The following is a 57,053-nucleotide window of genomic DNA, read 5'->3' as shown; positions in this document are numbered from 1 at the left end:
ATTCAGGTTCGTGATATCCATGGAAGTACTGCCCGTTATCGTCTTAAGTATCAGCCGCTCCGTCAGTGATTTCAGAATCATGTAAGGTTCCTCATCTCGTGATGTAATCAAAATCCCATGGTCAATGGCAGTGTGATATATAAGATGTAGAATTTACGACTATGTATCGTTTTAACCAGCATTTCTTATTAACCTAACCAAGCAAACACGTTCTGAAACTTAAAAAGGCAATTTCCATGGTGATCAAACACCCGACCACGCTTTTGCTCACACCCATCCGTTCTGCGAAAGTTGCAGTTAATTTATTTGAGGATTCACCACTGATCAAATCCTGCTCAAGGTAGCGGGTACAATGACAATCCAAGACGAACACGTTCTTCGTTCTTCTTATTCCGTACCACAACAACAGAAAAGCAGCTCGATAAGGAAGCTGCTTTTCGCCTGCACAGATAAATGAGTGAATTCCTATTTCTTTTTCATGATAACGAACAGAACACCAGTGAGAATCAAAGCTGCACCGATCCAAATGGTTGGGTGTGGTGTGCCAATTGATTTGAACAGATTTTGCAGTTCTAGGCATTGCCTAGTGATCCACTTTAAACCTGCAAGATTCATGCCATATCATCCTATTTCACGGTGCGTTACTTAAATAAAATAACGGCAAACCAAGAATGAACTTCACTTCTTAGTTTGCCGCTCTTTTTGGTATTTCTCAAAACTAGTATCATCTTGCTCTAAGCTTTTTACGGGCGATGCTTTTTGTGCTTTTCACACTTTACAATGACCTTTTGTCCCGGTTTGAGGACAATCACTTTAACCTTATGATGATGTTTTTTCATAAGAACTCCTCCCTTCGAAGAAGATAATGCATTATATGCAGAATCTATAAAAATGAATTGGACGAATAATTAATGAAAAAAATGAAGGTCCTGAAAGGATCAGTAAAGAATCCCTCAGCTTCCGAGTACATGATATGCTCTCAGTTTCCTCAAAAGCCTCCACCGGGTGAAGTCACCGCTAAAGCTTGGTTATAATAAAAAGCGTGATTAGCTCCTTTTTTTGAATCATCTGCCCCATTCATACAGCTGGGCGCGTGAATAAGGCATCCAAATTTATTTTGGATGCCTTTAGATGTTAACCCTGGTATATTCAATGCGCGTAAGTGAGAGCCTCTATAATGTATTCACTTAAAATCCCCAAGTACGGAGTATTATTACAAGTAGAATAAAGAGAACGAGAATAACACCAAGACTACTACCATACCCAGAACCTTCATAGCCGCTCATTCATCATTACCCCTTTCCATTTGGAATAATACATCATATGAAAGGGAATCTGATAAGGCAAAGGCAGGAGGTAATAGTCAGAGGCATAATTTATAAGAACAAAAATGCATCAATAGGAAGTACCTGGATAGCCCTGTTCATTACCTGTATTTCCACTATATCGATGAGCATGTGGAACCCTGCCATCTACTGTGGTATAACCCTCAAAATAATGATAGTGCCCACCACCTGCCAAGGGAATGGCAGGGCCAGTTGTTCCTCTGATCATGTGCTTGTGTTGGTCATTAAATGATGTTTGGGCATGATAATTATGGACGTGTGGAACACCACTTGGAGCTGGTTCAGTTACACCCACGTAATGATGAAAATGTCCAACATCAAAGGATGTATCTCCTTCAAAGGGATGCACATGAACGTTAACCGGTCTTCCATCCCAGGATGTAAGAAAGAGTTGATGTGAATGTCCCGAATCGGAGTCATTGGAATGAACAACAAACCCCGTTATTTGTATTTCCATCAAATAGATGCCTCCCTCATATCATGATTTCTTTCGTGTTTGCCTTCATGCCACACCATATCCCACCTTTCGGCACACTTAATAAGACAACCATTTATATTTGCTTGATAGCAAAGTATATGGGGATGACAAGTTTCAATATGCTATTGGAAACTAAAATCGAAAAGAAGGCATTTTGTATTCTCCGCCAAGGATAGGTGGCGCTTGCATGCGTCAGTCGTTTTTTCTTATGCTGCTCGCTTCCTTGGAAAGAATGCTCATTCACCTTCCATATACTGGAACCTCCATTTGATTCATGCATATTTAGCCTTAAGGGGCTGATCTTATGTTTTTACTAATACTCGACGTTCTGAGCGTATCGGTCAACGTTCTGATCATTTTGTTCGGTCTGTCTGTTGGTGCCATTAATATAGAGATCGGCATATCTATCGATCGTCCAACAAATCCATTTGAAATGAGGTGAATATATCATGAAAAAGATGAACTGGCCCGGACGAACCAAGTTGGAAAATTTATCTGGTAACGCCACCCTGGTTCTGGATGTTATTCTCCATATCCCTCGTTGGATCATGAGGCTTTTTTAATGGGGGATCCCCTCCTCTGACGTTAGATACTATTCACAAGCAGCCGTCGGTGTATTTCATCCCCCCGGGGTGTACCTTCCTGTTCTGGTAACTTGGCTCGTGCAGCTCTTTCTTGATCTCGTACTCCTTACCAACATAAAGAATATGATGACTGGAAGCGTTAGCCATGTTACGCTGGAAGTAAGCGGTTGCAATCCTGGAATTAAAGAGGGGTTAATGCAGCCTGCCGTTTATAAAACGCGGACAGAGGATCCGCCTCGCTACATTCATTTCTGCTTGAAAGGAGAACCATCGATGGGACCGTTCACTGACGATTTGCTTCAAAATAAAGTCGTACTGATTACGGGAGGCGCCACCGGGCTTGGGCGAGCCATGGGAAAGAAATTCGCCCAGCTTGGCGCCAAACTCGCCATATGCGGACGCCGTGAGGAAGTTCTGCAGCAAACGGCTGCAGAACTAAGACAGCAGGGCTGCGAGGTATGGTACAAGAGCTGCGATGTTCGGGACCCTGCGCAGATCACGGCTCTTGTCGAAGCGGCAGAGCTGCATTACGGCGGCATTGATGTACTTGTCAACAATGCGGCCGGGAATTTTATCAGCCCTACGGAACGTCTATCCCCTCGGGCTGTAGATGCCGTGCTGAACATTGTGCTGCACGGCACCTTCTACGCAACCCTTGAAGTTGGCAAACGCTGGATTGAGCAAGGCAAAAGCGGAACAATGCTCAACATCGTCACGACTTATGCCTCAACAGGCTCTGGCTACGTGGTCCCTTCTGCAGCCGCAAAAGCGGGCGTGCTTGCGCTGACACGGTCCCTCGCGGTGGAATGGGCCCCTTATAGCATCCGTCAGGTAGCGATCGCCCCGGGTCCGTTCCCCACCGAAGGCGCCTGGTCAAGATTATCGCCCACGCCGGACCTGGAGCAAAAAATGATCAACCGCATCCCCCTAAGGCGAGTTGGGGATGCGGAGGAACTAGCCAATCTGGCCGCATATCTCATTTCCGATTATGCCGGTTACATAAATGGCGATGTGATCACCATCGATGGCGGCGAATGGCTGCGGGGTGCGGGGCAGTTCAACGACTTGGCGGAAGTGACCCATGAGCAGTGGGATCGGCTGGCCGAGCTGACGCGTAAAGGAAAATAACCTCATACGTAAAAACATCCATCTATCGCTGTGCTTTCATAGTATACAGAATGGTGTGGATCGTAGTTTACAGCTTCGCTGAGAACTTATACATTCTATAATCTAAATAAGCCCCAAGCCGTGAGCATCATGTGACTGCTCCTGGCTTGGGGCTTATCTTGCGTCAGGTGTTACGTTATTCGTCGTAGGAGTCTACCAGCAAGGCGTACACGATGCCTGGCCCGTGAACGCCAATCGTCAGATCGTTCTCAATATCGGCAGAGCGGCTCGGGCCTGAAATAAAATGGATTCCCGCCGGCAGCTGCTCGCGTCCGGCCTGATCGAACTGAACCAGAATCTCGCCTAGCCGGGTAACCATTCGCTCTATGGGGATGATAGCCATCAACACGGTCGGCAGCAGGCTGACGGATCTGCCTTTATGCGGGGCCGATTTCACCGTAATCGAACCGGTGTAAGCCGCTGCGTAATCCGCCATGACAACGCCAAAATCAGCTCTGGCAGCTACAGCCCTCCAGTCCGTGTCCGCTGCATCATTCCAGGAGAGAACAAGTGCCTCCGGCAAGCTCTCTTCCAGCCCCAGACGATCCAGCGCATCCTCCTGCTGACGAAGAATCGTAGCCGCACTCATCTCCATCGCTTTGTCCCTAATAAACCGGCTGACCTCTTCAAGATGGTTCAGCCTTACAACATGGCCCCCGGCCGCTTCAAAGTTGGCGGTAAACTGCGTAATCCTCTCCTCGAGCGGCCACTCAAATTCTTTCCAGAAGTCGGGGGCACCGCGAAAAGGGTGCTCCGGAGCGGTGCGAACCCGGTCTCTTCCCAGCTTCGCTGCGATTCCATCCATGAACAGTTCCTGCTTCTTGCGAGACTGTTCTTCAAGACGGCTCAGCCAACTGCGATTGGTTTCGTCAGTCATGGGCATTCTCCCCCTTTCCGGACTTCTGCTGCTGAAGCCGCTCTTTCAATCGGTTTGCGATTTCAGGGTCCATTGTCCCCGAGGTGCTTCGAATATCCTGCTCCATCTCCGGCCACCGGTCACGGAAGGATTGCTTGGGAAGACTCGGGGTTACCCTGTACGAATTCCACCCCTTCAAAGGACCGATCCGCGTTCGGATCTCCCCGCCTCGCACTACCAATTTCTGGCCCCACTTCCCGAGGGATACCACGCTGCGGTAACGCTTGGCATTCCCCATGATCGCCGAGAAGCCCTTCATTCCCATTGCTTCCAGCTTGTCACCGCGCCCGGCTTCAATCTTCCGGCGGCGGAGGGATACCAGCATATCATGCAGCGGAATCTTCACGGGGCATGCTTCATAACAGGCGCCGCACAGGCTGGATGCGTTGGCGATATCGTCCCATTCCGCGACATTCTTGTTTAAGGCCGGCGTTAATACGGCACCGATTGGGCCGCTATACGTGCCTCCATAGGCGTGCCCGCCAATATGGCGATATACGGGACAAGCATTCAGGCAGGCGCCGCAGCGTATGCAGTTGAGCAGCTCCTGAAATTCGGGGTCGCCGAGCTGGAGAGAGCGCCCGTTGTCGATGATGATAATATGCATTTCGTCCGGCCCATCGGCGTCCAGCTTTCTCTTCGGTCCGCTGATGCCGGACATGTATACCGTCAGTTTCTGACCGGTCGCCGACCGCGGCAGCAAGGTAGCCATCACTTCGAGATCCGCCCATGACGGAATAATCCGCTCCATGCCCATCAGGGTGATCTGTGTCTTCGGCACGGTTGTCACCATACGGGCATTGCCTTCATTCTCGAACAATACCATCGAGCCCGTTTCGGCGATCGCAAAATTACAACCCGTCATACCAATGTCCGCTTCAAGAAACTTCTCGCGCAGCTTCATGCGGACGAACCCCGCCATAATCGCCGTATCGGGCGGCAGCGTTTCACCCGCCTCTGCTGATAACAGCTCCGCGATCTGGTAACGGTTCTTATGGATGGCGGGAATGATGATATGAGAAGGCGTTTCATCCGCAAGCTGAATAATATACTCGCCGAGATCCGTTTCCACGGCCTCTACCCCGATCGAGTCGAGCGCCTTGTTCAGATGCAGCTCCTCGGACACCATCGATTTTGACTTCACGACGGACTTGGCCGACTTATGCTCTGCAATCTGCAGGGAGATCGCGACCGCTTCTTCCGCCGTCTCCGCAAAATGGACATGGGCTCCGTTCGCCCTGGCCTGTTCGGCAAACTCATTCAAATAGTAATCCAGGTGCGCAATGGTATGGAGCCGAATTTGGCGCCCCCGTTCCCTCCACGCATCCCAGTTGCCATGCTCCTCCGACGCAAGCTTTTTGCCAAGCCGCAGCCGCTCTGTCGTAAACTTCACCGCATTGCGCAGAAAATCATTATTAAGGGCATAACCTGCACGCTCCTTAACCGTCTGCGCTCTCGTCTCAGCTGTGCTCATGCACGCTCACCCCCTCATACAGAAGCTCGGCTAAATGCTTGACCTGAACCTTCTCGCCCCGGTGACGCAGATTGCCGGCAATGTTTAAGAGGCAGGCCATATCAAGTCCGACCAGCACGGACGCCTCGGTTTCCAGCACATGATCGCTTTTCTCCGTTACCATCGCGCCTGAAATATCCGCCATTTTCACGGCAAACGTTCCCCCGAATCCGCAGCAATCCTCGGCAAAAGGCAAGGGAACAAGCTCCAGCCCCTTGACGTGGCTGAGCAGTTTCATCGGCTGCTCCTTAACGCCGAGCAGGCGGCTTCCGTGACAGGATGGATGATAGGTTACCTTTTGCGGATAAACGGCGCCTACATCCGTCACCCCCAGCACGTCAACAAGGAATTGCGTAAACTCATAGCATTTGGATTGAAGCGCTTTCGCTTTATCCAGGTATAAAGGATCGTCCTTGAACAAATCCGGATAATGATGAATCATATACGTGCACGAGCCGGAAGGGGACACAACGAAGTCGCTATCGTCAAAAGCGTCCAGAATCGTCTTGGCACTTATGCGAGCATCATCCCAATACCCACTGTTGTAGGCCGGTTGGCCGCAGCAAGTCTGGATTTCCGGGAATTCCAGCTGCACCCCGTACCTTGCCAGCAATCTTGCCATCGATTCAGCCACCCGCGGGAACAAGGCATCGCTGAGACAAGTGACAAATAATGAAATCTTCAACATCTTCACCCCGCTAATCATCAGGATATGGACCGAAGGATCGGCCTCTAGCAAGAACCCCCCCGGAACGGGGGGATTCCATGTTGATATGTTATAGTAGCTTCCTCTATACAGATTCGATCTTGATGCCCAATGCTCGATAAGGTGCCGCTTCCTCTTCCGTCAATCTCCGATCGGTGATGATCAGATTCACTTGGGAGAGATCGGCAACCTGCGCAAAAGCCTGCGTACCGAATTTGCTGGCATCGGCGAGGAGAATGGTCTCATCCGTCATTCCGATCATTTTATGCTTGATTCTCGCTTGAAGCTCATTGGATTCGCTAAGACCCCGCTCGATGTGCACACCCTTGCATGACAGAAAGGCTTTATCCACGTAGTAAGCATCCAGCGAGCGCTCCGCAAGCGGACCGACAAAGGACAGGGAGCGATGAGCCAGAATACCGCCTGTGGAGATCACCTGAACCCTCTCCTTGGTGCTCAGCTCAGCAGCTACCTTAATCGAATTCGTCAGCACGGTAATCGGAATATCCGGTATGATTTTCGCCATATACCAAGCCGTTGAGCTTGCATCCAGCAGGATGCGATCATTCGGATGGATTCGCTTGACCGCTTCCTCCGCGATCCGCTGCTTCTCCAGCGCATGCATGATTTCCCGTTCAGCATACGGTATTTCCGGCTGCGACCGCTGAATTTCCGGTTGATCCTTCACGCTAACCGCTCCGCCATGGGAACGGCGCAGGCGCCCTGCTTGCTCCAGCCTGTCAAGATCGCGGCGAATCGTTTCTTCCGTTACACCGCAGAGCTGACTCAGCTCGGAGACTCTGATGCTCCCTCTTTCGTTGACCAACTGTACTATTTTCTCATATCGTTCTGCAACCAGCATCATACCGCCCATCCTTACTGTTCATATATTCTATCGCTTCCCGGTACGCTGTCTGAACACTCCGTAAGCTTCCTCCCATAAGGAGGCATCCTTCGGCTCGTAAGTCTTGACCGGGAAGGACTCTCTAATGACTGCACGTGCTTCCCATATATCGGATAGTTCGCCTTGAGCGATCCACTGCACGACCATATTTCCGATGGCACTGCCCTCCGCAGGTCCCGCCCATACGGGCTTCCCTATTGCATTCGCAGTCCACTGGCATAATGTTTCATTATGAATGCCACCGCCTACCATATGCAAGCCCTGAAATTTTCGCCCGGACAATTCCTCGGTCAACTCGAGCACATAACGGTATTGCATGGCCAGACTCTCCATAATGCAGCGCACAAGAGCACCTACACCCTGCGGAACGCTCTGGTTCGTGCGGGCCGCATATTCCATTACCCGCTTCGGCATATCTCCCGCAGGGAGGAATACGGGATCATCGGGATCAATGAAACAAGCAAAGGCCGGTGCCGCATCCGCCATGTTAACCAATTCGGGATAGGAATACGATAACCCTTCCCGTCCCCAGGTCCGCTGACATTCCTGCAGAATCCACAGTCCCATGATGTTCTTGAGCAGCCGGTATGTGCCGTATGCCCCTCCCTCATTCGTGAAATTCAGCTCTCTGGCCTTTTCATGAATGACAGGCTGATCGACTTCAGTTCCCATCAGCGACCAGGTACCGCAGCTTAAGTAAGCAAACGACCGCTCCAGAGCCGGAACCGCAACAACGGCGGAAGCCGTATCATGTTCTGCAACCGTATAAAGCGGAATCGGCGGGATCCCCAGTTCCTCCGTGACGGAGGATCTTAAGCTTCCTGCTTGCGTGCCAGGCGAAACCACGGGTTGGAACAGTTTATGAGGGATATTTAATGATTTCAAGAGATGATCATCCCAGCTGGCCGAAAGCGGGTTATACAGCTGCGTTGTGGTAGCGTTCGTAAATTCGTTTGCCATCTCGCCGGTGAAGAAGTATCGCAGCAAATCGGGAATCATAAGAAAACGCTCGGCTTCTTGAAGCAGGTAGGGCTTCTGCCTCTGCAATGAAGCCAGCTGATAGACCGTGTTGAACGAGAGGAACTGAATCCCCGTCCGATCAAAGATCTCGACAGGCGACACATCCCGGAAGACCTGTTCCATCATGCCATCCGTGCGTGTGTCCCGATAATGATACGGATTCATAAGCAGCTCCCCGCTCCGATCCAGAAGACCGAAATCTACAGCCCAGGTATCAATGCCGATGCTCGACGGCAGGGTATGTTGTCCCTTCAACCGGAGCAAGCCCTGCTTCATCTCATGGTAGATCCGTAATATATCCCATTGAAAGCGGTCGCCGATTCGAACCGGATCGTTCGGGAACCGGTGAATTTCCGTTACGTCGATGGTGCGGCTGTTCAATTGGCCCAGCATCGCCCTTCCGCTGCTCGCGCCCAAATCAAATGCAAGAACACTCAACGCTCCCCAGCCTCCTTATCAGAGAAATATCAACGATTCGGGCTCGAACCCGATTGTTCCGTATCTCTTCATGCTTGCGAACGCTTCAGCAATACAGTCTGTTCATACTGTTTCACTTCAGACAGCCACTCTTCTCGGACAGGTACACCCATGCGTTCGCAGTAATAATCCCACACCGCTCCGAACGGATAGGATTTAAATTCTTCCACTAATGCCAGACGGGTCGTGTAATCGCCTTCAAGCTCAGCCTGCTTCAGTCTATCGATCGGTTCCAACTTGGCACGCAGCAGCGCCTTGATCGTATTCCGGGTACCGATAACCCACGCCGCGATACGGTTAATGCTGGCATCAAAAAAGTCCAGTCCGATGTGGGTAACATCCAGCAGGTTATTGCGCACCAGCTCGCGTCCAATTTCGGTCAGTTCATCATCCATGATGACAACATGGTCGCTGTCCCAGCGCATCGGCCGGCTGACATGAAGGAGAAGTCCGTCGGTGAAAAGAGCGAGTGACGACAGTTTGCCGGCAATGCTCTCGGTTGGGTGGAAGTGACCCGCATCCAGGCAGATCAGCTTGTTGTTCCGAATGCCGTATCCCATATAGAACTCGTGAGAACCCACAACATAAGCTTCGGATCCCAGTCCGAACAGCTTGCTCTCGACAGCATCCAAATTCCATTCCGGATTGATAGTCTCCGCAAAAATCTCATCCAGCGAATCCTTCAGCCGCTGCCTCGGCGCCATTCGGTCTACCGGCATATCCTTGTAACCATCCGGAACCCAGATATTCGTCACGCAGGTCTGACCCAGCTGTTCCCCGAAGTAAGCCCCGATTCTTCGTGAGGCCTTGCAATGCTCAATCCAAAATTGACGGATCGCCGGATCGTCATGACTCAGCGTAAACCCGTCCTTCGATTTGTCGTGAGAGAAGCAGGTCGGATTAAAATCGAGTCCGATTCCCTGCTCCTTGGCCCAATCCACCCAAGACTGGAAGTGCCTCGGCTCCAGCTGATCCAAATCAACAGACTCGTCGGTATCCGCGTAGATGGCATGGAGGTTCACCTTGTGGGATCCCGGAATGAGCGACATCGCTTTTTCCAGATCGGCCCGTAGCTGATCCGGCGTACTTGCAGCCCCGGGATATTCCCCGGTTACCGAGATGCCCCCGGACAGCTCCTGATCGCGGAACAGGAATCCCCGGACATCATCTCCTTGCCAGCAATGGATCGAGATTTTGATGCGTTCAAGTTCCGTCAAGATTTCGTCTACGTTGATGCCATGGTGTCCATAGAGCTTTTTAGCCTCTTCAAAGTTCCTTGCAACATCCTGCCTCATCACATATCCTCCCGTATGATGAGGATAGCCGGGTCATATTAGACCCAGCTCCCCATCTTATTAAGAAATCTTGATTTCTTGCGGTAGATGCGTCACATCTTCATTTGATAAAGATTAACGAGTAAACGCTGCTGGCACTCCGCCATCAATCGTCAGCATGCAGCCGGTCGTCTTCGAAGATCTGGATGATGCAAAGTAAGCGATGCCTTCGGCAATATCCTGCGGATAGATGTTCACAAGGAGTGTTGTGCGTTTGCGATAGTGCTCTTCCAGCTGATCGGGTTCAATCCCGTAAGCTGCTGCCCGCTCGTTTCTCCAGTTCGAATTCCAGATTGCGGAGCCTTGCAGAATGGCGTCCGGCAAAATGGTGTTGACTCGGATGCCGTATTCTCCGCCCTCAGCAGCAATGCAGCGCGCCAGATGTGCCTCCAGTGCTTTAGCGGAGCTGTATGCGGTCACGTTCTTGCCGGCATAGACCGAATTCTTCGATCCGACAAATACCATGCTTCCGCCAACTCCCTGTGTCTTCATTAACGAGAAGGCTTCTCGCGCTACCAGGAAATAACCTGTGCCCAGCACGTTCATGTTCAGGTTCCATTCCTTCAGGGATGTCTCGTCAAACGGGCTGGATGTTGCAAGGCCCGCATTGTTGACAATAATATCAACACCGCCATAAGTGATGGAAGTTTCGCGATAGGCGCTTTGAACGGCCTCTTCGTCGGTTACATCCATTTTAACAGCAAATGCCCGATTCTCTCCGTATTGTGCATTGATCTCCTCGGCAACCTGCTGTGCTCCTTCCAGGTTCAAATCCGCCAAAACGACATGCGCGCCTTCAGCTACCAGCCTGCGGGCTGTGGCACTTCCGATACCGCCCGCTCCCCCGGTGATAAAAGCGATCTGGCGGGAAAACTCCGCTTCAGCCGGTGCAAGGCTCAATTTATACAGCTCAAGCGGCCAATATTCTACGTTATAGGATTCATTTTCACTCAGGGATACAAAATCGCCCAGGGCCGTCGCACCGCGCATGACCGCAATTGCCCGATGATACAGGGCGCCGCTGACTTGCGACATCGCCCAGCTCTTGCCCGTGTTGATCATTCCGATGCCCGGAATAAGAATGACGCGCGGAGCTGCCTCAAACATGATGTCGCCTTCGTGATGGTTACGTTCAAAATAAGCTTTGTACTGCTCTTTGTAAGCAGCTATGCCATCGATAAGCTTGGTCTTAAGGCCTTCCACATCTTCAGCGTCAGGTATCCAGTCGATGAAGAGAGGAACTACCTTGGTATGAACCAGATGATCGGGACAAGCTGCGCCTACCTGGGACAGCTTCGGCGAATCGGCGCCGCCGACAAAGTCCAGAACATCATCTTGATCATCGAAGGACAGGATCATTTTCTTAGCGTCGCTGACGGCCCCACGAACGGCCGGCATCACTTGGGCGGCGATGCGGCGGCGTACTTCCGAGGCCAGCGGTGTATGCTTCCGGCCGCCGAACAGCTTGTCGTTGTTCACTCGGGCTTCAATGAAGGCTTCCGCTTCACTAATGATACGAATTGTTTGCGCGTAACAGGCTTCCGAAGTATCGCCCCAAGTGACAAGCCCGTGCTTCTCCATCAGAACCAGCTCGGCCTTCGGATTAGCCAACACCCCTTCGGCAATCATCTTCGACAAGGTAAATCCGGGACGAACGTAAGGAACCCACACAAATCGGTCGCCAAAGATCTCCCTGGCTAATTCTTTGCCGTTATGGGCACAGCATAAGCTGATAATGGCATCCGGGTGGGTATGGTCCACATGCCGAAACGGCAAGAACGCATGCAGCAGCGTTTCTATGGATGCTCGCGGATGCTTCGCATCGACCATGCAATGACCCAGATAAGCCACCATTTCCTCGTCCGACATCGAATCCCTTTCGAATAGCGGCCGGATATCCTCCATGCGCAAGCCTGTGAAATTGCCCGATTTCATGGTAGCCAGATCGGATCCGCTGCCTTTCACGTACATAACCTCGATGTCTTTGCCGCGAAAATCCTGAATCGTTGTTTTGCTGGATGTATTGCCGCCGCCCCAGTTGCAGACGCGCCGGTCGGAACCGATCAAGTTCGAACGGTAGACCAGCTCATCCAATGTATTTTGTGCCTGCTGTGCCTTTGACTGTTCCCATAAGCTTTGAACCATGAAGTTTCCCCTCCGATTGACCATATGAATTTGCTTTCATTTGTTTCCCATAATATCACGCCCGTTTATTTTTGAATAGTTAATTTTCAAAAATAAACACAGATTTATATCCGTTTATTTAGAATTCCATCTTATAAATCTATTACAAACAAAAAAGCAGCCCTGCCAGAGTTTACCTCTAGACGGAGCTGCTATCATTATAAATTACGACGGGTCTGAGCCTGCGGCTGCCATTTGATCCGTCTTTACAATTCCTTCGATCAATGCGTCACGAAAGGCAATTTCATCTTCATTGACATAACCCATAAATACAATTTCCGAAATCTCCTTATGGTTGAAAAAGATATTGGAATCTGCGGTAAGATTTCCGTGAGGGTAGAAGCAGGCCACGTAATCCCAACGCTTCAACGTCTTGGAGTCGTTCTGCATTCGGCCATAGATCATCAGCGTCTGGTCCCACTCCTTGAACTTGACTACAGATCCGATTGGCAGCAGCTTCTGTTCCGTTTGCTCATGCTGTTCCATATACATCAACCCTTCAATATTTTTTTACCGATCCAATATACAATCGACACTACGAGCGGTACTCCAATCAGAAAGGACAGGCAAATGACTGCTTTTTCCGCAGCTGCGTAACTCGTGTCAAGCAGATTAGGAATCACGGTCCCCAGTACACCGACAACAGCAATGATCACCATTATGTATTTGAACCGTTTTTGTTTATCGCTCATCGGGGGTGCTCCTCCTTCTATTTTACCGTAATCGCTCCTCCGACCCCGACAAGGCTTGCCCCTGGTCCTAACGGCACGTGGAACTTTAAACCGCTCTTTCCTACCTCAGCGGATGCGCCGAGTACGCCGAGTGAGGCGGAACCTCCGATATGCAGCTCCTTATCCGTCCATGGAAGCGGAATATTCACGCCGCCTTCATATTTGTTTAATGTAGCTTCAGCCCCAACACTGAGTGTGCCATCCTTGACAGCTGCCTCAACCTCGGCCTTAACGAGGCTAACTGATCCTTCGACATGATCATTAGCATAGCCCGCTTCTACAACAGCCCCGCTGGCATGCGCTCCTTCGGATAAGCTTGCTCCCGCACTGCCTGTTATTGCCTTGGCATAAAGTCCATTCTCTTCGTGCTTGATTACGCTGCCTTCCACTTCAACACCTTCAAGCGCCGCGTCCAGCGGGTTGCTTGAGGATTTGGCAGACACGCCGGAAGTCTTGGTTGCAGCTGCCGCAGCGATGCCCGTTCCGGTTGCCGCCCCGGCCAGAATGCCTGCGCCTGCTACGGCTCCTCCAGCTGCAGCACCGTTCACCATTTCATCCGTGGAACGGAATTTGACGGAAATTTGCTTCAGTTCGGTGCATATCGATTGCAAGCACTCTACGAACTTGATCATGGTCGCCCTGGCTTGCTGGTAATCCCCGTAAAACCGCTCACGGGTCATTCCCTGCCATTGGCCTTCCATTTCTTGAATGCTTCGTTGAAGCCGCTCCACCATATCGTTGCTAAGTTGCCCTGACTGCGCAAATTGCGTGGATACCTGCTCCAATTGCTCGGGTGTAACTAAAATTCGATTGGACATAAATATGGACGCCCCTTCTGTCTTGCTGCCTCTGCTCTTCAGGCAGTCTATATGCAAATTCCATAACCAACTTAAACCGATCTACCGCGTGAATAACCACATTTTACAATTTTAGTAGGTATACAGGAAAGGAGCAATCAAGCGAGAGGTTCATTTCTTAGTTGCTAATCTAGTAAAAAAGAACTGGCATCCTTTTTCTCCCGTCCTGAATAAGACTCGCTTCATCCCCGGCTTTAGTCCAGCCCTGAAATCATTCCGGGGTACAGGATCTCGTTACATCCCCAGCCCGTTAAAGTCACCCCCATTCTCCTGTAAATTATAAACAATTCATTATTACGGAGAGGGTGTCGTTCATATGAATCAACTTGCACGTGAAGCGACCAACTGGGCGTTCAGGCTGTATAAGCAGGAGACTTGGCTTTTACTGACGGGGCTGCTCGGGTTTTTGTTAGCCGGAATATGCGGGATCTGGGTATTGCTGAATGGTGGGCCTGTCTCGCCAGATGGAGATATCTCCAAAGCGTTTTCCTTCAACGCGGCCCTGGGGATATTCATCCTATCCACCGCAATCATTTTGCCGGTTTCCGGTATGCGGCCACGAAGCAAATCGTTCTACCGCTGCTGCTATATACCGCTCGTTCTGTTCTCCTATTTCGCCGAGACCGTTCAAAATTTCCGCGGTGTCGATCCGCGGTTCGTTCAGAATGGCTCGCCCTTTGATCATGTCATCTCGACTATTTTCCCTGCTGTTGCGCTTCTGCTTATCGTGTTCTACCTGATCCTTGGCGCCCAGTACTTCCGCAAGCGTGTAATGGAAGCCCATCCGGAACTCGGACTCGGCATTCGTTATGCCATGATCGCGGTGCTGGTATCTTTTGCAGCCGGCATATGGATCTCCATCAATGCAGGACGCTTTACCGGGATCGGCGGCAATATCATCTGGCTGCACGGACTAGGGTTTCATGCACTGCAAGCGATCCCTTTTGTAGCGTGGCTGTCCACGAGGAAATCCGTCAATCCTGCAGTTAAACCGATTCTGATCCACATTAGCGGTCTGGCCTATTTGCTCGGATTGATTGCCATCGGATGGCAGACGCTTCTCGGATACTCCATTGCCGAATGGTCCTTGCTTCCGATTCTGGCTGGCAGCTGTTTTCTCGTCGCATTCACCCCGGTTATATGGCTGCTAAGTCAATTGAACACATCCGCTGAACCCGACCACAAAGTCCAATCCACACGTAGTGTATAATAGTCGCATAAGAAAAACGGCTATCGACGAACTTTCTCAGAAGACAGACCGCCTTTATAGGATGTTTTTCTTGCGATATCAGAAAGGCCCATGCTTCGAAGTTTATACTTTCTGATATCTAAAAAAAAGAGACAGTTCCGGGATATCCCCCGCCTGTCTCTTCTATAAAAACACTGCGCCCGTGATCTAAAATCGATGACCGTTTAGATAAACAAAAACGGAATGAGGAACAACAGCGCTATGGCTTCCCAAGCAAACACATTGGCTCCCCAGCCATATCCGCCGTATGCACCGTAGCCGTAAGGTCCAAATGCGGACGTTTGCGCACCGCCTTTAGCTGACTTCGAAGATTTTTTGCCCTTTTTACCCTTTGTGGACAATATATATGCGGATGGGTTCGCAAATTCGAGTTCAAGACCTCGATCATGTACACCTCGAATAGTCCCCACAACTTCCGTTCCATCACGCATGACAGCGCAAACGGTTTTACCGATGTAACCTCTGCATCCTTCTGCCGAAATTGGTATTGGCTGCACTCTATTTCCCCCTCCCCAGCGTTTGTGTATTATATTCCTGCTGGGGAGAAGGCGGCAGAGATAGATGTCCGTGTCACCAAAAATCCGCAATTAACCTTACTTAATTACTAGCCTTACGGTAGGCTCTGACCATTAAATCTTCGTCTATCGCGCCTTGAAACCGCTCGGAGATGATGCCGTCTGGAGAAATTACATAGGTAGTCGGATAGGCCACCACCTCGTATTGTCTGGTGCTCGCTCCGTTCTGGTCGTATAGGACAGGGAATGTTAAGCCATTCCTCTCGACGAAAGACTGTACCTCACTCATGCTATTTTCCAGGTGGGTCATATTCACAGCCAAAATGATCACATTCTCATCCTGATATTTATCGTAAAAATCCTGCATATAAGGCATTTCAACCTTGCAAGGCGGGCACCAGGATGCCCAGAAGTTCAGAAGAACCGTTTGCCCTCGATAATCGGACAGTTTGATCTCCTGCCCTTCCCGATTCATCAGCGTAAAATCCGGTGCGCGAAGCCCGGGCTTCAACCCTTCAGCAACGGCTTCCGGTTTGCCTCCTACATTCGGAGATACGATCGCTTCTCGCTGGCTTGCCGAGGTAGAAGCGAAGTCATAGATTACCCAGACGAAGAGAGCGCCTATGATGAGCAGCACCGCTCCATTTCTCCCTAATCCCAGGGTAAGAAAACGGGTGAGAGGAGAATGGAATTGTAGCCAGCTCATCGTCAGCAATGTACCGAATAATAGCATATAAAATAAGGAAGAGTTTAGACCAGCCCCGTCCGCCCACAACCACTGAAATACATACCCTGCCCATCCGCTCGCGAATGCCGACAACAGAGCGGACTTCAGCAGCAGACCTGAATCTTCCCTTTTTTTGTTCCAGCGCAGAGCTGCGTAGATCAGGGCTAGAACAGCTCCAAGCCATATCCCCCTGGTTCCGCCCGTCATGTAAATAAGCGAGGCCGGATGCTGGAAGGTGCGGATCGGATCGAACACCAGCATCCCGAATTTCCAAGAAATAAAACCGATGATCAGTACAGATAAATAGGTGTCCAGGATCCATTGCCGCTGCGGCATCTGACGCAAACGAATTCGAAGCGCAGCGAAACCGGCTGCCGCGCAGATCAGAAAAATCACAATGTCGGCCCTCATCATAAAAGGACCTATCGGAATTATACTCAAATGCGAACCTCCTCAGGTCGGCAAAGTTTTGCAATTACCCACCGGGGTATATCCCCATCATAGTAGATTCCCCCTCTAATGTAAACTCACGAAACTCACGCGGAGCACTTTTTAGGAGAAGGACCGAATAAGGTCAATGGAACTCCACAGGAGCGCCGTTTCAATATGTGTTTTTCCGCCGATTACAATCTCTTTTCGTTTCAGTTCCTGGCCGCCCATATGTTTATAAAAATGTTCAGCCTTATTGCCTTCCAGCACCCAGACCAATAAAGAACGATATCCTCTCACTTGCAGAAATTCCTTCAGCCTCGCAAATAGCTGATTCCCCCAGCCCTTCCCCTGGATCTCTTCCAAAAGATAGATCGCGTAAAGTTCTCCTTCATGAGAAATCTTCTGCTCTCGCTCCGTGCCGTAAGACATGAACCCGTAAACCTTGCCATCTTCATCTGCAATGACCAGAAGTTGTTCGTCCTCCGGCATATTGGCAAGTTTCCAGCGCCAGCCTTCGATCCGATCCGCAGCAGACAAATTTTCTAAGAAGCTATCATCCACGATCCCTTTATACGTCGTTTTCCAGCTATTCACATGGACGTTAGCGATGCCGGCTGCATCCTGTTCATTTGCGTGTCTAATATGCATGTACATCCACTTCCTCCTGCTCATATCTTAATCTTTATTTAGTTCGCGGAACACGATCTGCGATCCTCTTTTTTTTGTGAACGCTTCAGCCCCGATGACGCAATGCCTATTCCGGGCATAAATTATCGGGATCGTTATCTCCATCAGCTACCCATGGAAGGAGGGCATCTTAATGAATAAGGCATTGATACGGCTTGAAGATATCGGACCGGGCGGCTGGTATGAGACGGAGGAACAACAGGCAAAGCTGCTGGTCATCGCACAGTTCCTGCACCGCCAACGGATACCCTTTCACCTGGCCGTCATACCGCGATATGTCGATCCGGCGCACCATACGGACCGGTCGATAGATGATCTGCATGATGAAGTTTCCCTTCGATTTGTCCGGCTGCTACGAACGATGGTAGCCCTTGGCGCCTCCCTTGGTATTCATGGATATACGCATCAGTACAGTGGATCGGTAAGCGGTGACGGATTCGAATTTGCCTATCCCGAATGTTGGGCCGATTGTCCTCCGGATGATTCGCCCGAAGCAGTTCATTCGCTCCCGCAGCTGCAGCGTTCCTATGCTTATCAGCGGATACAACGGGCACATAAGATGTTTCAATCGGCTGGTCTTGCAGCGGTATGGTATGAAACTCCCCACTATACCGCTTCATCTGTCCAGCGGCACATTATTGAGATCTGTAACGGCATCCTCTATGAATCTCCGCCTTCCAGCCCGGATGCAAGGACAGCCGGACTCCAGCACACCCCGGACGATCCGCTGACGAACGGAACGATCTATGTTCCCACTCCGCTTTATTATGTTGCAGGTGACAAGATCGAGGAAGAAGTTACTCGTATGGAACGGTCATTACCGGATTTCACAGGCGATCACGAACTGGCTTCGTTTTTCTACCACCCCTATCTCGAATTTCCCTATATCCGCTTCCTTGCTGACGGCACTGTGCATTATGACGAGCATTCGCCGCTTAGAAGAATCATTCAATCCTTCAAGAGGGAGCGTAAATCGTTTGTGTCCATATCCTCAATCTTACCCTTCATTCCGGATTTCAGGGAAACCCGATTGCAGGACAGGATGACCATGAAACTCCCTCAGCTTCTGCACGCCCCGAGAAAAGGGCAGCCAGATCGATGGATCGTCCACGACGAGGCCAACAACCTATGGTACGACGCTGCTCTTATGGTTCTGTCCCCCATAAAAATCCATAATGGCATACAATATATACGCCCGCTGTTGGCAGACTGGCCGCTTTACCCGGGTGGGACAGCGATGGCAGGCGATTATGATGGAAATGGCAGCATCGATACGGCTGTGTGGAATGCCAAGCTGGGGATATGTGAGGTTGCCTTGGACTCAGGGAGCCGTTTAGTACCTTCGGGTCATTGGCTCTGTGAATCTGGAGCTGTGGACTGGAAAGCTCTTACGGGGGATTTTGACGGGGACGGCAGACATGATTTATTTCTATGGGACCCTGTCACAGGAAAAGCCGCCATTGCTTATAGCTCCGGGTGTGATTTTTATTCTCCCCTCATTCAGCATGAGGTTTCCGTACAGGGTGTAGGCATGATTCCCTCCATCGGAGATGTGAACGGCGATGGGCTGGATGACCTGGTTGTGTGGAACTCCGACTCGGGCACATGCCAGGTCTGGTTAAGCAGCGGGAAACAGCTCGTGGACGCCGGAGATTGGTATTCCGCCAAGAGTCCCATGGGCTCGTCCATATCCATGATGCTAGGTGACGTGGATGGCGATGGGTTGGAAGATTTGGTCCTCGTTGAACATACCGCAGGGAACTGGTTCGTTCTATATAGCTCAGGGACCGCCTTCGCCTTCGGGCAACAGGAAGAACGGTTCGGACCCTGGGTTGCCGGAGAAGGAATGATGCCTTTCGTTGGTGATCTGACGGGCAATGGCCGTGTCAGTCTGCTGGCATGGTCTCCGAATCGGCTCGGCGGAACCTTGGACGCCGCCATCAATTCCAGGGACCGGACAATCGAATAAGGACATGATATACTTCTATACAACAAAACCGGGTTTATTCTGATCATCTCTATACTTATTTTCTATGTTTGGAGGAGAAATCATGTCATCCAATGGCAAAAGCAATACTAACAACAATACAGCCAGTCCATCACCCCCAGTCAAAATCGTGAAACCCAAGCTCCCCAAGCAGCTTGAGCCTATGATTCTATCCGATTTCGGCGTTGACGATGAATCCTCGTTCATTCAATCCACTTGTCAGGACGAGACCCTGTCTTATATTTCAGCCGACAAGGTTCAATTCGATCAAATGATATTCCATAACGTTACGTTCCAGCACGTCACGCTCCACCATGCCGAGCTAACAGACCTTGTGTTTAACCATTGCGACTTGTCCAACGTAGATCTCAGTGAGGCCATTATGTACCGCGTACAATTCAATCATTGCAAAATTCTGGGGCTCGACTTGACGGCAGCCACCATCCGTAACGTCGTATTCGATCATTGTACGGGCGACTACGCTACGTTTCGTTTTGCTAACATGAAGCAGGTGTCCTTCCAATCCACCTCGCTCGTAAAGTCGGACTTTTATCATTCCGAATTAAGCAAGGTGGAATTTGCAGATTGCCAGATCGATCAATCGCAGTTCTCCGGCACGAAGCTTGCAGGGATCGACTTAAGCCGAACGGATTTCCATAATATTGGCGTCACCCTGGAAGATCTTCAAGGATGCATCATTTCACCGCATCAAGCCATCCCGTTAACCAAAATATTCGGTCTAGTCGTAAAAGAATGACCGTGATTTATATGTGCCTAAATCATCGAGTTCGTTCGTTTATATGGAGAACGTATCCGTGCATAGCATAAAGCGGCTTACACCGTGGTCCGTTGGACCCTCCGGGATAAGCCGCTTTTTTACGCCATTCTATTATTGATCAAGCGTATACTTCTGCAAATCCAGCGGCAGCGGTGCCGGGATGTCACAGCTGCTGACCATCTCATAGCGCTTGCCTTCATCGGAAGCATCATGGAACCCCCACATGGCTTCAAGCACATGGTAGGCAAGCTCGCCGCTCGCACGATGAGCTCTTCCGCTGCGGATGGCGTAGGCCATATCCGCGGGGCCGATCCCTCTCGTATTCTCGTTATACCCCGGTAGCAATGGTTCTTCCGTCCATTCGGTTTCTCCGGTCAATCGATATTTAACCGAGCCGCCAAAGCCGTTGGGATCCGGGACGAGCATCGAACCCTTGGTGCCGTAGATTTCAATATTAGGCAGCGTGCTGCCTCCAAATACATCAAAACTCGTAATCAGCGTGCCAATCGCACCGTTATGAAACTCCATAAGTCCAGCCACGTGAGTAGGAATGTCCACCTGAATCTTCTGACCATGTTTCTTCTCACTGGTAATGGTCCGCTCCGTAATGGCCGTTCCGGTCATGCCGCTAATACGACGAATCGGTCCCAGCAGCTGAACCAGCGCTGTCAGATAGTATGGCCCCATGTCAAACATCGGACCACCGCCCGCGGCATAATAAAATTCAGGATCAGGATGCCAATGCTCATGTCCGCGGCTCATCATAAATGCAGTCGCTGCGATCGGCTTGCCGATGCGGCCGTCTTCAATCAGCTTCAGTGCCGTTTGGATACCGGCTCCAAGGAATGTCTCGGGAGCGCATCCGACAAGCAGCCCTTTGGACGCGGCCATATCCAGCACCGCCTTCCCCTCTTCTCGGGTTACGCCAAGCGGCTTTTCCACGTACACATGCTTGCCGGCTTGCAGTGCATCCAGCATAATTTGCGCGTGAAGTGCAGGTATCGTCAGATTAATGACCAGCTCAATCTCCGGATCTGCAAGCAGTTCCTCGGTAGTGTATACATTCGGGATATGATACTTGGCAGCCTGTTCCTCGGCACGGGCACGATCGATATCCGCACAAGCCGTCAGCTCCAAAATATCGAATTTATGGCAGTTTTCCATATAAATGCCGCTGATTTTTCCGCAGCCGATGATGCCAACCTTTACTTTCTTCATGATCCAAGTCTCCTTCTGCCTTATTGGCTGTCTCCCATGCCTGTGTAGCCTTGACCTTCCGTAAACAAACTCATGTCCGAACCCGAATACAACGCTTTGCCTTCAGCAGCCCAGAGCAATCCCCTGCGCATCATTTCCTTCACCTGCGGCATATCGACGATATCGGCATGATGGCCGAGGGAATTGTAATAGACCCGTCCATATCCCCAGCGCTTCGTCCATACCACCGGCATATCCACTGCTTTGTTCAGCAGATGCGGTCCGGCCACAACCGGAAAACGGGTGGTTGCCAGCACTTCAACGGCCGGATCCACATGCAGATAATACTGCTCGGAGACCACCGTGAAATCCTGCATCCCTTCCACAAGCGGGCTGGTGCTCGATTTAATCTCAACCTGGTACTTCACGCCATCATTACCCGGATGCGCAACCCATTGACCGCCGGTCATGAACTGCCAATCCACATTGTTGCGGAACGAATCGCACATTCCGCCATGACACCCCGCCAAACCGGTTCCCTTCTGCACGGCAAGCGATACATTGCTCACCTGCTCCTTCGATATTTCTCCCATCGTCCATACCGGCACGATCAGATCCAAAGCCTGAAGCTTCTCTGCATCATTGAAAGCATCCAGCGTGTCGGATACCTCAACCTCATATTGCTCAGCCCGAAGCAATTCCGCGAAAATGCCGGCAACCTGCTCAGGTTCATGTCCGTCCCAGCCGCCCCATACGATTAATGCCTTTTTCATGCATAGCACTCCTTTGTTATGTGTCCGGCCTAGTTGGGCCGAATGACTTTGATTACATTTCCGACAACTGCACCCAGCGGCGTTCTTCAATGGATTTATCCACGGCTTCCAGCACAGCCTGACATTTCACGCCATCCTCAAAATTGGGCACAGGCTGCCTTCCCTCCGATATAGCGGTCGACAGCTCCAGGATTTCATGCGTAAAGGTGTGCTCGAAACCGATCGTATGTCCCGGAGGCCACCATGCTTCCATATAATCGTGAACGGGATCGGTTGCCAATACGCGGCGGAAGCCCTGAACGTCCTCATCGTCCGACGTAAAGTAAACCTCCAGCTCATTCATCCGTTCAAAATCGAATTTGACGCTGCCCAAGCTGCCGTTGATCTCGAAGGAATTGGTGCTGCGGTGACCCGCGGCAAAGCGCGTCGCCTCAAAGCTGCCAAGCGCCCCGTTCTCAAAGCGGGTCATGAATAACGTAGCGTCATCTACCGTCACTTTCCCCATGGGACCGCCTGTGCTTCCTTTTGCGCTTAACCCGGTCATCTCGCTGGCAATGGGGCGCTCCTTGATAAAGGTCTCGCTCATTCCGATCACTTCCTGCATATCGCCGACCAGATAATGCGCAAGATCGATCAGGTGAGCGCCAAGATCCCCGTGCGATCCGGATCCGGCCACTTCCTTCTGCAGCCTCCATACCAACGGGAACTGCGGATCCATGATCCAATCCTGCAAGAACCAGGCACGAAAATGATAGATCTGACCCAATCTTCCACTTTCAACCAGCTTCTTGGCCAGTCTTACGGCTGGCGAAAATCTATAGTTAAACCCGACCATATGGGTAACTCCCGCTTCTTCCGCAGCCTGCAGCATCTCTCTGGCATCCGCTAAGGTCAAAGCAAGCGGCTTCTCGCAAAATATATGCTTGCCCGCCTTGGCCGCGGCAATGGCAATCTCCTTATGGGCATCGCTTGGGGCATTGATATCGATCAGATCGATATCTTCCCGATTGACAAGCTCCTTCCAATCGGTAACGCTTTCATTCCAGCCTAATTGATCGGCTGCTGCTTGCACGGCCGACACATTCCGGCCGCAGATTGCCACCATTTCAGGCTTCAGCGCCTCCGGAAAAAACATCGGTAGGCTCCGGTATGCATTGCTGTGAGCTTTACCCATAAATTTATAACCGATCATGCCGACACGTAATTGTTTCATCCTTCATTCCTCCTTGAATAAGAGTTCATTCATTTCGATGAAGCGAAGATGCACGGATTACCAGGCGAGTTGGCAGCTGACGGTGAAGCACTGCGTTCGTTTCGTTACCTTCTGGCAGATCGGAGGCTTCCAGCATGCGAAGCACATGCTCTGCTGCAAGGCATCCCAGTTCATAGAACGGAACTCTCACGCTGGTAAGCGGCGGGGTGCACAGCTCGGCGGCTTCCGAATCGTCATACCCGACAAAGGCAGGCATTCGCTCTTCCGAAATGCCTAACGCACGCAGGCCCTGCTGAAGTCCAATCGCCATGCGGTCATTGGCGGCAAATACGGCTTCTATCCGGTCTAACTTCCCGGCGATTAACTCGGCTGCGGCATAACCGCTTTTGCGGCTGAAGTTACCTTCGAACAGCAAAGATTCATCCATCACGATTCCCGCTTCATTCAGCGCCTGGCTGTACCCCTTCAACCTGTCGCGACTGTTGGAATACTGGGGCGGCCCATTAAGAAATGCAATTTTCCGAAATCCCTGCTGTGTCAAGTGATGAACGGCTTGATAGCTGCCATCCACATGATCGGCATCCATAACGTGAAACGCCTCACCGTCAAAGTATTGATTAATCAGGCAATAAGGGTGATCCGCTTCACTCAGCTGTTTGATGGCCGCACGTTCGCCTTCATCATCCCGGGCGCCAAGAATAATGCAGGCATCGACCTTCTGGGTCCGGAACAGGTTCAAGTAGTCCATCGAACCACCGGGCTCACGGAACAGCATCAATAGGTCATGTTGGCTTTCCAGCGCCTTACTGCCAATACCGCTTAATATCTCGGAAAAATAGTACGCGGAGAATATGCGGGCTTTCGGCAGGTAGGGCATGACAACGCCCAGGTTACCGCTTCTTCGGCGGGCAAAACTTCGGGCAAGCGCACTCGGGGTATACCCAAGCCGATCCGCCGCTTCCAGCACCCGCTGCTTGGTCTCCTCCTTGATGGGTCCGACCCCGTTCAGTACACGGGATACCGTTGCTTCCGAAACGCCGGCAAGCTGTGCTACCTCTTTACGACTAGCGATATTCATCAAGCCTCCTGCAATTTATGTACGCGCGTACATTTTCTCATGGAGCTTCGCTGTTGTCAACTGTCTTAACCTAATTTCATGTATAATGGGGAGATTGAGATTAAACCACGACGAAAGAAGAGACACATATGAGCATTTTCATCACGATGTTATGTCTGGGCGGTCTTCTCGGGTTTGTCGGTGCCGGCGGATCAGGCTTCATTATTGCGCTTCTGGTTACCGTATTTCACATTCCCGTACATACGGCGCTGGGCACTTCCATCGCCGCCATGGTATTCACCATGATCTCCGGTTCCATCAGCCATCTACGGGAAAAGAATTCGATTCTATCCACCGGGCTTGCCGTCGGACTGTTCGGAGCCGTCGGCGCATATGCAGGCAGCTTTGCCGCCCGGCTCATTCCGGAGGACCGGCTGGTATGGTGTACGGCGATCATGCTGTTTTTGTCCGGCCTGCTCATTATGCTCCGGACTCGCATGCAGTTTTCGCCGAAGCTCATGTTGACCTCTATCCGTTCCTCACGATTCTGGGTGATGGCTCTGATCTCCGGCTTAATCACCGGCGGCATGTCCGGCGTGTTCGGCATTGGGTCGACTCCATTCATTCAGCTTGCCCTGATGATTCTGTTTAACTTGCCGATTGCGCTGGCCGTAGGCACAACCATGATGGTTATTATGCCGATTGCCCTCTTTGGCGGCATCGGCTACTTCCAAGCAGGGTATATCGACTGGCAGCTGCTGCTGCAGGTCGTTGCCGGTACGATGATCGGTTCGTACATCGGCGCGAAGTTTACAAGCAAAGCGCCAAGAACGCTGCTGCGGTTCTCCATGATCCTTATGCCGATCCTCGGCGGTACCATCATGCTTCTGCGATAATCTTATACCGCTTCTGGAATTAGAGCGTCCGCAACCCTTATCCTTTGTTGCGAACGTTCTTTTTCTGTCCTCCGGATACCCTCGAATTTCAAGCAGCAAAATTGTTCTTGCACCATGTTTTCAGATGTGCCATAATCATCTCCAGACACTTATTAAACCTGTTTAAAAAGAGAGGGAAGTGGTGATGACAACGCGCAAAGAAGCTTTACCCACACCGCAATCCATGAAATATGCCGTGCGGCGCGCGCTCCGCGCTTCCCTGCTGGAGCTCGGCAGCGGAACCAAAGTAGAGCTGAGTGATAGGCTCGGCATCAGCTTTCCTACGGTGAGCAAAGTTCTGGAACAGATGGCGCAGGAAGGCGAAGTTACCCTGCTCGGATTGGATGAGTCCAGCGGCGGCAGGCGTGCAAACCGCTACGCTTTTAACCCGGACTATATGCTGGGTCTCGCCGTTTATTATGAGAAGGAGCGTAGCGTATACACCATTTTTAATTGGAACGGCGATCTGGTCGAACAAAAAGCAGAAGAAGGCATACTCCAGCTTGGACCGGAAGCGCTGGCTTCCCAGCAAAGAAGCTGGATCCGCCGTTATCCGAAGATCCGCACGATCGCCGTCGGCATGCCGGCTGCGGTGCGTGATGGCGTTATTTTTCACGTTCCGTTGTATGGGACATTCCAGGATTTCGACCTCAAATCTTACCTGGAGAACCTGTTCTCCATTCCTGTCATCGTGGAGAATGACATGAATGCGGCCGTGCTTGGCTATCAGAATCTGAGCCGCTCGGAGGAGGCCTCCCTTGTATACGTGTATCTCGGACACAATGGACCGGGGGCGGGACTGCTGATCAACGGAAACGTCGTTCGGGGCAAGTCGTTCTTTACGGGGGAGATCGGTTATGTACCGATGAGCAAAGACAACAATTTTCACGATGTATTGGATCGCAAAAGTTCCGTCATGAGCCGTCTCATCGAGCCGGATGAGGAGCAAATCGATGCGTTAAGCCGATTAAGTGCCGCCTTCACCGCGATTCTCAATCCGGACGCCATTCTGTGGTGTGAGCATAACCTCCTGCCCTCTACCCTGCTCTCCATCAAAGACCGGGCTTCCGCCTACGTACCGGAACGGCATCTGCCCGACATGCTGCTTCGCGAGTGGGAACATGACTACATAGCCGGCCTGCAGCGGCTTGCTCTGGACATGATGATATCCGATACAAGTGCAATGTAAAATTCAACGATGACGATTGGGGAATAACCGTGAATACAGACCTTCAAACGAAAACAAAACCTAAATTCAGCAAAGACTACACCCTTCATTTAGCAACCATTTTTCTCGGCTTTATCATTTTCGGAATTTCGGAAAATATTAAGGGGCCCGCCATTCCAAGGATTCAATTCGATTTCCACCTGGATGAAATGCAGATCGGCACCTTGCTATCGCTGAACGCGCTCGGGTACTTGATTGCCTGCTCTTTCACCGCGCTGTTAACCCGGAAGATCGGGATCAAGTGGGTCAGTATGGCTGCCTTCGGTTCGATGGCCATCTCGGGTGTGTTCATCTTCCTGTCGCACAGCTACCCGATGTTTACCGCATCCTACTTCTTCATGTACATTGGAAACGGTATGCTGGAGATCGGCCTCGCCATTTTGGCGGCCCGGATCTTTGTGCGAAACACAGGCACGATGATGAACCTGTCCCATTTCTTCTACGGAATCAGCTCAACCGTGGCACCAATGATTGCATCCGGCCTCATGACGGTAACCGTGTTTAATCACACGCTGGACTGGCGGGGCATGTATCTGGCCATGCTGATGTTATCCATACTGCCGATGATACCGGCACTCATGAGTAAGTTTCCCGGGGACGATCTATCCGAAACGGAACGAACTCCGCTCAAGTTATTAGTTAAAGATCCCGCGCTGTGGCTTGTTGTCATGATTCTATCCTTCGGTGTCGTATCGGAGATGGCCGTTGGCGGTTGGCTCGTAAACTTTCTTGAAAAATCGTACAAATGGGAACCTACGGCTGCAGCCGGGATGCTGTCCGCCTTCTTCCTTTGCTTCTCGGCAGCACGCCTGCTGCTTGGCCCAATAACGGACCGGATCGGCTTCACGCTGTCCATTATCATCCTGTCCGCGTTGACCGGAGTATGTACGTTTGTCGCGATCTTTGGCGGGGAATCCTATGCCTTCCTGTTCGCGGCTGCAGGCATTGGAATTGCTCCGATTTATCCAACGGTCATGGCTCTAATTGCCAAAAGATATCCGAAAGAGAGCGACACCGCGATTACGTTCATCGTTACCATGATGGGAATCGGCAGCGTTATCGGCAATTACGCAATCGGAGCGATCACGAACGGATTCAAGCAAATGTACGGCAGCGGAACAGAGCTCGGTTTGCTGCGCGGGCTGCAGGCCGGCTATGGCTTCATCGGATTGTGTGCCATCCTATGCTCACTCTTTGGCATCATTCTGTACCGTTATTTAAAAGTCCGTAAGCAGTTGGTCTAACCCTATGATTCCTTGAAACATAAAAGGGAGCCCTCTCATGACCACAAGAGGGCTCCCTTTTTATTCATTACTATCCTTTGTCTACCCACACCCTAATTAGCCCAAGTCGGGTTGATCGACAAGTTCGATGCTGGCTGTTTCGGTATGATGGAGTTCAAACACCAAGATTTCATTGCGGCCCTGCTTCAGCAGTGGTCCAGGCAGATAAAGCGCAGCCTGCGGTCCCTGTTCCCAGTAACGCCCCAGGTTAAAGCCATTGACCCAGACCACTCCTTTTCCCCATCCGTCCAAGCGGATAAACGTATCTCCAATGTCATCCACCGCGAATTCACCCCGATAGAAGGTAGGACGATCCTGCGTTTCAAGCGGACCCTCCAGCGGTTGAAACGGTGCCGCATTCGGATGTTCAAGCGGCAAAGGATAGATGCTCCAGTCATACAGGAACTGGTTGTTCATCCGGACTCCCTCGGTGATCCCTTTATAGTCCTTCAGCTTCGGGCCGTAATTAATACGCCCCATATTCTCGACAACGATCTCCAGCTTCGCGCCGGCTGCCGGAACATCGATCTGCAGGGCTTGGGGATTCCAGCGTTCAACCGTCCCCTGATACTTACCGTCCAGGAATACCTGGGCCCGGTCATGCACCTCTTGCAGATACAGCGATTCTCCTTGACGAGGTCCGGAGATATCCGTTGCATAAACGATGAAGCCATAGCTTTGACCCAGCAGTTCCATCGGTACAGGTGTCGTACGTTGCACCGGCTCGGATAGCACCGGCAGATGCTCCAACAAGTCGGCATAATGGGTCATGCGAACCGAACCATAGCTTTTTTTCTTGACGGGCTGAGGCAGACTTGGGAAATCGGAGGGCTCTTTCCCCTGATGCTTCGCAATCGTGCTGCGAATGGCCTCGAATTTAGCTGTTACATCCCCGGACTCCGAAAGAGGCGCATCATAATCGTAGCTGGTTATCGTCGGCTCATACTTCTCGTGAAAATTCGCCCCGTTATAAAATCCGAAATTCGTTCCGCCATGAAACATATAGAAGTTCACGGATGCATTCAAGTCCAGCATCTCCTTGAACACAGCGGCGGCATCTTCCGCGTCCCGGGTATGATGCGGTTTCAGCCAATGATCAAACCAGCCATTCCAGTATTCCATGCACATCAGAGGGTCTTCCGCGCGATATTCCCGCAGTTTATCAAACGCCTCCTTCGTTCTTGAACCGAAATTGACGGTGGCGAGCACGCCCGGAACGGTTCCGCCTTGCAGCATGCCGTCGGTGGGACCATCCGAAGTGAACGACAATACATCTACGCCCCGCTTGACCAAGCCATCCTTCAAATACTCCAGATATGCCGTATCATTTCCGTAGCTCCCGTACTCGTTCTCGATTTGCATGGCAATCACCGGACCTCCCTTGGAGGTTAATAACGGAACCAGCCGCGGAATCAGCTCATCATAATAATGATCAACCTTCTCCAGAAACACCGGATCCATGCATCGGAGATGAATATCCGGATACTGCAGCAGCCAGGACGGAAGCCCTCCAAATTCCCATTCGGCGCATATGTAAGGGCTCGGCCGAAGTATCACATGCAGCCCGAGATCACCGGCGATTTGGACGAATTTCTCCAAGTCGGCGATGCCATCAAACGCAAATTGTCCTTCCTTGGGTTCATGCAAATTCCACGGAATATAGCTTTCCACGGTGTTCAATCCACAACTTTTCAGCTTCATCAGTCTGTCTTCCCAATATTCCGGTACGATCCGAAAATAATGTACGGCACCTGACAGAATCTGTATCGGCTCATCCCCGAGCACGAACTGTTGATTAACCGCTTTCAATTGAGCTTTCATATCCTGTTTCCTCCCTGCTCGTATCATTTCGCTTGCTATTGTCATCATCTATCAAAACCTCGTGCGGCTCAATCTCCAAATGGATCATTCTTTATACCTTTTGTGCCGAATTTTCCAATTCGCATGATCCTATTATGATAAAATAGATGGCATAATCAATGGAATCTTCGATGCCAAAGGAGCCTGCCCATTATGGATATCGCTTTTCGCTTTCCCAATATGATTCACACGCTTCAGGTAACGGGATGCCATTTTGATTCCCAGCCGCCCGGCTGGAGTTATCCGAGGCATCATCATCACCTGTTCGAGCTGCTGTACTGTCTGGAAGGCGAGGTCCTGCAGGAAATTCATCGGGAGTCCTTTACGCTGCGGCAAGGGGAATGGCTTCTGATCAAATCCGGGGTGCCCCATCAAACAACTAATCTGGCCAACAGACCGTATGGATACTTCAATGTTCATTTTGATCTCGATGATCAGGAAATTCGGAGCTCATTGTCCGCTGCCCCTTACCGCCACATTCGTCAACAGGAAAGCGAGCACAGCAATCTGAATACATACGTAAAAGAGCTGGAGGGGATCGTTCGGCGCAGTCAGCCGGCAGCCCAATCGCATCTCTCGGAGAATCCGAGAGCCGAATACAATCTTACCTTTGAAGACAGACTGCTGCTCCAATCCTATACATTGCTTATCATCCACGATGTGCTCTCTCTTCTGAAGGTGCAGGACCAAGTCAAGCTGCCTTCGTCGACACAGGCTGTATCAGGCTCGCACAAACCGCCTTCCTTGCTTGCTGCCGATGCAGCGCATGCCATTGAAGAGAAACTATCATCGGGGCTCACAGAGGAAATCTCTGTCGCAGCGGTATCCAAAGAGCTTAATTTAAGCCGCAGCCAATGCAGCAAGTTGTTTCGCCAGGTTTACGGAATATCACCAAGACAATATATCAGCCGTCAAAAGCTCACCCTAGCCAAGGAGCTGTTGGTCACGACCCATCTGCCAATGACGGCGATCGCCGACAAACTCGGATTTCGCTCAGCCAGCCACTTTTCAAGGCAATTCCGCCGCTGGACCGGGCAGTCGCCGACGGAATACCGTCCAAAACACTAAATAGTGGAATTTAATTATTTTTAGTAAGTTACTTGACAATTAACAGCATTGTTGAGTATGATACAAGCTATAGTTTCAGCTATACAAAAGTTAGTTGATAACAAATCTAAAAATAATAATAAGGAGCTGTTACCATTCATGCGTAGTTATTCTTCTACGGGTACTTTCATCATTCGGGTTATTCTGGGAGTCATCTTTTTGGCTCACGGTTTGGATAAATTCCAGAGCGGCATCGGAAATATCGAGGGCTTTTTCGCCAGTTTGGGAATCCCCGCATTTATGGCAACCATTGTGGCCATTATCGAAATTGTGGGGGGTATTGCACTGATTATCGGTTTGGGAACGAGAATTGCCTCTCTTGTTCTAGGCATTGTGCTTGTCGTTGCTATTTTTCAGGCCAAGCTGGGCATGGGCTTCCTGGGTGGCTATGAATTGGACATAGCGCTGCTGGCAATGGCTGTTCACCTTGCCCTTAGCGGCAGCAGCCTGCTCTCGGTTGATTCGTTGTTCAGCAAGAAGAATAAAGCCTAAAGTAATCGCAAAGGCTCGCCGGTAATCCAGGCGACGACCTTATGAAAAAAGAGCCGTACTTGACGATCAGTCTCCCATGACCCTGATCCAGGTGCGGCTCTTTTTATAACATGTTATGAAAACTGCTCTAAAGATAATGGAAGTTCTCCCATACTAATAAAAGCCTGCTCCCACGATCCATCCATGAGAGCAGGCCTGACTATAATTTGCTATGAAGCGCTACTGGCAACCGACCAACGGTCTTGCCCCGGATAAGGGCATCGCTTGTCTTTCAGCTTTGCGGTGATCTGTACGATGCAGCCGCACAACGAACACGTCGTGTCCCCTTGCAGCTTAGGACAAGAGAAGCACGCACGCAGACGGGCATCATACTCACCATCCGACACGCACCGGTCAGACGTAAACATAGGAGAAGATAGGACGCGCGTAATTTGTTCCTCGTTAACCCGGTAATCGTCATGACAACCTTTACACCGATTATCCGCCATCCCCTTCGTTTATCCTGCCGTGATCTCGAGAACGGTAACGGACATCGGTGCCAGCTTGGCACGCAGAACGTCGCCTTCCTGTTCAAAAGCATGGAATGCAGCCGGCTTCAGGGTCTCCGGCGATTCAAAGGTGTTATGAGCGTCCAGTGAATCGGAGGCAAGCTGCCGGCCTACGATCTGGGATACCGCTCCGCTTAATCCCCGAAGCTGAATCGTCACATCACTTTGCTCCACATGGCTCACATTACACAGGCTCACATGGATTTTGCCGGCTTCATCCCTGGACGCCGTTACGGATACTTGCGGAATCTTCTCGCCGTCCATTTCATAATCGGCGCCACTGTAGTTGGTAGCCAAACGTTCTGCATCCTGATGCACTTTATACATATCAAACACATGATAGGTTGGAGTAAGAATCATCTTCTCGCCTTCGGTTAAAATGACGGACTGCAGTACATTGACAATCTGCGCAATGTTCGCCATGACCACCCGATCATTATGCTCGTGGAAGATATTCAGCGTTAAACCCGCCACCAGAGCATCACGGATCGTATTCTGCTGATACAGGAAGCCCGGATTGGTGCCAGGCTCAACGTCAAACCAGGTCCCCCACTCGTCTACAATGAGGCCGATCCGCTTGTTAGGATCATACTGGTCCATGATTGCCGAATGTCTTGTAATCAATTCATCCATATGAAGCGCCTTCTTCATCGTGGTGAACCATTCCTGTTCGCTGAATCCGGTAGCAGCGCCTTTGCCCGTCCAGAATTCGCCCGGAATCGTGTAATAGTGAAGACTGATGGCATCCATGAACGGATGCGCTTCTCGCATCACGATTTCCATCCAGCGGTAATCATCCACGTTCGGGCCGCAGGCAATCTTATAGATCTTGTTGTCGCCATAGTTGCGAACATAAGTCTGATAGCGTCTGTACAGATCCGCATAATACTCCGGTCGCATATTGCCGCCGCAGCCCCAGTTCTCGTTCCCGACGCCAAAATATTTGACATTCCATGGCTTCTCGCGGCCATTCTCCTGGCGCCATGCGGCCATCGGCGACACGCCATCAAAGGTCATATATTCAACCCATTCCGACATTTCCTGCACGGTGCCGCTGCCGACATTGCCCGATATGTATGGTTCACAACCCAGAAGCTCGCAGAGACGCAGGAATTCGTGGGTGCCAAAATGATTGTTCTCCACAACGCCGCCCCAGTGCGTATTGACCATTTGCTTCCGATTCTCCCGCGGACCGACGCCGTCCTTCCAGTGGTACTCGTCGGCAAAACAACCGCCGGGCCAGCGCAGCACCGGTATGTTCAGCTGTTTCAACGCCTCCAGCACATCATTGCGGATCCCTTCCGTGTTCGGAATCGGTGAATCCTCTCCCACCCACATCCCCTCATAAATGCAGCGCCCCAGATGCTCGGAGAAATGACCATAAATATTGCGGTTGATTTTGCCTTTGGATAAATCCGAATGAATGGTAATAACATGACTCATAACTTATTCCGCTCCTCGCTGTTTTTTTATAGATATTTATATGAAACAGTTTAATAATCTTTAAAACAATGATATCGACCAAACCGTATTCCGTCAACCCGAAATTTAAACGCTTTCACGAAATAGCCTTATTTTCAGCACAAAAAAGACCGGCCCAACGCCGATCTTCCGATCGAGCCTGGGCCGGTCACTTATTAATGCGTCGCCCGAATTAAAAATTCCCGGGTCCGCTCTGCCTTCGGTTGGTTAAATATTTGATCCGGTGTTCCGGCTTCGACGACCTGGCCGTTATCCATGAAGATAATTCGGTCAGCCACTTCCTTGGCAAAACTCATCTCATGCGTCACGATGACCATCGTCATATGCTCCTCGGCCAGCTGCTTGATAACCGCCAGCACCTCGCCGGTCAGCTCGGGATCCAGCGCCGATGTCGGTTCGTCAAACAGCATGATGTCCGGATTCATCATCAGTGCTCTCGCAATGGCCACGCGCTGCTTCTGTCCGCCCGACAGATTCCCCGGGTATACATCTGCTTTATCAGATAAACCGACCTTCTGCAGTAGCGCGGCGCTGTTTAACCTAACCTCTTCCTTCGATTGTTTCTTCACATGTCGGGGCGCCAGCCCCAGATTCTCCTGTACCGTGAGATGGGGAAACAGGTTAAAATGCTGGAATACCATGCCCATCCGGGATGTGATCGCTTTGATCTCCGGTGAGCTGGTATACACGCCATCCTTTACGAGATATTGATCCTGCAGCTTGATCGAGCCGCCGTTGATCTCCTCCAGATGCACCAGGCTCCGGAGCATGGTGCTCTTTCCCGAACCGGAAGGTCCGATGACGGCAATCACTTCATTCTTCTGAATCTCAAAGCTGACGTCCTTCAGCACGTCCAGCTGGCCGAAGGATTTTTTTACATGGGTTACTTCAATAATTGCCATTACACGACAGTCCTTCTATTCATATTTGAATCGGCGTTCCAGAAACTTAAATAACATGGTTAACACTAGCGTCATTAGCAGGTATATAACACCCGCAATGAAAAACGGCATAATCGTAAAATCGCGATTGACCGCCGTATAAGCGAAGTGCAGCAGCTCCGGTACCGCCACTGCATACAGCAGCGCCGTATCTTTCACCAGCGTAATGGATTCGTTGGATACCGCCGGCAGGGCTACGCGAAACATTTGGGGCAGAATCACTTTCGTGGTCGTTTGCCAGCGGTTCAGGCCCAGCACCTTGGACGCTTCATATTGACCCTTATCAATCGCCAAGAGGCCTCCCCGGAAGATTTCCGCAAAATAAGCGGCATAGTTTAGCACAAAAGCCAAACATGCGGCTACAAAACGGTCCAGAACGAGATACTCTCCGATCACGGGCAGCACTGGCAGCCCGAAACAAAAGAACAACAGCTGCAGCAGCAGCGGGGTACCACGAAACACATAAATATAGGCATTGGCCAACCAAGCCAGCGGCTTGATTGCGCTTCGAACCATTAACGTGAACACAAACCCGAGCGGGATAGAGACCAGGATAGCAATTAAAAACAACAGTATCGTGGTCTGTGCGCCCTCCAGCATCGGTTTGCCGATTTGAACAATGTAATCCATACTCATATACGTTAACTCCTAATGGAAAAACTTCTTGAGATGCTTGAAGTTCTTCAAAAATATCGTAGACCCATGGGGAACACAAAACCGGAGCCTTTGGTCAAAGTCCGGTTTCTTGGAATACCTATGGAAGGATGAATACCATCCTTGTGAAGCATTTTACTTCAACACTTTGTTTTCGCCAAACCATTTCTCGGAAATCTTGGCTGCCGTACCATCGGCATTCATTTCGTCCAGTGCTTTTTGCAGGCTTTGAAGCAACTCCTCGTTGCCTTTTTTAACCCCGATCCCGTACTGCTCCGGCGCCAGGGATTCCTCAAGAATCTTATATATTCCCTCTTCCTTGGACATGAAGTATTTCATCACGACTTCGTCTATGACCACAGCCTCTACGCGCCCATTCTTCAAATCGCTCAGAGCCAGCATATTATCAGGGAATTCGTTGATCTTCTTCACTTGCGTGTGAATCTCGTTAGCACTTAACGCATCGGCAGCTGAAGATAGCGACTGCAAACCGATCTGTTTGCCTGCCAAATCGCTGATCGAAGTTATATCCGAATCAGCCAGCACGGCGACCACCTGACTGTTCTCCAGATAAGGCTTGGTGAACAACACTTTCTCCTTGCGCTCATCAGTGATGGTATAGCCGTTCCATATCAAGTCAATGCGGCCGCTGCTAAGCTCAGACTCCTTCGATTTCCAGTCAATGGGCTGGAACTTAACTTCCTTGCCCATCTTCTCGGCGGCTGCACGAGCATAATCGATATCAAAGCCGACAATTTCATTGCTCTCGTCACGAAAACCCATCGGCGCGAACTTGTCATCGATCCCGACAACCAGCTCATTACCACCGCTTGCTGAGCTTGAACAGCCGACAACGGTTAATAAAAGCATGAAGCCTGCTAATACTGATGCTATCTTTTTCACCAAAAAATCCCCCTCGTAGACATTAAACGCAGCCATATTCAGGATGTAGAGGAATCCGTATCCTATGCAAAACTGCTTTTTCGCTTTAGTACGTTATCAAGACTCCATGATACCATATTAGCAGAGAAGAGTCGATAGTTTCATAGAATGGCCAATTTTCAACATCCGATATGAAATTTATGTATTTTCATCCTATTTTAAGGTTATTTTAAGGATGATTTCAGTTTAGCGGGAAAGAATGAAGAACTGTAAGACTAACATCTAGAAAGGCGGTAAACAACAATGACAACCCACTTGAAGTCAGTGAAGCGGCTGGTGCTTGTCGCCATCGCTGTAGTCATGGGCCTCGCTTATCTTCCCGTCTCGGTCTCGGCGGAACCGATCGGACAGCAAACCGAATCACCGGCTGTTCCTTCTTCCAAAGACGAACGCGGGCAACATAAACCCGGTCATATGTTCAAGGCAATCTCCGAATTTCTGAAGCTGGAACCGCAAGTTCTTCGAGATAAACTCAAAACCTCGACGCTCGCGGAGATCGCCAAGGAACAAGGTATATCTAGAGATGCCATGAAAGCCAAGATCGTTGAGCTGTTGAAGGATAAAATCTCCTCGCATCCGAAGCAGCTGGGCAAATCCATCGATTACTCCGCTGCGGCTGACAAGCTGCTTGACGCCAAAGGCGGATGGCATCAGCAGCGGATGCACCAGCGTCATGGCCGGCTGATCTCGGATAGCGCCGAACTGGCCAAGCTTCTGAAGACGACACCGGAAGCACTCAAGCAGTCGCTCCAATCCGGAAAATCACTGGCTCAGATCGCGAAGGAGCAAGGCGTGCCCGTCCAGTCCGTCATTGATCAACAAGTCGAGGCACTCACGAAGCGCCTGGATCAGAAGTTGACCGAAGGCAAGCTGACGAAGGAAGAATACGAGGATCGCAAATCCAGAATTGCTCCATTTGTCAGCGATGTGGTGAATGGCAAACTCAAACCGATGAAACACAGCCGGTAAAGTTCCCGCTTGCGCTTGACCCTTTGGTCATTGGATAAGAGAAACGTCTATCGACGTACTTTCTCAGTAGACAGACCGCATGTAGCGGAAGTTTTTCTTACGAGATAAGGATGCTAAGCCACGGATGTTTATACTTTCTTATCTCTTAACACAAGAGCCGCTCCATCGGTTAGGAATAACCAATGGGAAGCGGCTCTTTATCATTCGTATATTCTATTTATCATCCATATTAAGGCACGTATTGTTGGATCATCTTCACAACGACGCCATCTTCAATGGTGATATGAAACGGAAACCATTTCATGTCTACGATATCATCCTTTTTGTAGATGTTCGTGAATTTGTCCAGGCTTACCATCTGGTTCCAGGAAATTTGAGCATCCTCATACCGTCCGGTATGATCGTACAACTGAAGCAGTACTTCTGCATCGTCTGCCACAGGAAGTTCAATCTGTTCTTCCGTATCGTTTACGATATAATAGCCGTCCGGAGCCTCCGTCATCTCAGGGTCCTGCTCCCGTTCGCGGAACACCTGATTCGCTTCTTCTCCCTCGTACCATTCAATCGGATCGACTTGCAGATAGACTTTGCCGTCTCTAATCTCAAGCCCATTGATATAGACAGCTTCCTGATTCGAAGCTTTCGGAACCGGCTCATAATTGTTGCCTGAGGCTACGCCAACGGTTGTCATCATGATCAGTACCAGCAGCATCATTGCTCCCAATTTCCAAGCCGACTTCTTCATCTTCTCATCGCTCCCTCTTCATCCTTCTATTGAATAGATTCAGCTCGTGAACCCGACCCGACATTGTTCATTAAACATGATTAACCCAATTCCTGGATATTTGAAACGTATATGTATTTTATCATTTATATCTTTATTATAAGAGCCCACTTGGTAAAAAGGATGTCAATTCGATGTAAATTCATTACAATATTTCAATCTTCGTAAGCGCTTAAGTATGGGAACGATGAAGGATCTTCTGTTATGGATGAACCAGGAAACACCCACAATATAAAACAAGCCCACCCCGCTGATTCCTCAGTCGATGGCAGGCTTGTTGATACTCACCCTATATTATTGATTGAATGCTTCGGTCAGAACAGGAACGATCTGCGATTTGCGGGAAACCACACCTTTAAGAAGGGCCTTGTTCTCTGACAGAGACACATTATATGCTTTCTCAACAGCTTTGGACTCTTTACCGAGTGCAAGAGCGATCGAATCGTTGTTCAGGATATCCGTCACAACGAAGACGAACAGGTCAAGATTTTTGTCGGCGATAATCGCTTGAATCGCATCTTCGAGTTCGGCTTGACGGGACAATACATCATTGGTATCGACCGCGTTAACCTGGGCGATTTCCACTTTGGCTCCGCCCATTTGGAATTCCTTGGCGTCCAGGGAGATCAATTGCGCGATGGTTTTGTCGCTCAGATCGGCACCTGCCTTGAGCATCTCCAATCCATAGCTGTCCGCATCCACGCCAGCGATCTCAGCCAGCTCGCGAGCTGCTGCGATATCTTCGTCCGTGCAGGTTGGGGATTTGAACAACAAGGAGTCCGAGATGATGGCGGACAGCATCAGGCCAGCAATTTCTTTGCGAACGGCCACACCTTTTTCCTTGTAGATCTTGTTCAGAATGGTAGCTGTGCAGCCGACAGGCTCAGCACGGTAGTATAACGGATGGCTTGTCTCAAAATTCGCGATGCGGTGATGGTCGATAACCTCAATCACGCGAACCTGATCAATGTCGCTTGCGCTTTGCTGACGCTCGTTATGGTCCACGAGAATAACCTCTTGCGCTTCGTTTGCAACCGTCTCAACGAAACGAGGTGCTTCTACCTTAAAGTAATCGAGCGCATATTGCGTTTCACCGTTAACGTCTCCTAGACGTACAGGCTCGGCGGAAAGGCCGAGCTGGTTCTTCAAATCAGCATAAGCAATAGCAGAGCAGATCGTGTCCGTATCCGGATTTTTGTGTCCAAAAATTAATGTTTTAGCCATGTGTAATGCCCCTCTCGCAACAAGAATTTCATCGTTTATATCGATAAACAGATGATCACCTATCTGATTATATCGTTAAATTCTACTTATTCCAATTCCTTTACAGAGATTATTTTCTGGCTGTGTTATACCAGTACAATTTCCGGTTCCGGAACGAATCCAAAATGGTTGTTAATCGACTCCGAGATCAGATTCATCAAGTACAGGATGTCCGTTGCTTTGGCATGCTTCTGGTTCAGAATCATGTTACCGTGATGCGGAGAGATGATCGCGCCGCCATATTCGGTTCCTTTCATATTCAGCTGATCCACAAGCGAGCCGACGGCTACCCCATAATCATAATTATTTTTGAATACGGAACCGCAGGACGGGTAATCGAAATGGCGTTTACTCGTCCGGTACTTGATGATGTCAAGCATCGACTGGGGCGTCTCAATTCCCCTTCCTGCCAACGCGTGTACCTCACCCAGGAAGAATGAGAAAAAGGATGGCAATGATGATGGATGGCTGCCGCGAGTTTTCCACTCCGTAAGCAGCTCAGACGTCATGCTGATCTGCTCCTCCGAGCTGACCGGAATATTGAGATCGGCCCCTACGATGATCCAAGGGTGCTGCTGGAAGATGGATTGCTTGTATGCAAATAAACAGTCCGCCACGGTAATGGACTGTACCTTTAAGCTCGAATCCATCGTATCAATATAATAGACTGTATCCAGAATATCGCAGATTTGGCGCGCATTATATTTGGCGTTCATATAGATGCCGGCCCCTACGCAGCCAGGGAGCAAAAAAGTAAAGTCGAGCAAATCCGTTCCGCCCATTAAACCCATTAAGGACAGCAAAGACATCGGCGCGCCGGATGAAACGTACCATTTATCTCCCGACACCCGCAGCTCCACCAGGTTTTTGAGCGATATAAACACCAGATCATGCTTCGGTTCATCCGGGAACAGGATATTGGATCCCATTCCAAAGATGTACCATGGCATCCCGCGTTTCCAGCAGTCCTGCAGGAGATCCGCCAGATCGTTTGCCGTTTCAGGCAGGGCCAGATAATTGGCTGAACCGCCGATCCCATACGTCGAAAAAGCAGACAGCTCCACATTGCGCTTGCACAATCGGTCGATAGCAGATGTATGTAAAGTCATCGTAGACATGTCACTCCCTATTCTTCACATTAGGCACAACAATCCTTACTAAATGTGGGGATGTTACATCATTATGATCCAACTGCTTAGGTGGTGTCAATCTGGGGAGGAATCCTGGCTAAATAGCAAAAAATCCCTGGATTACAGCCCGTAGACCGTAACCAAGGGATTCATTCATAATCACTTTATTCGTGCCCAGGATTTATTCAAGGAAATCCTTGAGACGTTTGCTGCGGCTCGGATGACGCAATTTACGAAGCGCCTTCGCCTCAATCTGCCGAATGCGTTCACGCGTAACGCCGAACACCTGCCCTACTTCCTCCAGAGTTCGGGTCCGTCCATCCTCAAGTCCAAAGCGCAGCCGGAGCACATTCTCTTCACGCTCGGTGAGCGTATCGAGCACTTCCTCCAGCTGTTCCTTCAGCAGCTCAAACGCCGCGGCATCTGCCGGTGCCAATGCGTCCTGATCCTCAATGAAATCACCCAGGTTGGAGTCGCTTTCCTCGCCGACCGGCGTTTCCAGGGACACAGGTTCTTGGGATACCTTCTGGATCTCACGTACTTTTTCCGGCGTGATATCCATCTCTTTACCGATTTCTTCCGGTGTCGGTTCGCGCCCCAGCTCCTGAAGGAGCTGCCTGGAGACACGGACGAGCTTATTAATCGTCTCTACCATATGCACCGGGATCCGGATGGTTCTTGCTTGGTCAGCAATCGAGCGGGTTATCGCCTGACGAATCCACCAAGTGGCATACGTACTAAACTTAAAGCCTTTGGAGTAGTCGAACTTCTCCACCGCTTTGATCAGGCCCATATTGCCTTCCTGTATCAGATCAAGGAACTGCATTCCCCGACCAGCATAGCGTCTTGCTATACTTACAACGAGACGAAGATTCGCTTCAGCCAAACGGCGTTTCGCTTCTTCATCTCCCTCCTCTATTCGTTTGGACAGTTCCACTTCTTCATCGGCTGTAAGGAGGGGAACACGACCGATTTCTTTCAGGTACATGCGAACCGGATCGCTAATCTTGATGCCTGGTGGAAGTGAGAGATCGTCATGAACCGAAAAATCCTCTGTCGGAGAATTAGCCGCTTTCTCTGTATCCGTAACCTCTCGTTCCAATGCAAAATCCGCACTTTGACGGTTCTCCATTCTATGCCCCCCTGTTGACAATCCCATATTTTCATGCTAATCTAGCATTAGGTTATTATGACATTAAGCCAATAGTTATTTATCCTTCATTCTAGCATATTTTTCACACTATATCAACTTCTAATATATTCTAGTTCATCTCACCCGATCTCACCCTGAGACCGGGTTTTTTATGCTCCAAATCTGCCTTAGGGAACTAGTCATTGCCCCTTCGCGAACAAGTACAAGTTCATCTTCTTACACTACATATGCTACGTTTATTTAAGCTGATCTAGTACAGCTTTCGTGTTCTGATTCAGCGGTTTCACATCGGGAGCCTTCACCGGCTCATCGCTCAGCTCATATTTGTGCTTGAGTTCAAGCGTGGCCCTCACCCGGTCATTCAGCGTCTCTTCCGGGATCACGCCGCTCTCAACAGCCTCGGTCAATGCCTGAATGACGGCTTCCTCCAATGCATATTCATGTCCGATCAGAATCATGTTGCTCCCTGCGACAACGGACTTCACGGAAGCCTCTCCTACGTCCGTACTGCCGGAAATAGCCCCCATTGTCATATCATCCGTTATAACGACACCCTTAAACCCCATTTCTTCCCTTAACAAATCATTTATCACGGGTTTCGAATAGGAGGATGGCGTATCCGGATCGATGCTCTTCATCAGCAGGTGCGCAACCATAACCACATCGGCCCCTTCATCAATCGCTTGTTGAAACGGTACCAGCTCCAATTCATGCAGACGCTTCAGATCATGATTAACAACGGGCAGACCGAGATGGGAATCGACCGAAGTATCGCCATGCCCTGGAAAATGCTTCACTACAGGTACGACACCATGCTCCTGTATCCCCTTCATGGAGGCAATCCCCTGCGTGCTTACGGTTTCTGCTGTATTGCCAAAGGATCGATCGCCGATGACCGGATTGTTCGGGTTGCTATTAATGTCCAACACCGGGGCGAATACCATGTTGAGCCCGAGTCCCGCTACCTTCTGCGCGATAAGACCGCCAACACGCTTCGTCAGCGCAAGATCCCCCTTGCTTCCGACTTTGCCGCTTGACGGCAGCTTTACATACTCATCGGGAAAACGCGTAACCCGTCCGCCCTCCTCGTCTATACTCAGCCACAGGGGCACCGGATTCGCAGCATTGGCTTCCTTCAGATCGTTGAACAGCTTTACTGACTGCTGCGCGCTCTCGATATTATCCTTAAAAAAGATAAATCCGCCGACATGGTAATCCTCCAGCAACCTGCGCGAGGTATTATCCAGGGCAGTCCCTTCGATTCCAACCAGCACCAGCTGTCCGATCTTCTCCTTGACGGTCATGCTATTCAAAAGCTCGGCTACCGCATCATCCGTCTCGTTCTCAGGCAGATTCCCTTCGCTGTCCGTGCTGTCTGATGGAGGCGGTGTCCCGTCTTCATCTTCTGGAGATGGAGTCTGCGGCTCCTGCACTTGCCCGGGCGGCGAAGCTCCTGATCCGTTATCTCCGAGGTTGCTGGGTTCGGCTCCGTCCCGACAACCTGCCACAGCCAATAGCAAGATGACAACCAACATCGTTAAGCACATCCATTTTGTCGTACGCTTCAACATTGTCACCTTCCTTCAAATTCACAATACTATATTCGTCCTCTGTTCCACAGAGTCCTTCCATCATAACATGATTTCCTTACAGCCCAAACCAGCTGAAGCTGCCCGCCCAAGAAGAAGCAAGAGCCGCATCGACAGCGGCCCTTGCTCGCCTATTTAAGCAATCCGAGCTTACGGGCTTGCTCCTCTGTTAATATAAACTGCTCCGTCTCCCACACTTCATCCTCATCCGTTCTTCCGAACATCAGCATAATATCATCCCATATATTCTTTTGCATCGCCTCAGCTTGCGTGATAATCACCTTCATGTTAGCATCCTTCCTTTCCTTGGAATCATCTCCTACTACATATACAACCATCAAAGGTCGTATAGAATCGATAAACAAGCAAAAGCCTGCAGATAGTATCTGCAGGCAGGGTCTGTACTATAACTAGGAATAAGCAGGATGATATTTAATCCACGACATAGCAATGGTCCCTTCGCCGGCATGAATGCCCGCAACAGGAATAAAAGTCATGATTTCGGTTTTTAACGCCGGATGGGCCCCGCTGATCTCCTTCTGGATTTCTTCGGCAACTTCGACGTTGTTTGCGTGCATGATGCAGACCTTTTTAATTTTCTGTAAATCCAGTTTCATAAGTTCCAGCATTCTCTGCTTGGCCTTCTTGAACGTCCGGATCTTCTCTTCCACAATGACCTTGCCTTCATCAAAACGCAGCAGCAGATGAATGCGGAGCAGGTTGCTGAGAAGAAGCTGGGTGCCGGATACCCGGCCGCTGCTGTGAAGCCGGTGCAGGCTTGCGGGAATAAGGTAGAATGACATGTTTTGCACCATGGACTGGATTTTATCTTTTATGATCTGCACGGTATCCCCTTGGCTATGCCAGTGAATCCCGGACATGATCATTTCGCGTACCGGAAACGCTCCCGCTTGAGAATCGATGCCAACCACGGGTACCTCGGCAATCTCTGCCGCCTGCATCGATGAATTCAATGTTCCGCTGAGCTCGGATGAACAGTGAATGGCGATAATATCATCATACTTCACTTTCAGGGATTCATATAATTCGATGAATTCACCGATCGGAGGCTGTGAACTGCTGACTTTCGGTTCATCTTTCATTCTTTCATAAAAGGCCTCTGCCGAAATGTCAATTCCTTCCCTGTACGCCTCCTGTCCAAGTATCAACCTCAAAGGTACAATATAAATATGATTTTCCTTGGCGAATTCAGGATCGATCGTACTCGTGCTGTCGGTTACCCATGCTATGGATCTCATTATCGTGTTCACGTCTCGCTTTCATGTAGTAAAAAGTAGGAAAGGAAGCGATTTAAGCCGCTAAATTCATCATATCTTACCCTCACAGCGCATTGCAAACGAAAGGAACGTGATTTCATATCCTACACATAGGTTCGCCACACAAAAGCCTTATTTTCGCTCTGCGTTATACCCCTTTTCTCCAAAAGGTTCCAGCTGTTCAATCCAATAGGCTTCCCGTTTGCTGACCGCATCCTTCAGATCATAGAACGGATCTTGCTTCGGCTCCATGGTCTCCAGAATCTCAAAAACAAATGCATCCTCGCCATACTCATTCCATTCCCGCTGAAGCGTCTTATTGTAGCTTGTTCCCATCTGCAGCTCGAATCGTTTGCCGTTCATGGTCTTCAAGTTATTCGTTCCGGCAACAAATACTTTGCCGTTCTTTGTGTTTCGAATTTGATACACACCTGCTTCAATCTTGATTTCCTTATACATTTGATTTAATTCCTGTCTGCGATTCATGGCGTTAAATCCTCCTAATCTTAGCGTTTAAATCGTTAACCAGTACTGGCTTCCATCGTCCTTGCGATCCAAAAAACCATATTCAATCAAATATCGGCGAATCGTCACATAATCGGGATGGTCCCTCCCGATCGTATCGTTGATTTCTTGTTCGGTATACTTGACACCCGGTTTAAAACGAGCTGCGATTTCTCGCAAAACGACGTATTTCTGCTTTTCCTTGAGCTTAAATGTCTTCAGCGGACCATCGGTCCCTTCGGGAAATACCTTGGCCAGGATTGCTTGCCTTTCTTCTTCCGTAACATTGTAGCGCTCATCCACCATCTTGGCCTGCTTGGGAATCTCAACAAATGCCGGTGCGTGGTCATCCTTTTCCTTCAGCAGCTCCATTAAAGTCAGCAGCACCTTGGACTGCCTTTCCTTCTCCTTCAAGGCAAACCGGTGATTGCGAATCGTCGATGCGCTGCCTATGCCCAGCTCCTGTTGAACCTCTTTATCGTTCATGCCTTGATAGAAGAGCTGCAGCAATCGATTCTGATGCTCGGTCAGTCCAGTCAGCTTCTTATCGAGCCCCGACAGATACTGAAACACCGAACCATGCTCCCGACGGATATGTACAGTCATGTATCGTTCTGACTCATATAACACATCTTGGTCCGGGTAGATGATCCCTTTCTCGATCGTCTTGCCGCACAGGAGGCATACCCATACGGGACCTTCGTCAACATAGCCTTGTTTAAGTTCATCTATAGAAGCATTCCAGAAACGATCGTTCGGATCCAATGTAAACACCACTTTTCAAATTGTTATTTATATAGACATTTTATATTTTTGTCTATAACATGTCAATCGTACTCCACTTCGATATAATATTTCTTCCTCCCTTCTGTGGAACCTGCTAGAATAGAGGTTGCTGCTGTAAAATTTAGGGGGTATCATCATGAGTTTCATCCAACAGTCGGCAAAAGAAATGCGTTCTTGGCCGCGTAACATCAAGCTGTTTTTTCTAGCAAACGTGCTGTATCAGATCGGTACCGGCATGTTTAGCGTGCTCTACAATTTATACATACAAGGCCTTGGGTATAATGACTCCATGAATGGAACAGTGGTCAGTATTCAATCCCTAGCAACGGCATTGATGTTCATTCCGATTGGCCTGATCGGAGACCGTGGCAGCCGCAAACGAATCCTCGTCCTTGGGGCGTTGTTAAGCGGTGCAGGACTGATCGCCCGCGCTTTTCTGGAAAGCGAGTTCAGCTTGCTTGGCCTTGCGATATATACCGGTCTGTTCGCATCCTTCTTTCAGGTGCTGGCTATCCCCTTCTTGGCGGAAAACACGGCGAAATCGGCTCGCATGCGGATCTTTAGCATCCACGCCTCGCTTGTCCTTGCTTCTCAAGTGCTCGGAAGCATGGGAGGCGGATTTTTGGCTGATGCCCTGCAGGCCGTTGGTATGAACAAGGTCGGCAGCTTGAAAACCGCGCTTTTCATAGGCGGCCTGGCAACCTTTGCGGCGTTTATCCCGCTCTTGTTCACAACCGATCAGAAGGCCGAGGAGATACAGGCACTGGATGCACCGCTTACGGATCATCAACCAGCTCAGGCAGGAGGAGCTGTTAACACCTCCGGTTTGGGGGATTACAAAGTCATCGGTCAGTTCGCGCTTGCCCAATTGTTAATCGGCCTAGGCTCAGGGCTTGTCGTGCCTTATTTGAATTTATATTTTACCAACCGCTTCTCGGTATCGTTATCGGCGGTCGGCATTCTGATATCACTCGGACAAGTCATGACGATTGTATCAATGCTGATCGGACCTACGCTGGTGAATCGAGTGGGAGCCGTCAGGGCCGTGGTGCTCTTTCAAGTGCTATCCTTGCCCTTCCTGCTGTTAACCGGGTTCACGAACGTACTCCTCATTGCATCGGTCGGCTTCCTGTTCCGCCAAGCCCTGATGAATGCCGCCAATCCGATACAATCCTCGATTCTGATCGACCGCGTACCGGATCACCGAAGAGGAATCGCCAATTCGGTCACGCAAACCGCCTTCATGCTGGGCTGGGCCACCATGGGACCTGTACAATCTAAACTCGTCACCACTTACGGCAGTTATTGGGGATATGCGATCACATTTTGTATTACCGGAACGCTATATGTTGTATCTTCGTTTCTATACTACCGAATGTTCCGTGAGCGCAAAGGCAGCAGCCTCTCCTCCTCTGATACCGCCGCTACTCTCTAGCCTCAACCCGCAGTGGTTTCGCATGGAGCGGAACAGCTCCATCAGCTACGGCAATGGTCCGGGCCTGAAAGCTTCCCTTGTACCGGAAGACGGGCCCCCATATCGGATTGTCCACCTCAACGGAGATCCGGTATTGTTGATCCCCGTCATCATACCATTCGTTTACATCGGCTGTTCCGGTGAACCACCGGGGAACTCGAAACTGCAAAAGCCCCTCATAAAACCTCTGCTCCCCCGATTGAATGCGAATTCCGCCGTTAGCCCCTACGGCTATCCGGAGATCGACCGCCAAGTGCTGTTTATTCCCTAAATAATCCACGACTCGGCTGCGCTGCGTACTATAGATCATCGTGGCATCAAACCGCCTTTGGACACCCGGAAAATCAAAGCTGCGACACCACGTCACCGTTTCTCTTCCCCATTCATCCCGATACGCATAGTTCTCGATCCGAAACGGAATCCCTTTTCCGCGATTCGGAAACATAATATGCCGCTTCGTGCCTATATACAGAGGCAGCGCAGCCCAAGGCGCGTACCAGATTTCTTCCATAATGCCTTCGCCAATCGAAGCGATGTGATCCTTGCTGGCAAACCCGAACCGCTCCCGAATTTTGGGATGGAGCTGTTGAAATTGCAAGCCCAGCGCTTGTTCATAGATCGAGGTCATGCATCTCCCCTCCTTTACGGGAGTTATGCCCGGGGACGGGTCTTCGTGCGGGGCGGTAGGCACTCGGTAAATCTGCAGCAGACAGCAAAGCCATGAAGCATAATCCCATCATGGATCCGCTAAGCGTTAACGGATTGAACGGAGCCTTCATTAACTGGGGGGCCGTCATCCATGCTCCAAGCATCAAGACCGACAGCAAGAGAATTTGCAGCCTGTACCACAACCGACTCTTATGGAAGAGCAGCGTCAATAACCCAACGCCCATCTCGGTTATGCCGAGCAATGTCAGCACCAAGCCCTCCTGCCCTCCAGCCAAGCCCGACTGCCGCAACAGATCAAGCTCTCCGGCTTCCGGGAACAACAGCTTCGGTACCAGCCCCTCATAACACCATAGAATGGCCAGCATAAGTACGCTCAAGGCATGGATGAGTGCCTTTGGAATTGTTGCCGAAGGCGGAATATCCTTCTCTGCCCACAAACGCAGCACATCAAAGCTCCAAGCCGTCGCCAGGCCGAATAAAGGCCGAAACAGCAACCGGTCAAACCATGCGCCTGCCATGCCGAACCGTGTTTTGTAATCGTATTGGGTAGAGAAACTGATGCCCCCGCTCCCCTTGTTTGTATACTTCCAATAGCCGCTTCCCTCCCGAATCAGGGAGCAGCGCTGATCCGAGCCGAATCGCAGCACCGAGATGCGATTCCCCGTTTTCGGGTGCACGGCTGTTTTCGCAGCTCCCGTCCCCGTCACTTCCAGCCCGAAACCAATGCGGGTTTTATATAGAAACTGCTGGATGCCCGAATCAGCCTTCGGCAAATAATGGATTTCGGAAAACCGCAAATCCCACTGTTGATGCAGCTCAGGCCTCTGCGTCAACGTCCACAGCTTCTCCATATCCGTCTTGATATCGAGCTCGACATAGATCGGATTTCTCTTCATACGCTTTAGCTCCCCTTGGGATGTCCTTTAGGTCTTCAGCCGGACACCTCTCTATTTACAAGTCATTTTACAGCCGCGAGGAACTCCCCGTTAGACCTCACTTTTGTAGAACATACAAAGAAGAGGTACTACGTTTCGTAGTACCTCTTCCGTCCCTTCTATATAATCCGGCCTTAATTGGTCCCAAGAGCTAGTTGTCGTTCTCTCTCACGATCCCTTTGCGGCGGACCTTCTCCACGGCTTCCTTGCTGCTTCTTACCCCGAGCTTTTTCAACATTTTATTGATCTGGTTCTTGAGCGTGCTCTCGGTTTTGAACAGTTTCTTCTCCATCTGGGAATGGGTGTACCCTTCATCCAACAGATCAAACACCTCACGCTCCGCAGGCGTCAAGCCGCGCAGCTGCTCTTCGCGCTTAAGGCGGGCGAATTCCTTGAGCAGCACCTCCATCGATCCCGGATGAAGCACAGCGCTTCGGATTGCAGCCGGCAGCTCCTTAAACTTCGACTTCTCAATATAATTGACGGCACCGGCCGTAAAGGATTGCGTGATCACCTGCTCGTCACCCAGCGAGGTCAACATGATGGCCTTGGCCTGCGGCTTGCGCTCAAGAATTTCGGCGGCCGTGTATATCCCGTCAAGTCGGCCGGCAGTCAGCTGAATATCCATTAGCACGATATCAAAGGATAGGATTTGCGCCATCGCAATCGCTTGTTCGGACGACTCGGCCGTCCCGACAACGATCATATCCTCCTGCGCATTCAGAAAAACGGTCATCGATTTAATCCAATCCGGATCATCCTCTACCAAGAAGATTTGTATGCGATTCAAGCTTCTTCCCTCCCGGATAAACGAATCATTTTACTGCGCGGAAAATATAACGTAATCTCCGTACCAACCGCTTCGCGGCTCTCCAGACCTACGGAGCCTCCGCTTTTCTTCATCACGTTATAAACATACGACAAACCGAGCCCGAAATTATCCTGCTTATGACCCTTGGTACTGTAAAAAGGTTCAAACACAATCGCCTGCTGCGCTCTTGGAATGCCAATCCCGTTATCTTTAACGGTAATCGCCGCCCCTTTGCGGTCTGCGGTTATCGTAATCGTAATCAGCCCTCCCTCAGGCATCGCCTCCACGCTGTTGCGAATGAGATTGCTGATCGCTTCCTTCAAATGGACGGTATCCGCGAGCAGCCACGGCCGCTGGCGGCAGATTACGCTCAATTCGACGCCATGCCTGCGCAGCAGATCCTGTTCGCGGAGCTGCAGTTCAGCAAGCAGCTGATCCACGCGGACTGGCTGTTCCATCAGCTTAAACGCCTTCATCTGCTGCTGCATGCGCCCCACCATGGCAAGCAGATGCTCGGATGAATTCGCTATGACTTCAAGCTGTTCGATGGCAACGCCGTTGTCTTGTGGCAGCAGCCGCTTTACATTGTCCGTGCTCATCGCAATCTTCCCGATCTCGTTCTTAATGGTATGATTCAGCATCGATGTCCCCGAGCTGACGGCTTGCATCGTGCGATCCAGCGGATCGCGCTCGAATTTCAGGCGTACACCCAGGACGCCGTACACAAAGGTACAGATGACGGCAACGCCCAGCGAATACAGAATGAACAGGGACACGTACTTGAATGAATCATAACCTGGCGAGATCAGATTTCCAACATTAATCAGCAGCATCACCCCAAGCAAGGTAGGCACCATAATCCAGGTGGTGATCCACATGCTTTTGCGTTTTTGCGGATTTATCTCATGCGACAACGCGCGAATAAGCAAGGCACAGGCGGCCACATAATAGGGAACTGTCCATACGAATAACCATCCATAATGAATTCGGTAATCTTCCGTCAAAAGCACCTGGACCAGCATCGCGAGCACCGGCAAAAACAATCCTATTTTGAAATCGCGTTTTCTCTTATGCTGCCCGGGCGTGCGTGTATACACCAAGCAAAATATTAACACGCCATACGGTGTCAAGGTATGGTTTAGAAATTGAATCCACGGCTCATACCGGACCGCAATAAAACCCGCAGGCACAAGCAAATCTGTCAAACCGCCGATTCCTGCGCTCCACAGAAAAAAAGCCGCCCAGCGGTTCACCTCGCTCCGAGGCTGGTTGAACAGCAGTACAGCCGCCGCGCTCCAAAGCGCTACCACATAATATATCATGACGCATCGTCCATTCTCTTCGCGAATATAGTTTCATCCTACCACAATTGTTACGGCTGCGGGACCTCTTAGCTTGCCTCCACGAACAAGTCGGATCCATCAAATCATGAATTTTGTCTTGCTTCGATACTTCGATTTTTACATAGCGAAAACATTCAGTTTACATTCAGCCGCATTTAAGAAAGATATCAGGAACGATTGATAGGATAGATTTCGTAAGCAATCAAGCACACGAATGATAGAGAGAAACGAGGTGGAATCATGACAACCCAATTAAAATACCGGAACGAGCTTAAATTTTTTGTGAATATTCACCAGTACCGAATCATCCGTCAACGATTAAGAAATCTGGTGACCTACGATCAGCATGCAGGGCCCGGCGGGGAATATCACATTCGAAGCTTGTACTTTGACGATATCAACAACAAAGCGTTATACGAGAAGCTGGCTGGGGTTCGGGACCGGGTGAAATACCGCATCCGTATCTACAACGTAACCGACAACACCATCCATTTTGAGAAAAAAATCAAATTCCGGGATTACATCGCCAAACTGAAGGAGCCGCTCACAAGGGAGATGGCCGATCAGATCATGGCCGGTCAATACGAATGCCTCTATCAGCCGGACAAGCCATTGATGATGGAGCTGTATCACGAAATGAAGCATAAGCTGCTGCGTCCCAAGGTCATTGTCGATTATGTCCGCGAGCCGTATGTCTGCGCCAACGGAAATGTCCGAATTACGTTTGACAAGGAGCTTCGAACCGGCCTGCACTCCACGGATCTGTTTAATCGGAATCTGCTGCCCATCCGGGCGATCGATGAGAATCTGATTATACTCGAGGTCAAATATGACGAATACATCCCGGATTACATCAAAATCGCACTGCAGTTGGAAGGACTGGCCCGTCAATCGGCCTCCAAATACGTGATGTGCCGTAAATTTCTAAAATATAACACATGGGAGGATCAATAATTCATGAACACCACATCGACTTCAAGCAATACGAACACCACCAATTTTTCGGATATCGTCAAAAAATCCGTCATGGAAAACTTCGTATCCGATATCAGCATCTCCAAAATTCTACTTACGCTGGCCGTTGCCTTTGTTATCGGGTTATTCATTTACCTGCTCTATAAAAGAGTCTTTAGCGGCGTGCTGTATTCCAAAAGCTTTAACGTGTCTCTGATCGGGATGACCATGATCACGGCCGTTGTCATCATAGCCATTAACTCCAATCTCGTGCTCTCGCTCGGTATGGTCGGCGCACTCTCCATTGTCCGTTTCCGTACGCCTATCAAGGACCCAACCGATCTGATCTTCCTGTTCTGGGCCGCGGTTGCCGGGATCGTAACCGGAGCCGGGTTCTACACGCTGGCTGCCATCGGCTCCATCGTAGTCGGTCTGATCCTGTTCTTCTTCATTAAAAAAGCAACGGTGGATACCCCTTATCTGCTCGTGATTCATTGCGATAATGAACAGAGCGAACAAGCCGTAAAAGAACAAATGGGTCAAGCCGTGAAGCGTTATAATCTGAAGCAAAAAACCGTGACACCAGGCAGCATTGAGCTGACACTGGAAGTAAGGCTGCGCGACGCCGAAGGCCAGTTCGTGAACAAGCTGTCCCAGCTCCCGGGCGTTCATAACGCGGTTCTGATCAGTTACAGTGGCGACTATGTATCCTAAGTCAGGCGGTGGTCAGAGATGATAAAAAAAAGAATGACGGTTCAACTGTCCCTTGTGATGACCATAGTCCTCCTAATTTCAGGCTGCCAATGGACATCCACGGCTGCCGGGACGGTAAGCAGCACGGAGAGCGATGCCCAGCAGGAGCAAATGGATTCGACGGTTTTTCCGAAGGATAAGGTCATTGATGTTAAAATCACGATTGACGAAGCCGATTTTCAGGATATGCTGGACAACGCCAGCGCCGAAGAGTACAAGGAAGCATCCGTCAATTACAACGGCATGCCATTTGATCATGTCGGCATTCGCACCAAAGGCAATTTAAGCCTGCGCAGCGTAGTCAATTCCGACTCCGACCGCTACAGCTTCAAACTATCCTTTGACGAATACCTCAATCAAACCTTGAATGGAATCAGTAAAATCAATCTGAACAACAACTACAGCGACGCCTCGTATATGCGGGAATTCCTGACCTACGAGCTGGCAGATTCCGTCGGACTGCCGACACCCGGCTTCTCTTACGTCAATGTATACGTTAACGATGAATTATGGGGGTTCTACCTCGCGATTGAACAGATTGGCGACTCCTATCTGGAGCGTCATTTCAATAATTCCTACGGCGCGTTGTACAAGGCCGAAATGAACGGTGCCGGCAGCGATCTGACTTGGCTTGGCAATGACCCCGATTCCTATACCGGACTTGTCATGAAATCCAAATCATCCAATGACGATGTATTGATCGATATGCTGGACGAGCTCAATAACGGCACCGATTATGAGAAGGTCCTGGACGTGGATAATGTACTTAAGTACGTTGCCTTGAACGTCGTTGCTTCTAATATGGACAGCTACCTGGGGATGAATAAACAGAACTATTATCTGTATGAGAACAAAGGCGTCTTCTCTGTCCTGCCTTGGGATTACAATATGGCGTTTGGGGGATTCGGCGGATCGGGCATCCTTATTGACGAACCTACTCAGGGAGCCTTGGCGGAACGGCCCCTGATTGCCAAGCTGCTCGAGGTTGACGAATATAAGGAGCGCTATCACGCCATCCTCTCGGAGATGCTGGAGGGCTACATGCAGCAGGAAACATTCAATGAACGGGTGGCGCAATTACAAGATTTAATTTCCGGGCACGTTAAGCAAGACCCGAGATCTTTCTACTCCTATGAGGAGTACGAGCGATCCATCCCGACATTAACCTCATTCGTGGAAGAATCCATGGATAATATCCAGCAGCAGCTGGATGGAACGATTCCTTCCGCAGGCGATGGAACCGGCAGCGGCGGCATGGGTCCGGGCGGTCGCGGCGGGATGCGACCTGACGGTGGTGGCGGGATGGTACCAGGCGGGAACACGCCCACCAACAACGAAAGAACAACGGTTGATGCTGCTCCAGCCGTAAATACGGAACCATCACAAAATGCCGAAGAGCTTCCTGAAGATCAAACCCAATCTTCGGATCAGCCCCCTTCTGATGGAAATCAACGGGTCATGCCTCAAGACCCTGTTCAGAATGGTCAAGGCCAAGTGCCGGATTTCCCTCAGGGGCAGATGGGCAACGGATTCGGCGGCGAGTTTGGCGGTCAAATGCAGGGAGGCCCAGGAATGGGCCGGCCGGGCGATCGGTCAAACGGGGCTGCCGAGGAACAAGGCAGTCCCAAGGAAGCCTTATACGCCGGAGTATCCATCGCCCTGCTGCTTCTCTCTTGTCTCTTTGTAACACTGTATAAACGTAAAAGACTGTAATCATCTAACAAGGGGCAGTTCCCAAGGTCGATACCTTGGGAACTGCCCCTTTATCTACGATCGTTTGAGCCTATGACCGATGGTTTACACCTATTATACGATGAACCACGTGATCATGATGGGCGCTCCGATCAGGATCATGCCCAGCGCCATGACAATCCTCGTCGTATTTCTCGACAGCTTGTGCTGGGTCGCGGTTGAGCGATACCAACCGCTGAATTGCAGGCGATTGCGATAAAGGACCAGAAACCAGAGTACATTCCCCACGAACAGGAACAGGAAGTATAGTCCTTCCCAAGGTACCCAGTTCTTCAGTATTTGATGTTCTATGTTGCCCAGAACGGTTACAAAGATCATCATAATGATCATCATACGAATCATTTCGAGAATGGATGAGGCCAATTTGGTCATAACACTTACTCCTTTATAATCATGCTGGTACTGGTTATTTTTCCACTATACAGCAAAAATAAGCTCATGATAAGCAAAAAGGGCGATATGGCCATGATGCATCCATACCGCCCGCTTTAATCTTGAGGTAAATCGATAACCTGTACTGGTAATTCAACCGTTCCTAAATAACCATCACGGAGCCGGCTACTTCATGGGGCCTAACTCTGCTTGTTGATCCTGAACCGATTGTTTTCTTATAAAATATGAATCCAGCTTCCGACTGACCCACAAGGACAGCACGATAAAGGCAAGGACACCAAACAATTTAAAAGGTTCAGCAATAAAATCGGACAGGTTAGCACCGATGTAAGAGACACAGAACACCATAATGCCCTTGCCCAAGGTTACAGCCATCAGATAGGACATCAGGTTCATTCGGGCCAGCCCGGCGGCCACATTGACAGCGACAAACGGCCCTACGGGAAGTATGCCAAGCAGGAAAACGTAACTGAATCCGTTGCGCTGAATCCAGCGCATACCACGCTGAACTTTAGGTTTATTCGCCCAGCGTTCGATCAGGGCCGTACCGGATATTTTGCGCACGATGAGAAAGGTCGTTAAGCATCCTGCCACCATACCGATCCAGGAGTAAAGAAACCCTGCCCAAAGCCCATACACCGCCGCATTAACACCTACGATCACGATTGTAGGCATCGGTGGAATGAAAGACTTCAGGAAAGTCAGAAGGATGCCCGGCAGAGGGCCTAAAGCTCTAAATCGTTCTAACCACCATTCCAGATTGCTCTCTGTAAAGTAAGACATGATGTCCAAGTAGCCATTCAATGACTTCACCCATTTCTGCTAAGTATTGCCGACTAGCCGACCTGAAGCACCTGATTCAGCTGAGCCAGATGGTGGTTGTCGTGCCAGATGAAATCCCGCATAAATTGCGCCACCTCAAAGGGATGCCCGTCCCCGTCCGTGTACCGCAACTCATATGACGTCTCAGGCAAGGCTTCAATCGCCCGAATCAGCTTCTCCCTTGCGGTTATCGTCTGATCCACCAGCGCTTTTGTTGATAACGTCTTGGCATATTGCCTCGACTCTTCATTGAACGTGTCATAATCCACATGCCGGACGGTCAATGCATCCCCTGTGGAGATTTTGGCAATGGCTTCAGTGTAAAAATACTCATCCCAGCGCATGATATGGCATACCACATCACGTACGGTCCATTTCCCCTCTGCAATCGGGGTGCTCCAATACCCCTCTTCCTGTTCCGCGAACTCTCTCACTTTGCCGATCCACGCGGAATACTCATTCAGCAGCTGCTGGTTGTCACTCATATCCATTCTCCTTGTCCATATAAGATTTCATATAGGCGTCAAGTCGATCCTCCGGCCAGTGATACATCTTCAATAGCTCTTCATAAGGATCGCCCGAGATATGTAACAGCTTCGCAAAGGCAGGCTCCGTCTTGTAACCCAACCTCTTCAGCTCGATGATCTTTTGTCTTGCAGCTTCACCGAGTTGCTTCAGAAGCTTGTATTCCACGATCATATGACAGTAACCATTCTGACTCGTTGAAGGTAATGACTGCGCAAAAATCTCGAATTCCCATCCTTTATACCGAAATCGCGCTACCGTTCGATCCACGTTGTTGACCGTACGGGATGAGCATGTGAAATTCAAAACAAGTTCGCTATAACGCGTCTTGAGCTCTCGCTCAAAACGGGCAAAATCCGTCACATGGCAGATGATATCAAGATCGCTTGAAGCGATGTCAATCCCGATAGGGATCGTGCCCACCAATATCGGGTTGCAGGGTTTCAAATGATCCCATAGTCTAAGCTCGTCTATAACCATCGCTGCTTGCTTTTGTCTATCAGAGCCTAGTCGTAAGTATTCCAAGTTAAGAAAATCCATAGGTTCTTGCATGGCTGCCTCCACCTGCCTTACTCCGCTCAACTTTCAGGTTAGCGCTCGGTCCAGGTCGTCCGAACATAGCCCAGCTTCATGCCGACCGATTCCATGTTACGATGGCTCTGCGATAAGAAAGCGCACTGCGAGGCAACAAGGTCGCACCCTGCAAGCTTCGCCTCCTGTATTCTCCTGCGAAGCAGCTCCCGCTGCAAGCCCTGTCTACGATGCTCCGGGAGTGTTGCGGCAAATGTTAGTGACGCTGTCGATTGATTTACGTACATGACGCCAGCTGCGGCCGGCTCATCTTCGACATAAGCCATATAGAA

59 protein-coding genes (2 of these 59 only partly in view) are annotated in these 57,053 nt (G+C 50.2%); 14 read left to right on the top strand and 45 right to left on the bottom strand.

Annotated elements, in window-relative coordinates:
- The 4 genes from ACETK5_RS08010 to ACETK5_RS07995 form a co-directional block, all read right to left on the bottom strand.
- A protein-coding gene (locus tag ACETK5_RS08010) for a UDP-N-acetylmuramoyl-L-alanyl-D-glutamate--2,6-diaminopimelate ligase (RefSeq protein WP_394054992.1) crosses the window boundary here: on the bottom strand, positions 1–81 show its 5' end (the start). Its footprint begins 1,428 nt before the window's first position; the window shows 81 of its 1,509 coding nt (coding positions 1–81); its start codon is at positions 79–81; its stop codon lies beyond the left edge, outside the window.
- Between the two features lie 112 nt (positions 82–193).
- Positions 194–580: a hypothetical protein gene (locus tag ACETK5_RS08005; protein WP_133120324.1), complete on the bottom strand. Its 387-nt coding sequence runs from the start codon at positions 578–580 to the stop codon at positions 194–196.
- Between the two features lie 607 nt (positions 581–1,187).
- The gene (locus ACETK5_RS08000) at positions 1,188–1,286 is read right to left on the bottom strand and encodes a YjcZ family sporulation protein (protein ID WP_100537869.1); all 99 of its coding nucleotides are present in this window, start codon (positions 1,284–1,286) and stop codon (positions 1,188–1,190) included.
- A gap of 109 nt (positions 1,287–1,395) precedes the next feature.
- The gene (locus tag ACETK5_RS07995) at positions 1,396–1,803 is read right to left on the bottom strand and encodes a YmaF family protein (RefSeq protein ID WP_100537870.1); all 408 of its coding nucleotides are present in this window, start codon (positions 1,801–1,803) and stop codon (positions 1,396–1,398) included.
- 878 nt (positions 1,804–2,681) lie between these two features.
- Between ACETK5_RS07995 and ACETK5_RS07990 the strand changes: the two genes are divergently transcribed.
- Positions 2,682–3,536, top strand: coding sequence for an SDR family oxidoreductase (locus ACETK5_RS07990; RefSeq protein ID WP_394054989.1), 855 nt, complete (start codon positions 2,682–2,684; stop codon positions 3,534–3,536).
- Between the two features lie 175 nt (positions 3,537–3,711).
- Here ACETK5_RS07990 and ACETK5_RS07985 read toward each other — a convergent pair whose 3' ends face one another.
- The 10 genes from ACETK5_RS07985 to ACETK5_RS07940 form a co-directional block, all read right to left on the bottom strand.
- On the bottom strand, positions 3,712–4,452 hold the full coding sequence (locus ACETK5_RS07985) for a LutC/YkgG family protein (RefSeq protein ID WP_326113136.1): 741 nt from the start codon (positions 4,450–4,452) through the stop codon (positions 3,712–3,714).
- The gene (locus tag ACETK5_RS07980; RefSeq protein WP_326120242.1) at positions 4,445–5,965 is read right to left on the bottom strand and encodes a LutB/LldF family L-lactate oxidation iron-sulfur protein; all 1,521 of its coding nucleotides are present in this window, start codon (positions 5,963–5,965) and stop codon (positions 4,445–4,447) included. Before ACETK5_RS07980 ends, ACETK5_RS07985 begins: the two co-directional genes overlap by 8 nt.
- Complete coding sequence (locus ACETK5_RS07975; protein ID WP_326094858.1) at positions 5,952–6,689, bottom strand: (Fe-S)-binding protein; 738 nt, start codon at positions 6,687–6,689, stop codon at positions 5,952–5,954. The genes ACETK5_RS07980 and ACETK5_RS07975 overlap by 14 nt, the downstream gene beginning before the upstream one ends.
- A 106-nt stretch (positions 6,690–6,795) precedes the next feature.
- Complete coding sequence (locus tag ACETK5_RS07970) at positions 6,796–7,572, bottom strand: DeoR/GlpR family DNA-binding transcription regulator (RefSeq protein WP_071220495.1); 777 nt, start codon at positions 7,570–7,572, stop codon at positions 6,796–6,798.
- Positions 7,573–7,602: 30 nt separating this feature from the next.
- Complete coding sequence (locus ACETK5_RS07965; protein WP_394054988.1) at positions 7,603–9,072, bottom strand: rhamnulokinase; 1,470 nt, start codon at positions 9,070–9,072, stop codon at positions 7,603–7,605.
- 68 nt (positions 9,073–9,140) lie between these two features.
- Complete coding sequence (gene rhaA / locus ACETK5_RS07960) at positions 9,141–10,406, bottom strand: L-rhamnose isomerase (protein ID WP_100537874.1); 1,266 nt, start codon at positions 10,404–10,406, stop codon at positions 9,141–9,143.
- Positions 10,407–10,520: 114 nt separating this feature from the next.
- Complete coding sequence (locus ACETK5_RS07955; RefSeq protein ID WP_326120239.1) at positions 10,521–12,590, bottom strand: bifunctional aldolase/short-chain dehydrogenase; 2,070 nt, start codon at positions 12,588–12,590, stop codon at positions 10,521–10,523.
- Positions 12,591–12,794: 204 nt separating this feature from the next.
- Positions 12,795–13,115, bottom strand: a complete 321-nt coding sequence (locus ACETK5_RS07950; RefSeq protein WP_394054985.1) for a DUF4176 domain-containing protein — start codon at positions 13,113–13,115, stop codon at positions 12,795–12,797.
- Positions 13,116–13,120: 5 nt separating this feature from the next.
- Positions 13,121–13,321 (bottom strand): hypothetical protein, encoded by a 201-nt coding sequence (locus tag ACETK5_RS07945; protein WP_071220301.1) that lies wholly within the window; start codon positions 13,319–13,321, stop codon positions 13,121–13,123.
- Between the two features lie 17 nt (positions 13,322–13,338).
- A complete protein-coding gene (locus ACETK5_RS07940) occupies positions 13,339–14,178 on the bottom strand; it encodes a WXG100 family type VII secretion target (RefSeq protein WP_394054983.1) in 840 nt (279 codons plus the stop codon).
- Between the two features lie 355 nt (positions 14,179–14,533).
- On the opposite strand from ACETK5_RS07940, the gene ACETK5_RS07935 reads away from it, so the two are divergent.
- Positions 14,534–15,427 carry a hypothetical protein gene (locus ACETK5_RS07935; RefSeq protein WP_394054981.1) on the top strand — a complete coding sequence of 298 codons (894 nt, stop codon included), beginning with the start codon at positions 14,534–14,536 and terminating at the stop codon, positions 15,425–15,427.
- A gap of 203 nt (positions 15,428–15,630) precedes the next feature.
- On the opposite strand, the gene ACETK5_RS07930 is transcribed toward ACETK5_RS07935, so the two are convergent.
- The 3 genes from ACETK5_RS07930 to ACETK5_RS07920 form a co-directional block, all read right to left on the bottom strand.
- Positions 15,631–15,963 carry a hypothetical protein gene (locus ACETK5_RS07930; RefSeq protein ID WP_100537879.1) on the bottom strand — a complete coding sequence of 111 codons (333 nt, stop codon included), beginning with the start codon at positions 15,961–15,963 and terminating at the stop codon, positions 15,631–15,633.
- A gap of 100 nt (positions 15,964–16,063) precedes the next feature.
- Complete coding sequence (locus ACETK5_RS07925) at positions 16,064–17,149, bottom strand: redoxin domain-containing protein (protein WP_394054979.1); 1,086 nt, start codon at positions 17,147–17,149, stop codon at positions 16,064–16,066.
- Between the two features lie 111 nt (positions 17,150–17,260).
- Entirely contained in the window at positions 17,261–17,788 is a 528-nt protein-coding gene (locus ACETK5_RS07920; protein ID WP_394054977.1) for a GNAT family N-acetyltransferase, read from the bottom strand.
- 172 nt (positions 17,789–17,960) lie between these two features.
- Here ACETK5_RS07920 and ACETK5_RS07915 point away from each other — a divergent pair, with 172 nt between their 5' ends.
- Entirely contained in the window at positions 17,961–19,796 is a 1,836-nt protein-coding gene (locus tag ACETK5_RS07915; RefSeq protein WP_394054975.1) for a DUF2334 domain-containing protein, read from the top strand.
- An 82-nt stretch (positions 19,797–19,878) separates the two neighbouring features.
- On the top strand, positions 19,879–20,571 hold the full coding sequence (locus ACETK5_RS07910; RefSeq protein ID WP_100537882.1) for a pentapeptide repeat-containing protein: 693 nt from the start codon (positions 19,879–19,881) through the stop codon (positions 20,569–20,571).
- Between the two features lie 132 nt (positions 20,572–20,703).
- Here ACETK5_RS07910 and ACETK5_RS07905 read toward each other — a convergent pair whose 3' ends face one another.
- From ACETK5_RS07905 to ACETK5_RS07890, 4 genes are read right to left on the bottom strand one after another with little or no spacing between them, the layout of a single operon-like run.
- Entirely contained in the window at positions 20,704–21,810 is a 1,107-nt protein-coding gene (locus tag ACETK5_RS07905) for a Gfo/Idh/MocA family protein (protein WP_394054973.1), read from the bottom strand.
- 20 nt (positions 21,811–21,830) lie between these two features.
- Complete coding sequence (locus ACETK5_RS07900; protein ID WP_326113122.1) at positions 21,831–22,562, bottom strand: ThuA domain-containing protein; 732 nt, start codon at positions 22,560–22,562, stop codon at positions 21,831–21,833.
- 52 nt (positions 22,563–22,614) lie between these two features.
- Positions 22,615–23,775 carry a Gfo/Idh/MocA family protein gene (locus ACETK5_RS07895; protein ID WP_100537885.1) on the bottom strand — a complete coding sequence of 387 codons (1,161 nt, stop codon included), beginning with the start codon at positions 23,773–23,775 and terminating at the stop codon, positions 22,615–22,617.
- 25 nt (positions 23,776–23,800) lie between these two features.
- Complete coding sequence (locus ACETK5_RS07890; protein ID WP_394054971.1) at positions 23,801–24,853, bottom strand: LacI family DNA-binding transcriptional regulator; 1,053 nt, start codon at positions 24,851–24,853, stop codon at positions 23,801–23,803.
- Positions 24,854–24,981: 128 nt separating this feature from the next.
- On the opposite strand from ACETK5_RS07890, the gene ACETK5_RS07885 reads away from it, so the two are divergent.
- From ACETK5_RS07885 to ACETK5_RS07875, 3 genes are all read left to right on the top strand, one after another.
- Complete coding sequence (locus tag ACETK5_RS07885) at positions 24,982–25,728, top strand: sulfite exporter TauE/SafE family protein (RefSeq protein WP_394054969.1); 747 nt, start codon at positions 24,982–24,984, stop codon at positions 25,726–25,728.
- A gap of 184 nt (positions 25,729–25,912) precedes the next feature.
- Positions 25,913–26,956, top strand: coding sequence for an ROK family protein (locus ACETK5_RS07880; RefSeq protein ID WP_243390756.1), 1,044 nt, complete (start codon positions 25,913–25,915; stop codon positions 26,954–26,956).
- Positions 26,957–26,985: 29 nt separating this feature from the next.
- Complete coding sequence (locus ACETK5_RS07875; RefSeq protein WP_326113120.1) at positions 26,986–28,239, top strand: MFS transporter; 1,254 nt, start codon at positions 26,986–26,988, stop codon at positions 28,237–28,239.
- Between the two features lie 96 nt (positions 28,240–28,335).
- Here the strand turns inward: ACETK5_RS07875 and ACETK5_RS07870 are convergent, their stop codons facing one another.
- Positions 28,336–30,099 (bottom strand): glycoside hydrolase family 35 protein, encoded by a 1,764-nt coding sequence (locus tag ACETK5_RS07870; protein ID WP_394054966.1) that lies wholly within the window; start codon positions 30,097–30,099, stop codon positions 28,336–28,338.
- Positions 30,100–30,291: 192 nt separating this feature from the next.
- On the opposite strand from ACETK5_RS07870, the gene ACETK5_RS07865 reads away from it, so the two are divergent.
- Both ACETK5_RS07865 and ACETK5_RS07860 read left to right on the top strand, forming a co-directional pair.
- The gene (locus ACETK5_RS07865) at positions 30,292–31,206 is read left to right on the top strand and encodes an AraC family transcriptional regulator (protein ID WP_100537891.1); all 915 of its coding nucleotides are present in this window, start codon (positions 30,292–30,294) and stop codon (positions 31,204–31,206) included.
- 138 nt (positions 31,207–31,344) lie between these two features.
- Complete coding sequence (locus ACETK5_RS07860; protein WP_394054964.1) at positions 31,345–31,737, top strand: DoxX family protein; 393 nt, start codon at positions 31,345–31,347, stop codon at positions 31,735–31,737.
- A gap of 209 nt (positions 31,738–31,946) precedes the next feature.
- On the opposite strand, the gene ACETK5_RS07855 is transcribed toward ACETK5_RS07860, so the two are convergent.
- The 5 genes from ACETK5_RS07855 to ACETK5_RS07835 all read right to left on the bottom strand — a co-directional run bounded on the left by ACETK5_RS07855 (position 31,947) and on the right by ACETK5_RS07835 (position 36,265).
- On the bottom strand, positions 31,947–32,144 hold the full coding sequence (locus ACETK5_RS07855; RefSeq protein ID WP_326120360.1) for a DUF6171 family protein: 198 nt from the start codon (positions 32,142–32,144) through the stop codon (positions 31,947–31,949).
- A gap of 90 nt (positions 32,145–32,234) precedes the next feature.
- Positions 32,235–33,728 carry an alpha-N-arabinofuranosidase gene (locus ACETK5_RS07850; RefSeq protein WP_394054962.1) on the bottom strand — a complete coding sequence of 498 codons (1,494 nt, stop codon included), beginning with the start codon at positions 33,726–33,728 and terminating at the stop codon, positions 32,235–32,237.
- A 194-nt stretch (positions 33,729–33,922) separates the two neighbouring features.
- Positions 33,923–34,669 (bottom strand): amino acid ABC transporter ATP-binding protein, encoded by a 747-nt coding sequence (locus ACETK5_RS07845; protein ID WP_394054960.1) that lies wholly within the window; start codon positions 34,667–34,669, stop codon positions 33,923–33,925.
- 15 nt (positions 34,670–34,684) lie between these two features.
- Entirely contained in the window at positions 34,685–35,344 is a 660-nt protein-coding gene (locus ACETK5_RS07840; RefSeq protein ID WP_100537897.1) for an amino acid ABC transporter permease, read from the bottom strand.
- Between the two features lie 153 nt (positions 35,345–35,497).
- The gene (locus ACETK5_RS07835; protein ID WP_394054958.1) at positions 35,498–36,265 is read right to left on the bottom strand and encodes an amino acid ABC transporter substrate-binding protein; all 768 of its coding nucleotides are present in this window, start codon (positions 36,263–36,265) and stop codon (positions 35,498–35,500) included.
- 282 nt (positions 36,266–36,547) lie between these two features.
- On the opposite strand from ACETK5_RS07835, the gene ACETK5_RS07830 reads away from it, so the two are divergent.
- Positions 36,548–37,273, top strand: a complete 726-nt coding sequence (locus ACETK5_RS07830; RefSeq protein ID WP_100537899.1) for a hypothetical protein — start codon at positions 36,548–36,550, stop codon at positions 37,271–37,273.
- Positions 37,274–37,502: 229 nt separating this feature from the next.
- Here ACETK5_RS07830 and ACETK5_RS07825 read toward each other — a convergent pair whose 3' ends face one another.
- From ACETK5_RS07825 to ACETK5_RS07785, 9 genes are all read right to left on the bottom strand, one after another.
- Positions 37,503–38,018, bottom strand: a complete 516-nt coding sequence (locus ACETK5_RS07825) for a hypothetical protein (protein WP_100537900.1) — start codon at positions 38,016–38,018, stop codon at positions 37,503–37,505.
- A gap of 333 nt (positions 38,019–38,351) precedes the next feature.
- Entirely contained in the window at positions 38,352–39,281 is a 930-nt protein-coding gene (locus tag ACETK5_RS07820; protein WP_326113111.1) for a manganese-dependent inorganic pyrophosphatase, read from the bottom strand.
- A 125-nt stretch (positions 39,282–39,406) separates the two neighbouring features.
- Positions 39,407–40,429: a UDP-N-acetylmuramate dehydrogenase gene (locus ACETK5_RS07815; protein WP_394054956.1), complete on the bottom strand. Its 1,023-nt coding sequence runs from the start codon at positions 40,427–40,429 to the stop codon at positions 39,407–39,409.
- Between the two features lie 202 nt (positions 40,430–40,631).
- A complete protein-coding gene (rpoD, locus tag ACETK5_RS07810; RefSeq protein ID WP_076322045.1) occupies positions 40,632–41,582 on the bottom strand; it encodes an RNA polymerase sigma factor RpoD in 951 nt (316 codons plus the stop codon).
- Positions 41,583–41,839: 257 nt separating this feature from the next.
- Positions 41,840–43,174 (bottom strand): beta-N-acetylhexosaminidase, encoded by a 1,335-nt coding sequence (gene nagZ / locus ACETK5_RS07805; RefSeq protein ID WP_394054954.1) that lies wholly within the window; start codon positions 43,172–43,174, stop codon positions 41,840–41,842.
- A gap of 149 nt (positions 43,175–43,323) precedes the next feature.
- Complete coding sequence (locus tag ACETK5_RS07800; protein WP_164817406.1) at positions 43,324–43,479, bottom strand: hypothetical protein; 156 nt, start codon at positions 43,477–43,479, stop codon at positions 43,324–43,326.
- Between the two features lie 123 nt (positions 43,480–43,602).
- Positions 43,603–44,451, bottom strand: a complete 849-nt coding sequence (locus tag ACETK5_RS07795) for a DegV family protein (protein ID WP_100537904.1) — start codon at positions 44,449–44,451, stop codon at positions 43,603–43,605.
- Positions 44,452–44,601: 150 nt separating this feature from the next.
- A complete protein-coding gene (locus tag ACETK5_RS07790; RefSeq protein WP_100537905.1) occupies positions 44,602–44,955 on the bottom strand; it encodes a GIY-YIG nuclease family protein in 354 nt (117 codons plus the stop codon).
- Positions 44,956–44,982: 27 nt separating this feature from the next.
- Positions 44,983–45,738, bottom strand: a complete 756-nt coding sequence (locus tag ACETK5_RS07785) for a DUF2087 domain-containing protein (protein ID WP_394054951.1) — start codon at positions 45,736–45,738, stop codon at positions 44,983–44,985.
- A 157-nt stretch (positions 45,739–45,895) separates the two neighbouring features.
- Here ACETK5_RS07785 and ACETK5_RS07780 point away from each other — a divergent pair, with 157 nt between their 5' ends.
- On the top strand, positions 45,896–47,194 hold the full coding sequence (locus tag ACETK5_RS07780; RefSeq protein ID WP_394054949.1) for an MFS transporter: 1,299 nt from the start codon (positions 45,896–45,898) through the stop codon (positions 47,192–47,194).
- Here the strand turns inward: ACETK5_RS07780 and ACETK5_RS07775 are convergent.
- From ACETK5_RS07775 to ACETK5_RS07760, 4 genes are all read right to left on the bottom strand, one after another.
- Entirely contained in the window at positions 47,184–47,861 is a 678-nt protein-coding gene (locus tag ACETK5_RS07775) for a DUF4166 domain-containing protein (protein WP_394054947.1), read from the bottom strand. The two genes, ACETK5_RS07780 and ACETK5_RS07775, sit on opposite strands and share 11 nt — an antisense overlap.
- On the bottom strand, positions 47,845–48,798 hold the full coding sequence (locus ACETK5_RS07770) for a DoxX-like family protein (RefSeq protein WP_394054945.1): 954 nt from the start codon (positions 48,796–48,798) through the stop codon (positions 47,845–47,847). The genes ACETK5_RS07775 and ACETK5_RS07770 overlap by 17 nt, the downstream gene beginning before the upstream one ends.
- A gap of 190 nt (positions 48,799–48,988) precedes the next feature.
- The gene (locus ACETK5_RS07765; RefSeq protein WP_100537910.1) at positions 48,989–49,627 is read right to left on the bottom strand and encodes a response regulator transcription factor; all 639 of its coding nucleotides are present in this window, start codon (positions 49,625–49,627) and stop codon (positions 48,989–48,991) included.
- Positions 49,624–50,970, bottom strand: a complete 1,347-nt coding sequence (locus ACETK5_RS07760) for a sensor histidine kinase (RefSeq protein ID WP_394054943.1) — start codon at positions 50,968–50,970, stop codon at positions 49,624–49,626. The genes ACETK5_RS07765 and ACETK5_RS07760 overlap by 4 nt, the downstream gene beginning before the upstream one ends.
- Before the next feature lie 261 nt (positions 50,971–51,231).
- On the opposite strand from ACETK5_RS07760, the gene ACETK5_RS07755 reads away from it, so the two are divergent.
- Genes ACETK5_RS07755 through ACETK5_RS07745 form a run of 3 tightly spaced genes read left to right on the top strand, consistent with a single transcriptional unit; the run spans position 51,232 to position 54,411 of the window.
- A complete protein-coding gene (locus ACETK5_RS07755) occupies positions 51,232–51,945 on the top strand; it encodes a polyphosphate polymerase domain-containing protein (protein ID WP_394054941.1) in 714 nt (237 codons plus the stop codon).
- A gap of 3 nt (positions 51,946–51,948) precedes the next feature.
- The gene (locus ACETK5_RS07750; protein WP_326113100.1) at positions 51,949–52,659 is read left to right on the top strand and encodes a DUF4956 domain-containing protein; all 711 of its coding nucleotides are present in this window, start codon (positions 51,949–51,951) and stop codon (positions 52,657–52,659) included.
- A gap of 18 nt (positions 52,660–52,677) precedes the next feature.
- Positions 52,678–54,411: a CotH kinase family protein gene (locus ACETK5_RS07745; RefSeq protein WP_394054938.1), complete on the top strand. Its 1,734-nt coding sequence runs from the start codon at positions 52,678–52,680 to the stop codon at positions 54,409–54,411.
- A gap of 93 nt (positions 54,412–54,504) precedes the next feature.
- Here ACETK5_RS07745 and ACETK5_RS07740 read toward each other — a convergent pair whose 3' ends face one another.
- The 5 genes from ACETK5_RS07740 to ACETK5_RS07720 form a co-directional block, all read right to left on the bottom strand.
- Positions 54,505–54,822, bottom strand: a complete 318-nt coding sequence (locus ACETK5_RS07740; protein WP_100537915.1) for a hypothetical protein — start codon at positions 54,820–54,822, stop codon at positions 54,505–54,507.
- A gap of 186 nt (positions 54,823–55,008) precedes the next feature.
- Positions 55,009–55,626: a TVP38/TMEM64 family protein gene (locus ACETK5_RS07735; RefSeq protein WP_394057354.1), complete on the bottom strand. Its 618-nt coding sequence runs from the start codon at positions 55,624–55,626 to the stop codon at positions 55,009–55,011.
- Positions 55,627–55,679: 53 nt separating this feature from the next.
- Positions 55,680–56,150 carry a DinB family protein gene (locus ACETK5_RS07730; RefSeq protein ID WP_394054936.1) on the bottom strand — a complete coding sequence of 157 codons (471 nt, stop codon included), beginning with the start codon at positions 56,148–56,150 and terminating at the stop codon, positions 55,680–55,682.
- A complete protein-coding gene (locus ACETK5_RS07725; protein WP_394054934.1) occupies positions 56,143–56,742 on the bottom strand; it encodes a DUF4269 domain-containing protein in 600 nt (199 codons plus the stop codon). The genes ACETK5_RS07730 and ACETK5_RS07725 overlap by 8 nt, the downstream gene beginning before the upstream one ends.
- A 38-nt stretch (positions 56,743–56,780) precedes the next feature.
- Positions 56,781–57,053: the end of a GNAT family N-acetyltransferase gene (locus ACETK5_RS07720; RefSeq protein WP_394054932.1), read on the bottom strand. Its footprint extends 534 nt past the window's final position; only the last 273 of its 807 coding nucleotides appear in the window; its start codon lies off the right edge, out of view; its stop codon occupies positions 56,781–56,783.

It is taken from the genome of Paenibacillus ilasis (assembly GCF_043195395.1).
In the GTDB taxonomy this organism is placed as follows: Bacteria; Bacillota; Bacilli; order Paenibacillales; family Paenibacillaceae; genus Paenibacillus_AQ; species Paenibacillus_AQ lautus.
The sequence above is the reverse complement of the archived record's forward strand: the minus strand, read 5'-3'. Positions and strand labels throughout refer to the sequence as shown.

Bases quoted from the DNA above. Each gene is read 5' to 3' on its own strand.
- nagZ (WP_394054954.1), bottom strand. From the start codon at position 43,174: ATGTTGAAGCGTACGACAAAATGGATGTGCTTAACGATGTTGGTTGTC.
- ACETK5_RS07980 (WP_326120242.1), bottom strand. From the start codon at position 5,965: ATGAGCACAGCTGAGACGAGAGCGCAGACGGTTAAGGAGCGTGCAGGT.
- ACETK5_RS07870 (WP_394054966.1), bottom strand. From the start codon at position 30,099: ATGAAAGCTCAATTGAAAGCGGTTAATCAACAGTTCGTGCTCGGGGAT.
- ACETK5_RS07970 (WP_071220495.1), bottom strand. From the start codon at position 7,572: ATGCTGGTTGCAGAACGATATGAGAAAATAGTACAGTTGGTCAACGAA.
- ACETK5_RS08000 (WP_100537869.1), bottom strand. From the start codon at position 1,286: ATGAGCGGCTATGAAGGTTCTGGGTATGGTAGTAGTCTTGGTGTTATT.
- ACETK5_RS07885 (WP_394054969.1), top strand. From the start codon at position 24,982: ATGAGCATTTTCATCACGATGTTATGTCTGGGCGGTCTTCTCGGGTTT.
- ACETK5_RS07845 (WP_394054960.1), bottom strand. From the start codon at position 34,669: ATGGCAATTATTGAAGTAACCCATGTAAAAAAATCCTTCGGCCAGCTG.
- ACETK5_RS07795 (WP_100537904.1), bottom strand. From the start codon at position 44,451: ATGAGATCCATAGCATGGGTAACCGACAGCACGAGTACGATCGATCCT.
- ACETK5_RS07880 (WP_243390756.1), top strand. From the start codon at position 25,913: ATGACAACGCGCAAAGAAGCTTTACCCACACCGCAATCCATGAAATAT.
- ACETK5_RS07745 (WP_394054938.1), top strand. From the start codon at position 52,678: ATGATAAAAAAAAGAATGACGGTTCAACTGTCCCTTGTGATGACCATA.
- ACETK5_RS07955 (WP_326120239.1), bottom strand. From the start codon at position 12,590: ATGGTTCAAAGCTTATGGGAACAGTCAAAGGCACAGCAGGCACAAAAT.
- ACETK5_RS07855 (WP_326120360.1), bottom strand. From the start codon at position 32,144: ATGTTTACGTCTGACCGGTGCGTGTCGGATGGTGAGTATGATGCCCGT.
- ACETK5_RS07755 (WP_394054941.1), top strand. From the start codon at position 51,232: ATGACAACCCAATTAAAATACCGGAACGAGCTTAAATTTTTTGTGAAT.
- rpoD (WP_076322045.1), bottom strand. From the start codon at position 41,582: ATGGAGAACCGTCAAAGTGCGGATTTTGCATTGGAACGAGAGGTTACG.
- ACETK5_RS07900 (WP_326113122.1), bottom strand. From the start codon at position 22,562: ATGAAAAAGGCATTAATCGTATGGGGCGGCTGGGACGGACATGAACCT.
- ACETK5_RS07730 (WP_394054936.1), bottom strand. From the start codon at position 56,150: ATGAGTGACAACCAGCAGCTGCTGAATGAGTATTCCGCGTGGATCGGC.
- ACETK5_RS07775 (WP_394054947.1), bottom strand. From the start codon at position 47,861: ATGACCTCGATCTATGAACAAGCGCTGGGCTTGCAATTTCAACAGCTC.
- ACETK5_RS07985 (WP_326113136.1), bottom strand. From the start codon at position 4,452: ATGACTGACGAAACCAATCGCAGTTGGCTGAGCCGTCTTGAAGAACAG.
- ACETK5_RS07950 (WP_394054985.1), bottom strand. From the start codon at position 13,115: ATGGAACAGCATGAGCAAACGGAACAGAAGCTGCTGCCAATCGGATCT.
- ACETK5_RS07865 (WP_100537891.1), top strand. From the start codon at position 30,292: ATGGATATCGCTTTTCGCTTTCCCAATATGATTCACACGCTTCAGGTA.
- ACETK5_RS07990 (WP_394054989.1), top strand. From the start codon at position 2,682: ATGGGACCGTTCACTGACGATTTGCTTCAAAATAAAGTCGTACTGATT.
- ACETK5_RS07995 (WP_100537870.1), bottom strand. From the start codon at position 1,803: ATGGAAATACAAATAACGGGGTTTGTTGTTCATTCCAATGACTCCGAT.
- ACETK5_RS07760 (WP_394054943.1), bottom strand. From the start codon at position 50,970: ATGATATATTATGTGGTAGCGCTTTGGAGCGCGGCGGCTGTACTGCTG.
- ACETK5_RS07895 (WP_100537885.1), bottom strand. From the start codon at position 23,775: ATGAAACAATTACGTGTCGGCATGATCGGTTATAAATTTATGGGTAAA.
- ACETK5_RS07770 (WP_394054945.1), bottom strand. From the start codon at position 48,798: ATGAAGAGAAATCCGATCTATGTCGAGCTCGATATCAAGACGGATATG.
- ACETK5_RS07905 (WP_394054973.1), bottom strand. From the start codon at position 21,810: ATGAAGAAAGTAAAGGTTGGCATCATCGGCTGCGGAAAAATCAGCGGC.
- rhaA (WP_100537874.1), bottom strand. From the start codon at position 10,406: ATGAGGCAGGATGTTGCAAGGAACTTTGAAGAGGCTAAAAAGCTCTAT.
- ACETK5_RS07945 (WP_071220301.1), bottom strand. From the start codon at position 13,321: ATGAGCGATAAACAAAAACGGTTCAAATACATAATGGTGATCATTGCT.
- ACETK5_RS07815 (WP_394054956.1), bottom strand. From the start codon at position 40,429: ATGACTTTACATACATCTGCTATCGACCGATTGTGCAAGCGCAATGTG.
- ACETK5_RS07935 (WP_394054981.1), top strand. From the start codon at position 14,534: ATGAATCAACTTGCACGTGAAGCGACCAACTGGGCGTTCAGGCTGTAT.
- ACETK5_RS07920 (WP_394054977.1), bottom strand. From the start codon at position 17,788: ATGCATATTAGACACGCAAATGAACAGGATGCAGCCGGCATCGCTAAC.
- ACETK5_RS07725 (WP_394054934.1), bottom strand. From the start codon at position 56,742: ATGCAAGAACCTATGGATTTTCTTAACTTGGAATACTTACGACTAGGC.
- ACETK5_RS07790 (WP_100537905.1), bottom strand. From the start codon at position 44,955: ATGAATCGCAGACAGGAATTAAATCAAATGTATAAGGAAATCAAGATT.
- ACETK5_RS07890 (WP_394054971.1), bottom strand. From the start codon at position 24,853: ATGAATATCGCTAGTCGTAAAGAGGTAGCACAGCTTGCCGGCGTTTCG.
- ACETK5_RS07820 (WP_326113111.1), bottom strand. From the start codon at position 39,281: ATGGCTAAAACATTAATTTTTGGACACAAAAATCCGGATACGGACACG.
- ACETK5_RS08005 (WP_133120324.1), bottom strand. From the start codon at position 580: ATGCCTAGAACTGCAAAATCTGTTCAAATCAATTGGCACACCACACCC.
- ACETK5_RS07910 (WP_100537882.1), top strand. From the start codon at position 19,879: ATGTCATCCAATGGCAAAAGCAATACTAACAACAATACAGCCAGTCCA.
- ACETK5_RS07780 (WP_394054949.1), top strand. From the start codon at position 45,896: ATGAGTTTCATCCAACAGTCGGCAAAAGAAATGCGTTCTTGGCCGCGT.
- ACETK5_RS07750 (WP_326113100.1), top strand. From the start codon at position 51,949: ATGAACACCACATCGACTTCAAGCAATACGAACACCACCAATTTTTCG.
- ACETK5_RS07840 (WP_100537897.1), bottom strand. From the start codon at position 35,344: ATGAGTATGGATTACATTGTTCAAATCGGCAAACCGATGCTGGAGGGC.
- ACETK5_RS07940 (WP_394054983.1), bottom strand. From the start codon at position 14,178: ATGTCCAATCGAATTTTAGTTACACCCGAGCAATTGGAGCAGGTATCC.
- ACETK5_RS07800 (WP_164817406.1), bottom strand. From the start codon at position 43,479: ATGAAGGTGATTATCACGCAAGCTGAGGCGATGCAAAAGAATATATGG.
- ACETK5_RS07860 (WP_394054964.1), top strand. From the start codon at position 31,345: ATGCGTAGTTATTCTTCTACGGGTACTTTCATCATTCGGGTTATTCTG.
- ACETK5_RS07830 (WP_100537899.1), top strand. From the start codon at position 36,548: ATGACAACCCACTTGAAGTCAGTGAAGCGGCTGGTGCTTGTCGCCATC.
- ACETK5_RS07850 (WP_394054962.1), bottom strand. From the start codon at position 33,728: ATGAGTCATGTTATTACCATTCATTCGGATTTATCCAAAGGCAAAATC.
- ACETK5_RS07740 (WP_100537915.1), bottom strand. From the start codon at position 54,822: ATGACCAAATTGGCCTCATCCATTCTCGAAATGATTCGTATGATGATC.
- ACETK5_RS07735 (WP_394057354.1), bottom strand. From the start codon at position 55,626: ATGTCTTACTTTACAGAGAGCAATCTGGAATGGTGGTTAGAACGATTT.
- ACETK5_RS07915 (WP_394054975.1), top strand. From the start codon at position 17,961: ATGAATAAGGCATTGATACGGCTTGAAGATATCGGACCGGGCGGCTGG.
- ACETK5_RS07825 (WP_100537900.1), bottom strand. From the start codon at position 38,018: ATGAAGAAGTCGGCTTGGAAATTGGGAGCAATGATGCTGCTGGTACTG.